A 57,671-nucleotide genomic window follows, 5' to 3' on the forward strand; every position below is an offset into this window, starting at 1 on the left:
GTTCGCGGACAGCCAGAATTACTGCTGTTTTTACTGCCGGGATGTTTGATGGCGCTACTGCAGCCGGAAAGTCCGCTTATCAGCACCTTGTGGGTCGCGCTAGGCGGTACGCTGCTGGGTATGATGTGGTTGATGCTGGCGGTGCCAATGACGCACAGCGGCTTGTTGATTGTGGCCTGGAGTTTGAGTGCGCTGTTTTGGGCGGGCTGTGGTGCGCTGCTGGTGCGCTTGCTGCGGATTATGCTGGCGATGCGAGCCGAATAGTACCTGCAAAAACGGGCCCGCAGGCCCGTTCTCTTAGGCTTCGATACCCAGGTTTTCTTTGGTCCAGGCAGCGAATTCGGTGTAACCACCGATGTGCTGATCGTCGAGGAAAATCTGCGGCACGGTTGTCACCGGCTTGCCGGCACGGGCTTCCAGATCGGCTTTAGTAATGCCGGTGGCCTGAATATCCACGTACTGATAGTTAAAATCGTCGCGCTCGCTGGTCAGCTTAGCCGCCAACTCTTTCGCACGTACGCAGTAAGGGCAGCCAGAACGGCCAAAAATCACTGCAATCATTGCTTCTCTCCTTCCGCTGCTGTTTTGTGACTAGAATCACATCACAGCGTGAATAATGCGTCACATCATGCCCGCCCATCCTGCTTAAAGGAAGAAGAATATACCTGTTACTCTAATACTTACCGCCTATACATTGGGTAAAATGCGGCTAACGCTGAAAGAACAATCAAGGAACCATCGCATGCGTAATCTCGCCACATTACCCAAACCCGTGTTGCTACTCGAAGTGCTCGGCGTGCTTGCCGTGATTGGCGCCTTGTTGCTTACCAACGATTGGGTGAGCGCACCTGATTTCATCGCCAAAAAGCCGCTGGCGACGCTGCTGTTTTTTCTTGGTATCGCGCTGATGCTGCCTGCCGCATGGATGATGATGTGGCGCACGGCGAAGGCGATGGCCCCGCAATTGTTCAATCATTCCAACAAAAAGAAGTAACCACCGGAGAGAATTTATGACGCCGACTATCGATTTACTGTGCAGCCACCGTTCCATTCGCGCTTTTACCGAACAGGGCATTGATGAGGCGCAACGCAGCGCCATCATTGCAGCGGCACAAGCGGCTTCGACCTCCAGCTTTTTACAGTGCTCCTCAATTATTCGTATCACCGATCCCGCTAAGCGCGAGCAACTGGTCCAGCTGACCGGCGGCCAGCCTTGGGTTAGCGCAGCGGCGGAGTTTTGGGTGTTCTGCGCGGATTTCAATCGTCATCAACAGATCTGCCCGGATGCGCAACTCGGGCGTGCTGAACAGCTGCTGCTCGGCTGCGTTGATACCGCGCTGATGGCGCAAAATGCCATGGTGGCGGCGGAATCGCTGGGCCTTGGCGGCGTATTTATTGGCGGGATTCGCAACAGCATCGCTGAAGTGACCGAGCTGCTTGAACTGCCGAAGTTTGTGCTGCCGCTGTTCGGCTTCTGCATCGGTCATCCGGCTGATACACCCGATGTTAAACCCCGCATGCCGCACGCGATGCTGGTACATGAAAACCGCTATCATGCAGTCGATAAAAATCTGTTGGCGCAATACGATGAGCAAATTACCGCTTATTATCAGCAGCGTGATAGCAACCAGCGTTCCGAAACCTGGAGTCAGCTGATTCAGCGTCTGATTATTAAAGAAACGCGTCCCTTCATACTGGATTACCTGCATCAGCAGGGGTGGGCGACGCGCTAAGCACAAGGAACTCTGTAATGAAAATGGCCATTCTCACTCGCGATGGATCGATCTATTCGTGTAAGCGTCTGCGCGACGCCGCGGAGGAGCGTGGCCATCAAGTGCAGATGATCGATCCGCTCTCCTGCTACATGAACATCAATTCCGATTCGCCCGCAGTGCACTACCGCGGCGAGGCGCTGGGGCATTTTGATGCGGTGATCCCGCGCATCGGCACCGCCACCACCTTTTACGGCACCGCGGTGCTGCGCCAGTTTGAGGTGCGCGGCAGCTATCCCCTCAATGAATCGGTGGCGATTACCCGCGCGCGCGACAAACTGCGTTCGCTGCAGCTGCTGGCGCGTGAGGGCATTGATATGCCGATCACCGGTTTTGCTTCTTCGCCGGATGATACTGATGATTTGATCGCGATGGTGGGCGGTGCGCCGCTGGTGGTGAAACTGGTGGAGGGCACACAGGGCATCGGTGTGGTGCTGGCGGAAACGCGGCAGGCAGCGGAGAGCGTGATTGACGCCTTTCGTGGCCTCAATGCCCATATTCTGGTGCAGGAGTTCATCAAGGAAGCGCAAGGACGCGATATTCGCTGCCTGGTGATTGGCAATGAAGTGGTGGCAGCGATTGAGCGCGAGGCGAAAGAGGGCGATTTTCGCTCCAATCTGCATCGCGGCGGCAAAGCGCGTGCGGTGGAGATCACTGAACAGGAGCGCAAAATCGCGGTGAAAGCCGCCTGCACGCTGGGGCTGGAAGTGGCCGGAGTGGATATCCTGCGCGCCCAGCGTGGACCGCTGGTTATGGAGGTGAACGCCTCGCCCGGACTGGAAGGAATTGAGGGCATTACCGGTTTAGATATCGCTACCATGATGATCAAGTGGATTGAGCAGCACGCCTGCCCCGGCTATCGTCCTAAAACCGGCGGCTAAGCCGCGCTTTTCAGCGGTTTTCGTGGCATCCAGATCGGTTTTTCCGTAAGCTAAGGCGCTCATTTCTTCACCCCACAGGATATTACGATGGATTCACTGGTCGTTCCGGACATTGACGTGCTGCGTCGCTGGCTGGATCAACAAAATATCACCTGGTTCGAATGCGATGCCTGTCAGGCACTGCACCTGCCGCACATGCAGAATTTTGACGGGGTGTTTGATGCAAAAATTGACCTGGTGGATAACGTTATCCTCTTCTCCGCGCTGGCAGAAGTAAAACCTACGGCGCTGATTCCGCTGGTGGGCGATCTCTCGCAGATCAATGCCAGTTCGCTAACGATTAAAGCCTTTGTTGATATTCAGGACGACAATCTGCCGAAGCTGATTGTCTGCCAGTCGATCAGTACCAGCGCCGGATTAACCTTCGGGCAGTTCTCCCACTTTATGAAGCAGAGTGAAGAGGGCGTTTCTATGGTAATCATGGAAGCCTTTGCTAACCACCTGCTGGTGGTTGAAGAAGAAGAGGAGCGACAGCCGAGCTCCAGCAGCCACGCGATGCTGCACTGAGTTCCCCGCCTCGCTAACTGCCGCTTTTTGCGGCAGTTTTCATTTTTGCCCCACCACTTTTTATTCTGCACTTTGCCCTTTATTGCCAGATATTAGTCGTGCTTTATGCCACTAGTGCCAAACCCCATAGCAGAAACATGCATAACTCATCGCAAAAAGGCGTTTTTTAAGCTGAGATCTGGTGAAGGTGGTGCGGGGGGGCTATTCTTGCGGGGCTGCTTGAGACGTGCAACCTCAGCGCAGGTATAGGTTTTTGCTATTAAACTCCCGCTGAATATTGATTCATTGTGTGCCTGTGATTTAACAGAAAACGCAACGTCCGGATCGCCGTGTATGCAGCGTTGTGATGACCCGCTCAGGAGGAAGTAAAACATGTTCAACCAACGTAAAACATGGTTGTCAGGTGTGGTTGCTGGTGCATTGATGGCTGCGGCCGGCGGTGTGCAGGCCGAAGGCAGTACGGTACATGTGTATAACTGGTCCGATTATATCGCGGCGGATACCGTGCCCAACTTCGAAAAGCAGACCGGCGATAAAGTGGTGTATGACGTCTTTGATTCCAACGAAGTGTTGGAAGGCAAACTGATGGCCGGTAGCACCGGTTATGACGTGGTGGTGCCGTCGTCCAGCTTCCTCGCGCGTCAGCTGCAATCCGGCGTATTCCAGGAGCTGGATAAGAGCAAGCTGCCGAACTACAAAAACCTTGATCCCGAACTGATGAAGAAACTGGAGCAGCACGATCCGGGTAACAAATTTGCGATTCCTTATCTGTGGGGCACCACCGGCATCGGCTATAACGTCGATAAAGTGAAAGCCGCACTGGGCAAAGATGTGCCGCTGGATAGCTGGGATCTGGTGCTGAAACCGGAAAACCTGGAAAAACTGAAAGGCTGCGGGGTTTCCTTCCTTGATGCGCCGGAAGAGATTTTCGCTACTGTGCTGAACTACCTTGGCAAAGATCCGAACAGCTCTGACGCGAAAGATTACTCTGGCGCAGCCACTGATTTGCTGCTGAAACTGCGCCCGAACATCCGTTACTTCCATTCGTCGCAGTACATTAACGACCTGGCGAACGGCAACATCTGCGTGGCGATTGGCTGGTCGGGCGATATCCTGCAGGCAAAAGATCGTGCGGACAAAGCCAACAACGGCGTGCATCTTGGCTATATCGTGCCGAAGCAGGGCGCACTGGCATTCTTCGACATGTTTGCGATTCCAAAAGACGCGAAAAATGTGGAAGGCGCCTACCAATTCCTTAACTACATGATGGATCCAAAAGTCATCGCTGATGTTTCCAACAACATGAACTATGCCAACGGTAACAAAGCCTCGCTGCCGCTGATCAATGCGGACGTGCGTAACAATCCGGGCATCTTCCCAACGCCGGATGCCATGGCCAAACTGTTTGTGCTCAAGGTCCAGGATCCGAAACTGGATCGTGTGCGTACCCGTGCATGGACTAAAGTAAAAAGTGGTAAGTAATTCGTTCTGAACGATTATTGCCTGAAGACGACAGCAGAGGCGCAGTAATGGCCTCTGTTGTGCCATTTTTAGCGGCTGGCTGTGCCGCGCGATTTTAGCGCCGGAGAAATGTTAGTGAACGACGCGATTCCCCGCCCCCCAAATAAAACGGCTAAGGCGATGACGCCGCTGCTGGAAATTCGCAACCTGACTAAATCTTTTGACGGCCAGCACGCCGTGGATGATGTCAGTCTGACCATTTACAAAGGTGAGATTTTTGCGCTGCTGGGCGCATCCGGCTGTGGTAAATCGACCTTGCTGCGCATGCTGGCGGGATTCGAACCGCCCACCAGCGGCCAGATTGTGCTGGATGGTCAGGATCTCTCCCACGTTCCGCCGTATCAGCGCCCAATCAACATGATGTTCCAGTCCTACGCACTGTTCCCGCACATGACGGTGGAGCAGAACATTGCCTTTGGCCTGAAACAGGACAAACTGCCGAAAGGCGAAATCAGCAGCCGCGTCGAAGAGATGCTGTCGCTGGTGCACATGCAGGAGTTCGCGAAGCGTAAGCCGCATCAGCTCTCTGGCGGTCAGCGTCAGCGTGTGGCGCTGGCGCGTAGCCTGGCGAAGCGTCCCAAACTGCTGCTGCTCGACGAGCCGATGGGCGCGCTGGATAAAAAACTGCGTGACCGCATGCAGCACGAAGTGGTCGATATTCTTGAACGTGTCGGCGCCACCTGCGTAATGGTGACGCACGATCAGGAAGAAGCGATGACCATGGCGGGCCGCATCGCCATCATGAACCGCGGTAAATTTGTGCAGATTGGTGAGCCGGAAGAGATCTACGAGCATCCCACCAGCCGCTACAGCGCCGAGTTCATCGGTTCGGTAAACGTGTTCGAAGGCTTACTGCGCGAACGCGGTGAAGACGCGCTGATCATCGATGCGCCGGGCCTGGTGCATCCGCTGAAAGTGCAGACCGATGTTTCCGTGGTCGATAACGTGCCGGTCCATGTGGCGCTGCGTCCGGAAAAAGTGATGCTGTGCGAAGAGGTGCCTGCCGATGGCTGTAACTTTGCCGTAGGTGAAGTGGTGCATATCGCCTATCTAGGCGACCTGTCGATTTATCACGTGCGCCTGCGCAGCGGCCAGATGATCAGCGCACAGTTGCAAAACGCCCATCGCTACCGCAAAGGCGCGCCAACGTGGGGCGATGAAGTGCGTCTCTGCTGGGACGCCGACAGCTGTGTGGTTCTGACGGTTTAAGGGGGCGATATGAGCCAGATTTCTCAACGCAGCGAGCCCGAAGTGGTGGGCACGCCGCTGCAGCGCTGGGCGACGCGCATCAAGATGCAGCACGGCCGCAAGCTGGTGATTGCCATGCCGTATCTGTGGCTGATCCTGCTGTTCCTGCTGCCGTTCCTGATCGTGCTGAAGATCAGCTTTGCCGATATTGCGCGCGCTATTCCGCCGTACACCGATTTGGTCACCTGGGCCGATGGTCAGCTCAATCTGGTACTCAATCTCGGTAATTACTTCACGCTGACCGACGATCCGCTGTATGCCGATGCGTACCTGACATCGCTGAAAGTGGCGGGCATCTCCACCATTATCTGCCTGATGATCGGATATCCGCTGGCGTGGGCGGTGGCGCACAGCAAGCCGTCAATGCGCACTATTTTGCTGCTGCTGGTGATCCTGCCATCGTGGACCTCGTTCCTGGTGCGCGTTTACGCGTGGATGGGCCTGCTCAACAACAACGGCATTCTCAACCGCTTCCTGATGTGGCTCGGCGTCATCGATCATCCGCTGGTGATCCTCTACACCAACACGGCGGTGTATATCGGTATCGTTTACTGCTATCTGCCGTTTATGGTGCTGCCAATTTATACCGCGCTGACGCGTATTGATTATTCGCTGGTGGAGGCTTCGCTGGATCTCGGTGCACGTCCGCTGAAGACCTTCTTCAGCGTGATTGTGCCGCTGACCAAAGGAGGGATTATTGCCGGCTCAATGCTGGTGTTTATTCCGGCGGTCGGCGAGTACGTGATCCCGGAACTGCTCGGCGGTCCGGACAGCATCATGATTGGGCGTATTTTATGGCAGGAGTTCTTTAACAACCGTGACTGGCCGGTAGCGTCCGCGCTGGCGGTGATCATTCTGCTGATTCTGATATTGCCGATTATCTGGTTCCACAAGCATCAGAACCGTGAAGTGGGAGAGAAAGAATGAGCCAGTTACCGACTATTCGCTCTTCGTGGCGCACTGTAATTCTGCTGCTGTGCTTTATGTTCCTCTATGCGCCGATGCTGCTGCTGGTGGTTTACTCCTTCAACAGTTCGCCGCTGGTCACGGTATGGGAGAGCTTCTCGTTCCACTGGTACAAAGTGCTGTTCCAGGATCAGGCGATGCTGGATGCGGTGGGGCTCAGCCTGACCATCGCCGCGCTCTCAGCCACCATGGCGGTGGTGCTTGGCACCATGGCGGCGGTGGTGATTGTGCGCTTTGGCCGCTTCCGGGGACATAACGGCTTCGCCTTTATGCTGACAGCGCCGCTGGTAATGCCTGATGTGATCACCGGTTTATCCTTGCTGCTGCTGTTCGTGGCGATGGGTAACACCTTTGGCTGGCCGAGCGATCGCGGCATGCTGACCATCTGGCTGGCGCACGTGACCTTCTGTACTGCTTACGTGGCGGTGGTGATCAATTCGCGTCTGCGTGAACTGGACCGCTCGATTGAAGAGGCGGCGATGGATCTCGGCGCAACGCCGGTGAAAGTGTTCTTTGTGATCACCGTACCGATGATCGCGCCGGCGATCGTTACCGGCTGGCTGCTGGCGTTTACCTTGTCGCTGGATGATTTGGTGATTGCCAGCTTCGTGACCGGCCCAGGCGCAACCACCTTGCCGATGGCGATTTTCGCCACCGTGCGTCGTGGCGTCAACCCGGAGATCAACGCCTTAGCCTCACTGATTCTGTTTGTCGTCGGTTTAGTGGGTTTTATCGCCTGGCGCTTTATGGCGCACGAAGAAAAGCAGCGTTTACGCGATATTCAGAAAGCAAAACGTGGCTGAAAGCCGTAACATTTGTCACTATAAGAACGGGCTGATTTTATCGGCCCGTTTTATTATGGTTACGGAGCTACACCATGTCGGAAACCCTGAAACACGGTTCAATGATTAACGCTACACCGGTGCCCGTGATGGTGGCGGGCAGCGCTATTATTATTACGCGTTGCCTCAGCGTGTTGATGCTGGCCAACGAACTGGGTTACGACGAACTCGCCAACTTCGTGCATCGCAGCGCGCAAGCCTGGGATTCCACCCTGATCTTTATCGCCAGCCAGCTGATTTTCCTGTTTGAACTGCGCTGCGCTTTTGTTCTGATGCGCGGCAACAATCGTGGGCGCTGGGGCTATGTGGCGACGCAAATCATTGTGCTGATCTACATGTTGATGGCATCGGTGGGCTGGATCTACCCGGAAATTTTTAGCATTCCCGGTGAGAGTAATGCGCAAATCATTCATCACACGCTGCTGCAAAAGCTCCCGGATGTGTTGGTATTAGGGCTGCTGTTTGTGCCCGCCAGCAGTCGCGCTTTTTTCCGGCGCCGGTGATACAATCGCCCCCCATTTTTTCTCCCGATTCTGAATACAGGCATTTGCATGCATTGCGCGCTTTATGATGCCGGTCGCTGTCGTTCGTGTCAGTGGCTGGAAAAACCCTATCCGCAACAGCTCAACGACAAGCAGTCGCTGCTGGAACAACTGCTGGCTGAGAAGCCGGTGGGCGAATGGCTGCCGCCGGTGCAATCCGCGCAGCAAGGGTTTCGCAATAAGGCCAAAATGGTAGTCAGCGGGAGCGTGGAGCGGCCGATTTTGGGCATGGTGGCGCGCGACGGTGAACCGGTCGATCTCTGCGCTTGCCCGCTCTATCCCGACAGCTTCAGTGCAGTGTTCGCGCTACTCAAACCCTTCATCGCCCGCGCCGGTTTAACGCCTTACAACGTGGCGCGCAAACGCGGTGAGCTGAAGTTTCTGCTGCTGACGGAGAGTACGCTGGGCGGCATGATGCTGCGTTTTGTGCTGCGTTCCACCAGCAAGCTGCAGCAGCTGCGCGATGCCTTGCCGTGGCTGCAACAGCAGCTGCCGCAGCTGAAGGTGATCTCCGCCAACATCCAGCCGGTGCATATGGCGATTCTTGAAGGCGACGAAGAGATTGCGCTGACGCCGGATCAGGCGCTGGCGGAGCGCTTTAATCAGGTGCCGCTCTATATCCGCCCGCAAAGCTTCTTCCAGACCAACCCACAGGTTGCGGCCGATCTCTACGCCACCGCGCGCGATTGGGTCGCGCAGTTGCCGGTTAGCAGCATGTGGGATCTGTTTTGTGGCGTCGGGGGATTTGGCTTGCACTGCGCAACGCCCGAGATGCAGCTGACCGGCATCGAAATCAATGCTGAAGCCATCACCTGTGCGCAGCAGTCGGCGCAGCAGCTGGGGTTAGACAAAGTGAGTTTTGCCGCGCTGGATTCCACGCAGTTCGCCACTTCACGGGAAGCGGTGCCGCAGTTGGTGTTGGTGAATCCGCCACGTCGCGGTATTGGCGCAGAGTTGTGTGCTTATCTCAGTGAGATGGCGCCGGATTACCTTCTCTATTCCAGCTGCAATCCCAGCAGCATGGCGCAGGATATCGCGCGTCTGGCTGATTATGACGTGAGCCGCGTGCAGCTGTTCGACATGTTCCCGCATACCGCGCATTTTGAAGTGCTGTGCTTGCTGAGCAAGAAGGGTGGGACGGCGTAACGTTCACCTGCACGGAGGACGTGCAGAACCTGGCAGGCAGCACGCTCCGCCATCCCATAATGCTTATTCCGGGAACCACTTCTGGTTGATTTGCTGCCAGGTGCCGTTGGCTTTCAATGCCACTAACGCGCTGTTCAGCTCGTTCAGCAGCGGCGCATTGCCTTTGCGTACCGCGATACCTAAACCGGTGCCGAAGAAGTCGGTATCGGTGATGTGCTCGCCTACTGCGCTAAGATCGTCATTGGCCTTGAGCCACTGATTCACCACCGCCGTATCACCAAACACGCCGTTCAGGCGACCGTTTTTCAGGTCGAGAATCGCGTTCTGATAGCTGTCATACGCCACCGCAATCACCTCCGGATGTTTCTCCAGCAGGTATTTCTGATGTGTGGTGCCGTTCTCAACGCCAACACGTTTGCCTGTCAGCTGGCTGAAGTCGGTGAACTGGCCTTTATGCGCAATCACAATCGCCGAGTTAGCGTAGTAAGGTTGGGTGAAATCGACCTGCTTGCTGCGATCGGCGGTGATATCCATGCCGGAAATCACTGCGTCATAGCGACGGAATTTCAGCGACGGAATCAGGCTATCGAAGGCGTTGTTGGTAAAGGTGCAATCCGCTTTCATCTGTTGACACAGTGCTTTTGCCAAATCGATATCGAAGCCCACGATTTGGTTGTCGTGATCAAGGGATTCGAACGGGGGATAAGTGGCGGAAGAGGCGAAGCGGATTTTTTCCGCCGCATAAGCATTCATTGCCAGAGTTGCCAGGGCAGCAGCAACGATCCATTTTTTCATTATGTAACTCCTGTAAACCATGCCAGAGACGGAACGGGTTACACGATGCCAGTTAATGAATTTATATGCAATATTTTTGCTTATTAATTTAAATGAACAGCGGGCGCTTTTCGGGCGCCCGCTGGGGTGACATCAGTTACGGCGCTCAAATGCCAGCGCCCGCTTCTCAACCAAACGCATCATCAGCGTCAGCAAGCCATTAACCACCAGATAGATCAGGCCAGCGGCGGCGTACACCGAGATATCGTAAGTGCGGCCATACAGCAGCTGTCCGTGCCCCATCACTTCCATCAACGTAATGGTGTAAGCCAGCGAGGTACTTTTGAAGACAAGCACCACTTCGTTGGAGTAGGACGACAGGGCGCGCTTGAAGGCGTACGGCAGCAGAATGCGCAGCGTATCTTTGCGGTTCATGCCGAGCGCCGCGCAGGATTGCCATTGACCGGACGGAATGGCGCGCACCGCACCGTAAAACAGCTGCGTGGTGTAAGCCGCACTGTTGAGCGACAGCGCCAGCAGCGCACACAGCCACGGCTGCGACAGCAGATGCCACAGCCACGGAATGTTCTGGATGCTGGGGAACTGGCCGGGACCGTAATAGATTAGGAAGATTTGCACCAGCAGCGGCGTGCCGGTGAACAGCGTGATATAACCTTTCACCAGCCAATTCAGCACCGGCACTTTGAGCGCCAGCACGATGGTGCAAAGTACAGAGAGCACCAATGCCGCAATCAGCGATGCCACGGTCAGCGTCAGGCTGGTGTGAAGCCCTTTCAGCAGCTCGGGTAAGTAATCCAGCATGCTTAAGCCCCTCGCTCGAAACGCGTGGTGCGCAATTCAATGCGGCGCAGCACGAACTGACTGAACAGCGTGATAATCAGATAGATCGCCGCCGCCACCAGATACCAGGTAAACGGCTCTTGCGTGCGCGTAGCGATACTTTTGGTTTGCAGCATCAGGTCATTCACGCTGATCAACGATACCAGCGCAGTATCCTTCAGCAGCACCAGCCATTGGTTACCCAAACCGGGCAGCGCGTGACGCCACATCTGCGGCATGATCAGGCGTAGGAAAATCGCCGACTTCTTCATGCCCAGCGCCTGGCCCGATTCCCATTGACCCACCGGCACCGCTTTCAGCGCGCCGCGCAGGGTTTGTGACGCATAGGCGGAATAGAGCATCGCCAGCGCAATCACACCACACAGGAAGGGACTGACGTCGAAGTTTTCAATCTGCACCTGCACCAGAATAGATAACAGGCCGAGATTGATGTGGAAGCCATCGGAGAGCGTCAGCAGCAGCTGTGAGGCGCCGAAATAGATAAACAGCACCACCAGAATTTCCGGCAGGCCGCGAATCAGCGTGACCAGCGCGGTACCGAGCCACGCCAGCGGTCTCCAGCGCAGCGATTCCCAGCCAGCAAAAATCATCGCCAGCACAAGGCCGGCGATCAGTGCACAAACGGCAAGGCCGACGGTCATACCGGCGGCGCTTGCGAGTGGAATCATTTCATTCATCAGAAATTACTGCTGGAACCATTTGCTGTAGATGGTTTTGTAGGTGCCGTCAGCTTTGATCTTCTCCAGCGCCGCATTGAACTTGCCCTGCAGCTCGCTGTTGCCCTGACGCACAGCAATACCCAAACCGGTACCGAAGTAATCTTTGTCCGTCACTTTCTCACCCAGCGGTGCGAGGTTGGCGTTCTGCTTCAGCCACTCGTTCACTACCGCGGTGTCACCGAATACCGCATCGATACGACCATTTTTCAGATCCAGCACCGCGTTCTGGTAGCTGTCGTAAGGCACAACGGTGATGTCGCTGTGTTTGTCAGAGAGGTATTTCTGGTGTGTGGTGCCGTTCTGCACGCCTACACGTTTGCCTTTCAGCGCGGCCACGTCAGCCATTTTGCCTTTCTGCGCGATGAAGATGGCAGAGTTGTCGTAGTACGGCTTGGAGAACAGCACTTGCTTCTCACGATCTGGCGTGATGTCCATGCCTGCCATAACCGCGTCAAAACGACGGAACTTCAGACTGGGGATCAGGCTATCGAACGCCTGATTAGTGAAGGTGCAGGTCGCATCCATCTCTTTACACAGCGCGTTAGCCAGATCGACATCAAAGCCCTGAATTTTGTTATCAGAGTCGACGAATTCAAACGGAGGATAAGAAGCCTCGGTAGCAAAACGCAATGTCTGTGCCGCTGAAGCGCTCAGGCTCAGGCCAGCAAGGAGGGCAGCAATTACAACTTTTTTCATTAGAAGCATCCTGACTTAATGCGAAAGATAATTAGCAAACGCGTCGGTTTGCGGCTGTGTAAAGTGGCTGGCATCGCCTTGCTCAACAATGTGACCGTTTTCCATATACACCACGCGGCTGGCGGTTTTACGCGCCACTTCCACTTCATGCGTCACGATCACTTGTGTGATGTTGGTCTGTGCCAGCTCACGAATAATGCTGACGATCTGGGCGGTGATTTCGGGATCGAGCGCGGCGGTCGGTTCATCAAACAGCAGCACCTGCGGCTCCATCATCAGCGCACGGGCAATCGCTACGCGCTGCTGCTGGCCGCCGGAAAGATGCAGCGGGAAGCGATCGGCGTAAGGCGTCAGGCGCAGACGGTCCAGCAGCTTTTCAGCACGCGCACGCGCGGCGTCCTTGCTGAGGCCGAGCACGCGGCACGGCGCTTCAATCAGGTTTTGCAGCACGCTCAGGTGCGGCCACAGATTGTATTGCTGGAATATCATGCCCACGTTCTGCCGCAGCTCGCGAATCGCGCTGTCGGAAGGGGCTTTGGTGAAATCAAACTGGTTGCCGGCAATCTGCAGGCTGCCGGAGCGCGGTTGCTCCAGCAAGTTGAGGACGCGCAGGAGCGAACTTTTACCCGCGCCACTCGGGCCGAGCAACACCAGCGTTTCACCCTGCGGACAAGTCAGGTTGATATCGAACAGGGCCTGATGGGTACCGTAAAAACAGTTTATGGCGTTTAGTTGAATACTCATGCGCAAAAAATGAATAGTAATTAGTGTCGCGGATTTTAACGTCACCAGAATAGTTATGCAATTGTGGTGGGTTAATATTTATTAAAGAGCAGTGAAACCTCCAAAGCGTAGCACAAAATCGCGCAACTCAAGGTGGATGAGGGCTGGCGAGCCCTATTTTGTTCACAAAATATCAACAAAAAGCGCCGCAAGGATGCGGCGCGCTAAACAATGGTATTAACGGCGGTAAAAGTGAACGGTTACTTTTTCGCTTCCAGCAGCTGCGTCAGCGAACCGCCGCCAGCGTGGGGCACCTGGCCGACATAACGCACATCATCAACCACCCAGCAGGTGCCTTCGTGGATCATCAGCACTTCATCTTGCCAGGCTTTGCTGTCGCGGCTCAGCTCAACCCGCAGCGGAATATTGCGCGCGTCGCGGTTAGGAATGGTGGATGCGCTGGCCACGTCCGCTGAAGTTGGGCCTTGCGCCAGGCTGGAAAAGAGATCGCCGCTGGTCCACGCCGCTGGTTTCGGATTCTGGCTGCTGGCACTCAGCAGCTTTTGATACAGGCGATCGCTCAGGTAAGGGCGATATTTCGCCAGCGTGTTGCTGTCTGGCAAACCTTGCGTCGGCTGGCTGACGCGTAAATCGTAGAACTGTTGCGCCACGCTGTCCGGACCCCCGTCAACGCAGGCAGCGGTGCGTGGGCCATTATCCTTAATCACTGGCTCAACGGTGGTACAAGCACTTAGCAGCAACGCTGCGGGAATAAGCAGCGCAAAGGCATTGTTTCTCATCTCGATTTCCTTATTGTTCACTGGCAAAGCGCCATTTTTAGCATAGAGTATAGCCTTGCTTTTAAGCGCTACGAGCTGATTCAGAAAAGGAGAACACCATGAAATTTTCTACAACGCCCACGCTGGAAGGACACAGCATCAGTGAATATTGCGGCGTGGTCGCCGGTGAAGCGATTCTCGGCGCCAATATTTTCCGCGATTTCTTCGCCGGTATCCGCGATATCGTCGGTGGCCGCTCTGGCGCCTACGAAAAAGAGTTACGCAAAGCGCGCCAGATCGCCTTCAAAGAGCTGGAAGAGCAGGCGAAAGCGCTCGGCGCCAACGCGGTGGTGGGCATCGATATCGACTACGAAACTGTCGGTAAAGAGGGCAGCATGTTGATGGTGAGCGTCACCGGCACCGCCGTGATTATTCGCTAATGCGCGTGGTTGTCCTGCTGGCGATGGCGCTGTTACTTAGCGCTTGTCAGTCATCAATTGAAGCGCGCCACGGTTACTGGGTGGATACCGCACATCCGGCGCAGGGCGCGCGACCGCGCATTAAGGTGGTGGTGATTCACTACACCACCGAGGATTTTTCCAGTTCGCTGGCGACACTGACCGATCGGGAAGTTAGCGCGCACTACCTGATTCCGCAGCATCCGCCGCAGAAAAACGGCAAGGGCGTGGTGTGGCAATTGGTGCCGGAAAGCCAGCTCGCGTGGCACGCGGGCCCGAGTTTCTGGCGCGGCGCAACGCGCATCAATGACACTTCGATTGGTATTGAAATCGTTAACAGCGGCTATCGTCGAACCTTAACGGGTTTGCAGTGGCAGCCCTTTACGCCGCAGCAGATCAGCGCGCTGATGGCGCTGGTCGAAGATATCACTCAGCGCTACGGCATCGCGCCGGAAAATGTGGTCGGACACAGCGATATCGCACCGCAGCGTAAGCAGGATCCCGGTCCGCTGTTTCCCTGGCAGCAGCTGGCAGAGCACGGTTTAGGCGCGTGGCCCGAGCAGGCAACGGTGCAGCGCTATCTTAACGGACGCGCGGCGGATGAAGGCGTGGATCAGGCAGAACTGCTGGATGCGCTGCAGCGCTATGGCTACGACGTGGCGGCGGCAACCACGCCGCAGATGCAGCGCAAGCTGATTGCGGCGTTTCAAATGCATTTCCGCCCGCGTGATTATCGCGGCATCGCCGATGCGGAAACCCTGGCGATTGCCCGCGCGTTATCAGCGAAATACGGTGCGGCGCAGTGATGCTTGTTATTAATAAAGCATCATGTACTTGACCTCTTTTGAACAACACGCACTGAAGTTTCGACGCAGGCCGGGGGCGCTTTTGGGCAGGCTATCCGCAACGCTGAACGAAGCGAGGAAGCCAGGAGAGCCCGCAGGACTCGGGCGAAAGGCGAAGCCGGGACAGGGAAGTCCCGTCTTTGCCGGTCCGTAAGGCAGACGAGCGCAGTGAAGGTACCGCGCAAGCGGCGCGAGGACTGCCGGACCAAAAGTGACTTCGGCCAGCGCACTCATCGTTGGCTTGACGGACTAGCAGTGGTCACCATAAATGGCGACCCTACAAAGTATGAATGCGCACCAGGATTTACTGCTGCAGGAATGCCTGCCAGTGCGCCACCAGCCGTTGCAGATCCTGACGGCTGACATCCAGATGCGTGACAATACGCGTTACGGGCCCAACGCTAATTAGCACATCGCCCGACTGCATCCAGCTTTTCAGCGCGTCAACTTTCTCTGTTGGCACCTTCACAAATAGCATGTTGGTGTGCTGATTAAGCACTTCAACACCGATGGCGCTGAGCTGCTCGCCTAACCATGCCGCATTATCGTGGTCGTCTTTGAGACGCGCGACATTGTGCTTCAACGCATACAGTCCTGCCGCGGCCAGAATGCCCGACTGACGCATGCCGCCGCCGGTCATTTTGCGCCAGCGACGCGCTTGCTCAATGTAGGCTTCATCGCCACACAGCAGTGAACCAATCGGCGTACCGAGGCCTTTTGACAGGCAGATGGTTAAGGTGTCGCAGTAACGCGCAATCGCTTCCAGCTCCATATTCTGTGCCACCACGGCGTTAAAAATACGTGCGCCATCAATGTGCAGCGCCAGCTTATGCTCGCGGGTGAATATCCACGCTTGCTCCAGATAGCTCAGCGGCAGCACTTTACCGTGATGGGTGTTTTCCAGGCTCAACAGACGAGTGCGGGCGAAGTGGAAATCGTCGGGTTTGATGGCGGCGGCCACCTCCGCCAGCGGCAGGGAACCATCTTCCGCATGCAGAATTGGCTGTGGCTGAATGCTGCCGAGCACCGCTGCGCCGCCGGCTTCATATTTGTAGTTGTGCGCCTGCTGACCCACGATATATTCATCGCCGCGCTGGCAGTGACACAGCAGCGCTACCAGATTAGCTTGCGTGCCGGTGGGGAAGAACAGGGCGGCGGCTTTGCCGCTCAAGCGTGCGGCTTCGACTTCCAGTGCGTGTACGGTGGGGTCATCGCGGTAGACATCATCGCCGGTTTCGGCTGCCATCATGGCATCGAGCATGGCAGCACTCGGGCGGGTTACGGTATCACTGCGTAGATCGATCACGTCGCTCTCCTGAAATAAAAAAGCGGGCGAAGCGCCCGCGTTATCATCATGTTTGGCCTGAATTGTTTTACCTCAGCCAGTTGGTTTTCGCTAGCTCCACGATCTCATCACCGCGTCCATTCAGAATGGCGCGCATCATGTAGAGGCTGAAACCTTTGGCCTGCTCGGCTTTAATCTGCGGCGGCATCGACAACTCTTCTTTGGCGGTAATCACGTCAAGCAACACCGGGCCATCATGCGCAAAGGCTTCCTGCAGCGCGCCGTTAAGATCGGAGGCTTTCTCAACGCGAATACCTTTGATGCCACAGGCGGCGGCGATGGCGGCGAAATCCGGGTTTTCGAGGTCGGTGCCGTCGGTCAGATAGCCACCGGCTTTCATCTCCATCGCCACAAAGCCCAGCACGCTGTTATTGAAGATCACCAGTTTTACCGGCAGTTTGAGCTGCGCCACCGAAATGAAATCGCCCATCAACATGCTAAAACCGCCGTCGCCACACAGCGCCACCACCTGACGCTGCTTGTCCAGCGACTGCGCGCCCAACGCCTGCGGCATGGCGTTGGCCATCGAACCGTGATTGAACGAGCCGATCAAACGACGTTTGCCGTTCATCTTCAGATAGCGCGCTGCCCACACGGTTGGCGTGCCGACGTCGCAGGTAAAGATGGCGTCGTCATCGGCGTATTCGCTGATTTGCTGGGCCAGATATTGCGGGTGAATCGCCAGCTTATCGTTAGCGGTGGCCAGTTCGTCCAGCCCTTTACGCGCATCGACATAATGCTCCAGCGCTTTATCCAGATGCTGACGATCGGTTTTGCTGGTGAGCTGCGGCTGCAGCGCATGCAAGGTAGTTTTGATGTCACCCACCAGCGCCATATCCACATGGCTGTGTGAGCCAAGGCTGCCCGGATTGATGTCGATCTGAATGATTTTGGCATCGGCCGGATAGAAGGCGCGATAGGGGAATTGCGTCCCCAGCAGCACTAAGGTATCGGCATTCATCATGGCGTGGAAACCAGAGGAGAAACCAATCAATCCGGTCATGCCGACATCGTAAGGATTATCGTATTCGATGTGCTCTTTACCGCGCATCGCGTGCACAATCGGCGCTTTCAGCGTTTCTGCCAGCTTCACCACTTCGGCGTGCGCGCCAGCGCAACCACTGCCGCACAGCAGAGTGATATTTTTCGCTCCATTCAGCGTTTCGGCTAACGCAGCCACTTCGCGGGCGTTAGGCACCACATGCGGCAGCTGCGGCGGATACCATTCGCTGCGTGCGCTTTCCGGGGCCGGCTGCAACGCCACGTCGCCGGGGATCACAATCACTGATACGCCACGATTGAGAATCGCTTTACGCATCGCAATGCCCAGCACCTGCGGCAGCTGCTCCGGATTGGAAACCAGCTCGCAATAGTGGCTGCACTCGCGGAACAATTCTTGCGGGTGGGTTTCCTGAAAATAGCCGCTGCCAATTTCGCTGGAAGGGATGTGGGCGGCGATGGCCAAAACCGGAACGTGATTGCGGTGGCAATCAAACAAGCCGTTGATGAGATGCAGGTTGCCCGGTCCACAGGAACCGGCGCATACCGCCAATTCGCCGCTGATTTGTGCTTCAGCGCCGGCCGCGAAGGCCGCCACTTCTTCATGGCGCGTCGGCATCCATTCGATGGTGCCCATGCGATTCAGGCTGTCGCTCAGCCCGTTAAGTGAGTCACCGGTGACGCCCCAAATGCGTTTTACGCCGGCGTTTTCCAAAGTTTTTGCCAGCATTGCCGCCACAGTTTGCTTCATCGTTATGCTCCTTTCTGGTGTTGAGCCATCCATGCCGATGGCGAAAACGTGTCAGTCAGAAAGCGTAGACGATGAAGCTGGCGTGCAGGCGTGAAAAAATGCGTTATGCCGAGAACAGGGCGATAAGGATTGGCGCCAGCAAACTCATAATAAAACCGTGCACAATCGCAGCGGGCACGATCTCCATGCCGCCGGTGCGTTGCAGGATTGGCAGCGTGAAATCCATCGAGGTCGCGCCGCTCAAGCCCAGCGTCATGCTGCGTTGACGGGTGATCAGCAGCGGGATCAGCATAATGGTGATCAGCTCACGCAGCAGGTCGTTGAAGAAGGCGGCGCTGCCTATCACCGGGCCGAACGATTCGCTCATCAGAATGCCGGAAAGTGAATACCAGCCGAAACCGCTGGCTAACGCCAGGCCGGTTTTGATTGGCAGATCCAATAGCAGCGCGGCAATAACGCCGCCCACCAGCGCACTGCACAGCGATACCAGCGCCACCAGCATGCCGCGCCGGTTGATGGTGATTTGACGTAGCGTCATGCCGCTGCTGCGCAGCTGAATACCGACCAGCAATAGCATCAACATCAAGGCGTATTCACTGATGGTCGAGGCGTGACGCAGTGGCGCCCATTGACTCAAACCGAGCAGAAAGCCCGCCAGCACAGAACCGCACAGCTTGAGCGACTCCAGCGCCATATGCAGACGCGACGGCAGCGCTTGTGGCTTGTGCTGATGACGCCACGGCCAGCGTCGCTCCAGCAGCCACAGCGCCAGCAGCGAGCAGGCAAGAATGCTCAGCATGCTCACCAGCGCGATGTGGAAAATGGCCAGCAGATTGCTGCTCAGGTTATCGAGAAACGCCAGGCTGGTGCCCATAAAGAACAGAATGATGTAGACCAGCGCGCTCAGCGCGCGGGCAACCGCCTGCAACAGCGTGGTGCGGCGCAGCGGCAGCAGATAGCCGAGAATCAGCGGCAAAAGGATGATAATCAATCCGTACATGTGAGGTTTCTATCCATGATTTGCGGGCTGCCACGCTAGCGAAAAATGGTTGAAGTGTAAACCTTTTCCCCCGGCGCTGACTTGACCAACGAAGCGTGGCGGACCATGCTCAGGCAAAGCAGCGGATGGAATGTATGATGATTTTGGAACATATCGATATTCACGGTTTTCGCGGCATTAATCGGCTGTCATTGCCGTTGACCAGCACCAATGTGCTGATTGGGGAAAATGCCTGGGGTAAATCGAGCCTGCTCGATGCATTGACGCTGTTGCTGGCGCCCGCCGCCGAGCCCTATCAATTTACTGAACACGACTTTCACTTCCCGCCCGGCGATATTGATGCCCGCATGCGCCAGTTGCAGCTGGTATTTCGTTTTCGCGCCCAGCGCGATGATGAGAGTGCGTTGTTTCAGCCCTTCTGGCAGCACGATGAGCATGGCCGCTATATCCGTTTCAGCACCCGCGCTAAACGTCAGGATCAGGGTGTAAAAACCAGCTGGCGTTTCATCGATCAGCATAACGATGTGTTGCCGATGGCAGGCACCGACGCGGCGCTGGCTCATCTGCGTGCTTATCATCCGGTATTGCGTTTACGCGATGCGCGTTTTGGCCGTCGTAATCGCCATGCTGACAGCGATGCGGAGCGCCGCGCGACGACGCTGACGGCATTGGCGCAGGAAGTGGAAAAGCTGACGCGCGATTTGGTGGTGCGCCCGCAAACGCTGAGTGACGATCTGCTGCGTCAGGGATTGCATACTATGCAGCAGCTGCTCGAACACTATTTTCTGGTGCAGCAGTCAGGCAGCAGCGCGCCGCGCGTGGCACCGGAAGTTCGAGATGGCAGCGAAGGCTGGCGATCGCTGGATAAACTTAATCACCTGATTGCTGGCACCGAATCACGCAGTCGTCAGGTGATTCTGCTGCGCATGTTCTCGCTGTTGATTCAGGCGCACGGCAACGAACCGTTGCCGGCGGGGGCGCATCCGCTGCTGCTGGTGGAAGATCCGGAGACGCGGCTGCATCCGATTATGCTGTCGGTGGCGTGGAATTTACTGGAACTGATGCCGCTGCAAAAAATCGCCACCAGCAACTCGGGCGAATTGTTATCGCAAGTGCCGCTGGAAAATATGTGTCGGCTGGTGCGTGAATCCACGCGGGTGGCGGCATGGCGCATTGGGCCTGAAGGTTTAAGTGCTGAAGAGAGTCGCCGTATCGGTTTCCACATCCGCGTGAATCGTCCTTCGGCGCTGTTTGCCCGCTGCTGGCTGCTGGTGGAAGGCGAGACCGAAGTGTGGATTATCAATGAACTGGCGCGGCAGCGTGGCTATCACTTCGCGGCGGAAGGAGTGAAAGTCATTGAGTTTGCGCAATCGGGCTTGAAACCGCTGCTGAAGTTCGCCCAACGCATGGGCATCGCCTGGCATGTGCTGACCGACGGCGACCAGGCGGGAAGCAAATATGCGGCGACTGCCCGCAGCCAGCTACCGTCGGCGTCACGGGAAAGCGATCATCTCACGCAGTTTCCGGCACCGGATATTGAACATTTTCTCTATAAGCAGGGTTTCAGCGATGTTTATTACCAGACGGCGCACCTGCCGTTAAACGCGCCGATGAACACGCGGCGTATTATTAGTAAAGCCATTCAGCACAGCTCGAAACCTGAGCTGGCGATTGCCGTCGCGATGGCTGCGGCTGAACGCGGGCCACAGGCGATTCCGCCGTTGCTGGATCAGCTGTTTGCGCGCGTGATGTGGTTGGCTCGCGGCCGGGCGGATTGAGGAAAGGGTGAGATGCGCCAAATAAAAATGCCAGCGTCTGCGGCTGGCATTTTTTTTCGGGAGTGGTCAGAATACGTGAAACAGCATGCGCGTTAAGCGACCGCGGCTTGCGTGGCTTCACAGGGCACGATCAGGCTGGCATGATTGCCTTTTGGTCCTTCATGGACATCAAACTGAACCTGCTGGCCAGCTTTCAGCGTTCTGTATCCCTCCATCTGAATCGTGGAGTAGTGTGCGAAGATATCGTCGCCGCCGCTAATCGGACAGATAAACCCGAAGCCTTTGGCGTTATTGAACCATTTTACTGTACCCGTCTCCATGCTTTTACTTCCCTCGCAAGACATTTTGATAAGTAGGTGAGGTCATCGAAGCTGTGAGTCGAGTTTGTTTAAAACTCAATCAGCTTGTGTTAGTAGAATGTAGAGAAACGGACCTTACCGTCAAGCAAACGGCCCTGGCGGACGGGGATAAATTCATCAAAATTTGAGGCAGTTAACGCTATTGCAAATTTTGTGATACAGGTCGCGCATGTGCTTTTAGGGCCAGTTTTTATCAACTGAAAACCGGCTTGACAGGCATGTTAAACTTTAGGAATGGGCGCAGAGATGTGCACAACCGTAACGCAGAATTTCGACGGAACATTATGGCAAACACAAACGACTGGCTTAATTTTGAACATCTAGCCGAAGATAAAGTACGCGAAGGGTTAAAGCCGCCTTCAATGTATAAAGTCATTCTGAATAATGACGATTATACACCTATGGAATTTGTTATTGACGTTCTGCAAAAGTTCTTTTCTTATGATATTGAACGTGCAACGCAGCTGATGTTGAAAGTTCACTACCATGGAAAAGCAATCTGTGGTGTATTCACTGCAGAAGTGGCGGAGACCAAAGTAGCCCAGGTGAACAATTACGCACGAGATAATGAACATCCGTTGCTGTGTACGCTAGAAAAAGCCTGAAGCCATCTCCATATAGGAGATAGGTTGTCAGAGCGATAATTGGGGGAGGTGCCAAATGCTCAATCAAGAACTGGAACTCAGTTTAAACATGGCTTTCGCCAGAGCGCGCGAGCACCGTCATGAGTTTATGACCGTCGAGCATCTGTTGCTGGCATTGCTCAGTAACCCGTCGGCCAGAGAGGCACTGGAAGCCTGTTCGGTGGATATCGTGGCTCTGCGTCAGGAACTCGAAGCCTTCATCGAACAAACCACGCCGGTGCTGCCTGCCAGTGAAGAGGAGCGCGATACCCAACCTACGCTCAGCTTCCAGCGTGTGCTGCAGCGCGCGGTATTCCACGTCCAGTCCTCCGGTCGCAGTGAAGTCGCAGGCGCGAACGTGCTGGTTGCGATTTTTAGCGAGCAGGAGTCGCAAGCGGCTTATCTGCTGCGCAAACACGAAGTGAGCCGTCTCGATGTGGTGAACTTCATCTCCCATGGTACGCGTAAAGACGAACCCGGCCAGCCGCAGAACAATGCGGAGAATCCGGTTAACGAAGAGCAAGCAGGCGGGGAGGATCGTATGGAAAACTTCACCACCAATCTTAATCAGCTTGCTCGTGTCGGCGGAATCGATCCGCTGATCGGCCGCGATAAAGAGCTGGAACGTACTGTTCAGGTGTTATGCCGTCGTCGTAAGAATAACCCGCTGCTGGTGGGGGAATCGGGCGTGGGTAAAACCGCGATTGCCGAAGGGCTTGCCTGGCGCATTGTGCAGGGCGACGTACCGGAAGTGATGAAAGAGTGCACCATCTATTCACTCGACATCGGTTCGCTGCTGGCGGGTACCAAATACCGTGGTGATTTTGAAAAACGCTTCAAAGCGCTGCTGAAACAGCTGGAGCAGGACAGTAACAGCATCCTGTTTATTGATGAAATTCATACCATTATCGGTGCCGGTGCGGCATCGGGTGGCCAGGTGGATGCGGCGAACTTGATCAAACCGTTGCTCTCCAGCGGCAAAATTCGCGTGATGGGTTCAACGACCTATCAGGAATTCAGCAACATTTTTGAGAAAGATCGTGCGTTGGCGCGTCGTTTCCAGAAGATCGATATCACCGAGCCTTCTGTGGAAGAGACCGTGCAAATTCTTAACGGCTTGAAACCGAAGTACGAAGCGCACCATGACGTGCGTTATACCGCCAAAGCGGTGCGTGCGGCGGTGGAGCTGGCGGTGAAGTACATCAACGATCGTCATCTGCCGGATAAAGCGATTGACGTGATTGACGAAGCCGGTGCGCGTGCGCGTCTGGTGCCCGTCAGTAAGCGTAAGAAAACCGTTAACGTTTCGGATATTGAAACGGTGGTGGCACGTATTGCGCGTATTCCTGAGCAGAGCGTGTCACAAACCGATCGTGATACGCTGAAAAATCTCGGCGATCGTCTGAAGATGCTGGTGTTTGGTCAGGATAATGCGATTGAAGCACTGACTGAAGCGATCAAAATGAGCCGTGCAGGTTTGGGCCAGGATCGTAAACCGGTCGGTTCCTTCCTGTTTGCGGGCCCAACCGGTGTCGGTAAAACAGAGGTTACCGTCCAGCTGGCAAAAGCGCTGGGTATCGAGCTGCTGCGTTTTGATATGTCCGAGTATATGGAACGTCACACCGTCAGCCGTTTGATTGGTGCGCCTCCGGGCTACGTTGGCTTCGATCAGGGTGGTTTGCTGACTGATGCGGTGATTAAACATCCACACGCTGTGGTACTGCTGGATGAGATCGAGAAAGCGCACCCGGATGTCTTCAATCTGCTGCTGCAGGTAATGGACAACGGTATGCTGACCGATAACAACGGCCGTAAAGCAGATTTCCGCAATGTGGTGCTGGTGATGACCACCAACGCCGGTGTGCGTGAGACTGAACGTAAGTCGATTGGCCTGATTCATCAGGACAACAGTACTGACGCGATGGAAGAGATCAAAAAGATCTTTACCCCAGAGTTCCGTAACCGTCTCGACAACATTATCTGGTTCCGTCACCTGTCTCAGGAAGTGATTCATCAGGTAGTGGATAAGTTTATCGTCGAGTTGCAGGCTCAGCTGGATGCGAAGGGCGTATCGCTGGAAGTGAGCGATGATGCGCGTGATTGGCTGGCTGATAAAGGCTACGACAAAGCGATGGGTGCGCGTCCGATGGCACGTGCCGTACAGGAAAATCTGAAGAAACCGTTGGCGAATGAACTGCTGTTTGGTTCGCTGGTTGATGGTGGATCGGTATCAGTAGCGCTGGATAAAGATAAAAACCAGCTGACTTACCACTTCCTGAGTGCGGAAAAACGTAAAACCGAAGGTACAGTACACTAAGCGTTTTGCAGATATGAAAAAGGCCGGATGCGAATCCGGCCTTTTTTTTGCGCTGAGTTTGTGCCATCAGCGCGAGATAGAAATATCTACTTAGCGACTACGGAAGACAATGCGGCCTTTGCTCAGGTCGTACGGGGTCAACTCGACAGTCACTTTGTCGCCCGTCAGGATGCGGATATAGTTTTTGCGCATTTTACCGGAGATATGAGCGGTAACCACGTGCCCGTTTTCAAGCTCTACGCGGAACATGGTGTTCGGTAACGTATCCAGTACGGTACCTTGCATTTCAATATTGTCTTCTTTGGCCATCGAATCCTCTGGGTGTACTACCAAACTGTTGAACCGGCAAGATAATGCCGAATTCCATGATTTATGTAAAGAACCGTTGATGATTTTGCCAACGCTTCGCCGTGCGTCGCGCCGTTGCGCGTGCAGTACGGATAAATTAGGGTGTTTTTTGACGTCTGCGGGGGATTAGCGGGCTAAGAATCTGTAGCAATCGGCATCAGTTGCACAATCAAAACAGCTTCGGGAAATGTGTGAGATTCCCAACCTGGCAATTCCGGCTCGCCACAGCGAAGCGCGGACGACATACCAAACTCGCTTATTGTATCACTTTTGTCGGGAATTGTGTGCAAAACATCGGTGACCGATGTCAAAAAAGGGTTTGAGTGTGCCAGCAACTCTCGGAAACCGGTTGCCACGCCAGCGTTTGCACGTACTGCAGATAATCAACGCGAGGAATTTCCACCGCACCGAGGGACGCGGTATGCGGATTCAGCACCTGACAATCAATCAGCCGGCCCTGATGCGCCTGAAAATGTTGTGCGAATACCCAGAGCGCGGTTTTCGAGGCATTTTCCTGACGGCTGAACATCGATTCACCGCAAAAAATTTGCCCCAGCGCCAGGCCATACATCCCGCCGACCAGTTGCTGTTCGCACCAGACTTCAATCGAATGTGCATGGCCCAGTTCGTACAACCGCAACCACGCACGTTTCACTTCGAAAGTGATCCATGTCCCTTCCTGACGGCCGCTGGCGCAGCCTTCCAGCACCTGCGGAAACGCATGATTCATGGTGACGCGATACGGTGAGCGCTTATGGAAGCGCGCCATACTGCGGCTGAGATGGAAAGATTCTGGCAGCATGACCGCGCGGGGATCCGGCGACCACCAGAGAATCGGATCGCCAGGAGAAAACCACGGAAAAATGCCACGCTGATAAGCATTCATCAGGCGGGCAGGGGAGAGATCACCGCCCATCGCCAATAATCCATTGGGCTCGCGCAGCGCCATTTCCGGTGGTGGGAAATTTAATGAATCTCGTGAAAGCTGTATCAGTCTCATTGCATCAATCACACTCAGGGCTGTTGGCTAAGACTATAGCGTAAAGCGCTGATGGAAACGCCAGTAGCGGCCTGCTTTTGAGATTAATTCGGCGTGCGAACCGGATTCGATAATTTGTCCCTGATCCATAACGCAAATGCGGTCCATGGCGTCTAAACCACTTAAGCGATGCGTCACCATAATCAGCGTTTTGCCGCGGGTGACGTGTTGCAATAACGCCAGAATTTGCTGTTCGGTGCTGGCATCCAAACCTTCGGTAGGTTCATCCAGCAGCCACAAATCGCCATCGTGCAGCAGGGCGCGCGCTATTGCCAGACGACGCAGTTCGCCGCCGGACAACGGTCGACCGCCGTCGCCCATCCACGCATTCAATCCTTCGTTGTGTTCGGCGAGATGGGCCAGACCCACCTTGTTCAACGCATCAACCAGTTGCTCATCGCTGGCATCGGGTTTTGCCAGCAGCAGATTGTCGCGCAGCGTTTGGCTGAACAGATGCACGCGCTGTGTTACCACGCTAATGCGGCGACGCAATGAAGCTTCATCCCAGGTGGTGAGATCGCTATCGTTGAGGCTAATTGAACCTTGCTGCGCTTCCCAACCGCGGGTAATCAGCGCCAGCAGACTGGATTTGCCGCAGCCGGTTGGACCGAGCAGCGCCAGATGCTCACCTGCATTTAACGATAGGGAAAAATGCTGCAACACCGGTTCGGGGCGCTGCGGATAGCTGAAGCGGATGTTTTCCATTTTCAGGCTGATACCTGATGGGCTACTGATTTTTGCGCTGGGAAAACGGATCGCGGCGGGCTGTTCAATGATTTCCTGTACCCGCTTAGCGGCGCTGGTCACCTGCGACAGCGGCAGAAACGCTCCGGCAACCGGGGCCAGCGCTTCAAACGCCGCCAGTCCGCAGAACACAAACAGCGCGATCAATGCGCCCGGCGAACTGTTTCCACCCACGCCATTCGCGGAAATCCATAGCAACAGCGTAACCGTCGCGCCGCTGATGACCAGCAACAGACTTTGCGCCAGTGCCTGCAGGCAATGTTGTCTGCGTTGCGCCTGTTGCCACTTCTGTTCATCGCTATCAAGTTGGTCGCGCCACTGTTGTGCTGCACCATAAATTTTCAGCTCAGACAGGCCAGTAATCCAGTGCGTCAACTGCATGCGCCAGCTGGCCTGATGCAGGGCGATTTGGTGTCCGGCTGAGGTGCCAAGCCGCCAGAACAGCGGCGGCATGAGCAACAGCGTCAAAAGCATCATACCGCCGAGCAGCAACGCTAACGGTACATCCAGCAGCGCCAAGCCGCAGGTGACCACCACAATCACCACCGCTGCACCGATTAACGGCGAGATCACACGCAGGTAAAGGTGATCGAGTGTATCCACGTCGCTGACAAAACGGTTGAGCAATTCGCCATGACGAAAACGAGCCAGCTGTTCCGGCGATAGGGCGATAAGTTTGCTAAAGGTGAACACGCGCAAATGTTGCAGCACGCGGAAGGTGGCATCGTGGCTCACCAGGCGCTCAAAATAACGTGCAGCCGTGCGCGTGATCGCCGCGCCGCGCACGCCGGCAGCGGGCAACATGTAATTGAACGTATAAAGTCCCGCTACGCCCGCCAGCGAAGAGGCGGCAAGGAACCAGCCGGATAAAGTCAGCAATCCAATACTGGCAAGCAAGGTGACGATGGCGAGAATGATGCCAAGTCCCAAACGCCATGGATGACGGCTAAACAGACGCAGGAAAGGCAATAAATTATTCATTATGCGATCTCCTTCTGACGATGCTGCGCCATTTCACGCAAAGGTCCATCTTGTTCAACCAGCTGCTGCCAGGGACCTTGTTGCACCAGTTGCCCGGCCTGCATCACCCATACTTCATCCCAGCTAGCGAGCTCGTTGAGTTGATGCGTGATCATTAGCGTGGTTTGCTGGGTGGCCGCCTGCTGCAGTGCGCGGATAACATGTTGCTCACTTTGGCTATCCAGCCCAGAACCAGGCTCATCAAGCAGTAGCAGTTGTGCCGGTTTGAGCAGGGCTCGCGCCACGGCAATACGCTGCGCCTGACCGACGGAAAGCCCCACGCCGCCATCGCCTAAAAGAGTATCTAATCCGTTTGGCAGACGATCTAAAAACTCGTCAACGCCTGCGCGCTGCAGAACCGACATGAGCGTAGCGTCATCAATGGGGCTATTAAGCAGCAGGTTTTCGCGTAGCGTTTGCGCGGGTAAATGCGGATTTTGGCCAACCCAGGCAATATATTTTTGCCAGCTATCGCGGTTGATATCACGCAATTCCTGCCCGTTAACCTGCAGTGAACCCTGATAAGGCAGAAAACCCAGCAAGACGTTCATCAGCGCGGTTTTGCCTGCACCGCTTTGTCCTACCAGCGCCACACGTTTACCCGTATCGAGAGTGAAATTGAGCGATTGAGAGAGCGCTTCACCGCCAGCAGTCATGACCACCAAATTCTGAGCCTGAATATGCAGCGGTGTAGTGAGAGAAAGCTCGCGAGAAGCGTGCTCTTCATGTGGAGCGGGACTTTCGCGTAGAAACTGGTCCAGCGCATCAGCTCCGCCAATCGCTTGCGCTTTGGCGTGATAAAAGGTGCCTAAGTCGCGCAACGGCTGGAAAAATTCAGGCGCCAGAATAAGTGCCAGGAAACCAGCAAACAGCGTTACGCCGGTGCTGTAATGACCAAAATTCAGTTCGCCGAGATAAGAGAAACCGAAATAGACCGCGACGACAGCAATCGCCAGTGAGGCAAAAAATTCCAGCACGGCAGATGAGAGAAACGCCAGGCGTAATACTTCCATGGTGCGTTGCCGAAAATCGGTGGTGCTGGCGGCAATTGCTTCTTGCTCTGCCGCAGCGCGATAGAACAGGCGCAGCGTTTCACGTCCACGCAGACGATCGTAAAAATCACCACTTAGCCGGGCGAGAGCAACAAAGTTGCGGCGATTAGCATCTGCAGCGCCCATGCCAACCATCGCCATAAATAGGGGAATCAGTGGCGCGGTGACCAGCAGAATCAATCCCGCCGCCCAGTTAATTGGAAAAATGGCGATCAATATGGCTAACGGAATAAAGAGTGCCAGCGACATCTGAGGCAGATACCGCGCGTAGTATTCCTGCATCTCTTCGATTTGTTCGAGCAGCAGCGTAGCCCAACTGCCTGCTGGCTTTCCCTGAATCCAGGCGGGACCGAGCACATTGAGTCGATCCAGAACCTGCTGACGCAGCGCACGGCGAATGGCAACGCCGGCGCGATGTCCTGCCATTTCGCGGGCGTAATGCAATCCGGCGCGCAAAACAAAGCACAGCAGCAGCAACAGAAAATCGGTGAGCAGCGATGCGCGCGGTTGCTGTGCGACAAGCAGATTTTGCAGCAGCGAAGCCAGTAACCAGGCTTGGGCGATAATGACCAATGCGCCAGCAAAACCCAGCAGCGAAGCCGCACGTAAGTTGCGCGCACCGTGATGACGTTGCTGACGGAGCCAGCGGAGAAGTTCTTGTTGCCGTGATTTGTTCATGCGATGCCGTTTGGTAACTCAAAAGAGATGTAAATCCCGGATGAAAACCCAGCAATATCGGGCGCGTGAACTGTAGCACGCAGGTAACAAAAAAGGCGACCAAAACTGGCCGCCTTTTAGCGATTATGATCAGGTTATTAACAACTTACTTATCGTTTTTAACCAGTCCATCGAGGAAGCGTTCCGCATCCAACGCCGCCATACAGCCGGTACCGGCAGAGGTAATTGCCTGGCGATAAATATGATCCATCACATCGCCGGCAGCGAACACGCCTGGGATGCTGGTTTGCGTGGCGTTGCCGTGCAGACCAGACTGCACTTTGATGTAGCCATTTTCCAAATCCAGCTGACCATCAAAAATTGCGGTATTTGGACTGTGGCCGATGGCGACAAACAAACCAGCGACGTCCAGTGATTCAGCCGCTTCACCTTTGGTAGACAGCAGTTTCAAGCCCGTCACGCCCATTTGATCGCCAACCACTTCATCCAGCGTGCGGTCGGTGTGCAGCACGATGTTGCCATTGCGCACTTTTTCCATCAGACGGTCAATAAGGATTTTCTCAGCGCGGAAACTGTCGCGACGGTGAATCAGATGCACTTCTGCAGCAATATTAGCCAGATAAAGCGCTTCTTCAACGGCAGTGTTACCGCCACCAATGACGGCAACTTTCTGATTGCGGTAGAAGAAGCCGTCGCAGGTCGCACAAGCAGAGACGCCTTTGCCTTTGAACGCTTCTTCTGATGGCAATCCGAGATAACGTGCCGATGCGCCAGTGGCGATGATCAACGCATCAGCAGTGTATTCACCGCTGTCGCCGACCAGACGGAACGGACGGTTCTGCAAATCGACGGTATGAATGTGGTCAAAAATGATCTCGGTGTTGAATTTCTCGGCATGCTCCTGCATGCGCTCCATCAACGCTGGACCGGTCAGATCGTTTGCATCGCCTGGCCAGTTCTCCACTTCGGTGGTGGTGGTGAGCTGACCTCCTTTCTCCAGTCCGGTAATTAACACCGGATTCAGGTTAGCGCGCGCTGCATATACTGCTGCAGTGTAACCGGCAGGGCCGGAGCCCAGAATGAGCAGCTTACTGTGTTTGGCCGTACTCATGCGTTCCTCAATTTTTTCTCTGACAACATAGTTTTTGATTGTAGGGAAATTAACGCTGCAAAAAAAGGCTCCAGCAATTTTGTTAACAATCACTGCGAGCGGCGTAGACGATGAGTGCAACTTTTGCACGCGCGTTGCGCCAAAAGGGGGCAATGCTCGGCAATTAGTGGTGCAGCAGCATAAAAATTCTCATTTAAAAACAGCAACCCAGAACTCTATCTGGCATCTTGTACTGAATTTGGATGTTTTACTTTGACAATCGCCTGCGCTTTTGCGAAAACATTGGGAGAAGCAGAGAATATTTAGCGATTCAAAACAGAATTTCATTTCTGTTTTGGGCTGTTTAGCCGAATAAACTCAGCCTGACATTGGTAGTGACGCATGATGTGGACAGACAACATGCGTCATACGGATGGACGCGTTACTGCACAGGCTTATGGTCTTCACTTCAGTAAGGCCCTGAACAATGAGCGTTTTCAGGGTGTGGCAGGTAAAGGGAAGGAATTAAGAGAGACAATAATAATGGTAGACAATAAGAAACGCCCCGGAAAAGATTTAGATCGTATCGACAGAAATATTCTGAATGAACTGCAGAAAGACGGTCGAATTTCTAATGTCGAGCTTTCCAAACGTGTTGGATTATCGCCAACTCCATGTCTTGAGCGCGTGCGCCGCCTCGAGCGTCAAGGCTTCATTCTGGGCTACACCGCGCAGCTCAACCCGCATTATCTGGATGCTTCACTGCTGGTTTTCGTTGAGATTACTCTGAATCGTGGTGCGCCAGATGTGTTTGAACAATTTAACGCCGCCGTGCAAAAACTTGAGGAAACTCAAGAATGTCACCTCGTTTCCGGTGATTTTGACTACCTGCTGAAAACCCGCGTACCGGATATGTCCGCTTATCGTAAACTACTGGGTGAGACCTTGCTGCGTCTGCCGGGCGTAAACGACACCCGTACTTACGTGGTGATGGAAGAGGTCAAACAGAGCAATCGTCTGGTGATCAAAACCCGGTAGTGCAGGGCAGGTGCAAAGCTTGCAGGATTTCGGTACACTCCTGTGAATTCATACAGGACCAGCGTCGGGCATGCCCGACGTTGTTGCCTTCTTAATTTACAGGCACCTGGAGAGTTCTCTTGAGCCAGGAATATACAGAAGATAAAGATGTTTCGTTACAACCGCTGAGCAGTGGACGTCGTCTGCTGGAAGCGTTGCTCATTCTTGTGGCCTTGTTCGCCATCTATTTGATGGTGTCGCTGGTTAGTTTTAACCCGTCAGATCCAAGCTGGTCACAAACCGCATGGCACGAACCTATCCATAATCTGGGTGGTAGCGTCGGCGCATGGCTGGCCGATACGCTATTGTTCATCTTTGGCGTGATGGCCTACGCCATTCCTCCCGTCATTATTGGTCTGTGTTGCATCACCTTCCGCCAACGTGATCGTCAGGATTACATCGACTACTTTGCCGTTGGTTTACGCCTGATTGGTGTGCTGGCCTTGGTGGTAACGACCTGTGGTCTGGCGGCGCTCAACGTAGATGACATCTGGTATTTTGCTTCCGGCGGCGTAATCGGCAGCCTGGTCAGCAATGCGATGGCACCGTGGTTCAGTTCGGCTGGCGGCACCTTGACGCTGCTGTGCGTCTGGGCTGCCGGCATCACGCTTTACACCGGATGGTCATGGCTGACGATTGCCGAGAAGATCGGCGGCGTGGTGATGGGTATTCTGACCTTTGCCAGCAACCGTTCACGACATGACGAACCCTGGCAGGAAGAAGAATACGACGACGAAGAGTTTGCTGATGAGGTGTCGCCTCCGATGCATGCTGCACACTCCGTTAATGAAGACGATGATGTGTTGTTAGCTAAACCGCGCAAGGTGAGCGAACCGGTTGCTGCGGAGTTGAGCGACGATCCGCTGCTGGCGAAGGCGAGTGCGGCAACTGCCGCTGCGATTGCGGTTACTACGCAAGCCGCACAGCAAACTCCAGCTGCTATGCAGCCTGCTCCAGCCGCATCTGCCGAACCCGACGCAATGCCACGCGTTGCCGAAACCACGGCTCAGTCGATTCCGGCTCCTCAGCCTGTTGCTGCAGCGCAACAACCAATCGCGCAGCCTTCTGCTCCGCTCTATCGTTTCGAGATGCCAGGTCAAGCAGCACCTTCACCGTTTTCGCCGGCTGATGATGATGAGGGCCCGAGCATGGGCAACTGGCAGGATGCCGCTTCATCTTCTGCACCTTTAAACAGTCTCGCCGCCGCTTCACTTGCCGCTGGAGCAGTCAAAGCAGCGACATCACCTGCTGCTTATTCACCTGCCTTCGATATCGTACCCGAGCGTGATTACAACCCGCAGGTGAAGCAGGGCATTGGTCCAGAGTTGCCGCGTCCAAACAAAGTTAAGTTGCCAACACGACGTGAGTTAGCTTCGTACGGCATTAAGTTGCCTTCGCAGCGTATGGCGGAAGAGCAGGCTAAAGATGCTGAGCAGCAACAGCCAGAAGTCACTGCGTCTTACAGCGTTCCTCCACAGGAACAGGATGTTGAGCTGCAAGAGGCGCAGTTGCGTGAAGCCTTCGCGTCGCAGCAGCAGAATCGTTACGGTGAAAGCTGGCAGGAAGCGTCTGAGCCTGATGACGAGGATGCATTGCAGCAGGCTCAACTTGCACGCCAGTTCGCCGATCAGCAGCAGCAACGCTATACCGAACCTGAAGTGAAGGAAGCACCGGTATTTAATCTGGATACGTCGTCTGCTTTTGATTTTTCACCAATGAAAGATTTGGTCGACGATAGCCCGAGCGAGCCACTGTTCACTATTTCTGCATCGCCAGAGCCGGAAGAGCCCGCGCCGTGGCAACAACCTGCTGCGCCGGAGTCAGCGGCAATGCCGTCGTTGAGTGCTGAATCCAGCCCATGGTCGTCGCCGGAACAGGAAGCTTATTCTGCGCCGCCTGCACCAGTTAAACCTGCTGCGCCTGTGCAGGACAGCTTGTTCCATCCGTTCCTGGTTCGCCATGAACAGCCGCTGGAAAAACCTTCTACGCCGCTGCCCACGCTGGATCTGCTCACGTCACCACCGGCAGAAGAAGAGCCGGTGGATATGTTTGCGCTGGAGCAAACCGCGCGGCTGGTTGAAGCACGCCTGGCTGATTATCGAGTGAAGGCGGAGGTTGTAGGTATTTCACCTGGTCCGGTCATTACCCGCTTCGAGCTCGATTTAGCGCCAGGCGTTAAAGCTTCCCGTATTTCTAACTTGTCGCGTGACCTGGCGCGTTCTCTGTCTGCGGTTGCCGTGCGCGTGGTGGAAGTGATTCCAGGCAAGCCTTACGTCGGGCTTGAACTGCCAAATAAACATCGTCAAACCGTATATCTGCGCGAAGTACTGGATTGCCCTAAATTTCGTGAAAACCCGTCACCGCTTGCAGTGGTGTTGGGTAAAGACATTGCTGGCCAGCCGGTGGTGGCTGATTTGGCGAAAATGCCGCACTTGCTGGTTGCCGGTACCACCGGTTCCGGTAAATCAGTGGGCGTTAACACCATGATCATTAGCATGCTGTATAAAGCCACGCCGGAAGAAGTGCGCTTTATCATGATCGACCCGAAAATGCTCGAGCTGTCAGTCTACGAAGGCATCCCTCACTTGCTGACCGAAGTGGTTACAGACATGAAAGATGCGGCCAATGCGCTGCGCTGGAGTGTTGGTGAAATGGAGCGTCGCTATAAACTGATGTCTGCGCTGGGCGTGCGTAATCTGGCCGGCTATAACGAGAAGATTGAGCAGGCTGCGGCGATGGGCCGACCAATTCCCGATCCGTTCTGGAAGCCGGGCGACAGCATGGACATCACACCGCCGGTGCTGGAAAAACTGCCTTATATCGTGGTGCTGGTCGATGAATTTGCCGATCTGATGATGGCGGTCGGTAAGAAAGTCGAAGAGTTGATTGCTCGTCTGGCTCAGAAAGCGCGAGCGGCGGGTATTCACCTGGTGCTGGCGACACAGCGCCCGTCGGTTGATGTGATTACCGGTCTGATCAAAGCCAACATCCCGACGCGTATCGCCTTCACCGTTTCCAGCAAGATCGACTCACGTACCATCCTCGATCAGGGCGGTGCAGAATCGCTGCTGGGGATGGGTGACATGCTGTACATGCCGCCAAACTCCTCAATGCCGGTACGTGTACACGGTGCATTCGTGCGCGATCAGGAAGTGCATGCGGTGGTTCAGGACTGGAAAGCACGCGGTCGCCCGCAATACATCGAAAGCATTACTGCTGGTGAAGAGAGCGAGAGCGCAGCTGGCGGAATGATGGGCGATGAAGAGCTGGATCCGCTGTTTGATCAGGCGGTTTCTTTCGTGGTGGAAAAACGTCGTGCCTCCATTTCTGGGGTTCAACGCCAGTTCCGTATCGGATATAACCGTGCCGCACGTATCATCGAGCAGATGGAAGCGCAGGGCATCGTTTCTGAACCGGGACATAACGGCAACCGCGAAGTGCTTTCGCCGCCGCCACACGAGATGTAATTTATCGCGTGCAGTTGTCTGCTTATGGGCCAGTTAACACTGGCCCATTGTTTATCTGTTGGTCGATCCCCATATCTTCGGGAGCTTTCGGCTTTTTCTCCTGTCGAAGAGACAGGATGGCAACTACGTTTAATGCTGTAAGTGTCGGGAAACAATGAATAAGGAATCGAATCAGATGAAATTACGCGTTATTGCCTGTGGCCTGTTGGCCAGTTTTGTTTCCGCATCAGTATTGGCGGATGCGTCCAGCGATCTGCAGCAGCGTCTCAATAAAGTGAACAGCTTCCACGCCAGCTTCAGTCAGAAAGTGACCGATGGCAGCGGCGCCAACGTGCAGGATGGTGAAGGCGAGCTGTGGGTGAAGCGCCCAAGCTTGTTCAACTGGCACATGACCGCGCCGGACGAAAGCGTGATTATTTCTGATGGCAAAAATCTGTGGTTCTACAATCCCTTCGTTGAACAAGCCAGCGTTAGCCTGCTGCAAAATGCTGCCAGCAACACACCGTTTATGCTGATTGCGCGTAACCAGCCAAGTGACTGGAAACAGTACAACATCAAGCAGCAGGGCGATAATTTCGAGCTAACGCCGAAGAGCAGTGACGGCAACCTCAAGCAGTTCACCATCAATGTGACATCGTCTGGCACCATCAATAAGTTCAGCGCGATTGAGCAAGATGGCCAGCACAGCGATTATCAGCTGAAGAGCCAAAACAACGGCGCTATTAGCCCAGACAAATTCACCTTTACGCCGCCAAAAGGGGTAACGGTGGACGATCAACGTCAGTGAGGTCACGGTGAGTAACCTGTCTCTGGATTTCGCTCCATCGAATGAGTTTCAGCCGCTGGCCGCGCGTATGCGGCCGGCGACGCTGCAACACTACATTGGGCAACAGCATTTGCTGGCGCCCGGTAAACCGCTGCCGCGCGCCATTGAGGCCGGGCATCTGCATTCGATGATTTTATGGGGACCGCCTGGGACAGGGAAAACGACATTAGCCGAGATTATCGCCCATTACGGTAAAGCTGATGTTGAGCGCATTTCTGCTGTCACTTCTGGCGTGAAAGAGATTCGTGAAGCGATCGAGCGTGCCCGACAAAATCGTCAGGTGGGTCGACGCACCATCCTGTTTGTCGACGAAGTCCATCGCTTTAACAAAAGTCAGCAGGATGCTTTCCTGCCGCATATTGAAGATGGCACCATTACGTTTATTGGTGCCACCACAGAAAATCCCTCGTTTGAACTCAACTCGGCGCTGCTATCCCGTGCCCGCGTATATTTACTCAAGTCTCTTACCACTGCAGATATTGAACAGGTTCTGTTGCAGGCGATGCAGGATGACGAACGCGGTTATGGTAAAAGCGATATTGTGCTGCCGGATAATACGCGCCGTATGATAGCGGAACTGGTGAACGGTGATGCACGTCGGGCATTGAATACGCTGGAAATGATGGCGGATATGGCTGAAAGCAATGCCGAAGACCAGCGTGAATTAACGCCACAATTACTCAACGAAGTTTCCGGTGAAAGGGCGGCGCGTTTTGATAATAAAGGCGATCGTTTCTACGATCTGATCTCCGCTCTGCACAAGTCTATTCGCGGTTCAGCACCCGATGCGGCACTTTACTGGTATGCAAGAATCATCACCGCCGGCGGCGATCCGCTGTATGTCGCCCGCCGTTTGCTGGCTATCGCCTCGGAAGATGTGGGTAACGCCGATCCGCGCGGCATGCAGGTTGCGCTAGCGGCCTGGGATTGCTTTACGCGCGTCGGTCCAGCCGAAGGCGAAAGGGCGATTGCGCAGGCGATTGTTTACCTTGCCAGTGCACCCAAAAGTAATGCCGTTTACACCGCTTTCAAAGCCGCGATGCGCGATGCGCGCGAATTTCCTGACTACGATGTGCCGGAACATTTACGCAACGCCCCAACCAAATTGATGAAAGAGATGGGGCTGGGCAAAGAGTATCGTTATGCGCACGACGAGACTAACGCCTATGCCGCTGGCGAAGTCTATTTCCCGCCTGAAATGGCGCAGACGCGCTACTATCAACCGACTAATCGCGGGCTCGAAGGGAAAATTGGCGAAAAACTGGCCTGGCTGGCTGAGCAGGATCAAAATAGCCCGATAAAACGCTACCGCTGATAAACACCTTACGGTAAGGTGAGCAAGGATTTCATTGCATTCCATAGGGATGCAAGTCCCGCCATTCGTTCAATCAACCTTTTATTACACAGGATTAGCATGCTCGATCCCAACCTGCTGCGTAACGAGCCAGACGCAGTCGCAGAAAAACTGGCACGCCGAGGATTTAAACTGGATGTGGAAACCTTACGTTTGCTTGAAGAGCGTCGTAAAGTCTTGCAGGTAGAAACTGAAAATCTGCAGGCTGAGCGTAATTCCCGATCCAAATCCATCGGTCAGGCCAAAGCACGTGGGGAAGACATCGAGCCGCTGCGTCAGGAAGTGAACGCGCTGGGCGAACGCCTGGATGCGGCTAAAGCAGAACTGGATGCCCTGCAGAACGAAATTCGTGACTTTGCCCTCGCATTGCCAAACCTCCCGGTTGACGAAGTCCCGTTGGGTAAAGATGACAGCGAGAATCAGGAAGTCAGCCGCTGGGGCCAGCCGCGCCAGTTCGATTTCTCGGTGAAAGATCATGTTGAGCTGGGTGAAGCCGCCAAAGGTCTGGACTTTGCCGCCGCGGTGAAATTGACGGGTTCACGTTTCATTGTGATGCAGGGCCAGATTGCGCGTCTGCACCGTGCGCTTAGCCAGTTTATGCTTGATCTGCATACGCAGCAGCACGGTTATCTTGAAACCTATGTTCCGTATCTGGTGAATCAGGAAACGTTGTATGGCACCGGACAGCTGCCGAAGTTTGGTGAAGATTTGTTCCATACCAAGCCGCTGGGCGAAGAAGCGGGTAGCAGCAACTATGCGCTGATCCCTACCGCTGAAGTGCCGCTGACCAATCTGGTGCGTGATGAGATCGTTGAAGAAGAATCTTTGCCGCTCAAACTTGCTGCGCACACGCCATGCTTCCGTTCTGAAGCCGGTTCGTACGGGCGCGATACGCGTGGTTTAATCCGTATGCACCAGTTCGATAAAGTGGAAATGGTGCAGATTGTGGCGCCTGAAACCTCCATGGATGCACTGGAAGAGTTGGTGGGCCATGCTGAGAAAGTGCTTCAGTTGCTCAATCTGCCATACCGTAAAGTGCTGCTTTGTACCGGCGATATGGGCTTTGGCTCTTCCAAGACCTACGACCTGGAAGTTTGGCTGCCAGCACAGGACACCTATCGTGAAATCTCCTCTTGCTCCAACATGGGTGATTTCCAGGCTCGTCGTATGCAGGCGCGCTGCCGTAGCAAAACCGACAAGAAACCGCGTTTGGTGCACACGCTGAACGGTTCTGGTCTGGCAGTGGGGCGTACTCTGGTGGCTGTGCTTGAAAACTATCAGCAAGCAGATGGCCGCATTGAAGTGCCAGAAGTACTACGTCCTTATATGGGCGGACTGGAATTCGTTGGCTAATCAACGCGCAATTATATAAGCCCGGCAATGCCGGGTTTTTTGTTTTTTAAGCTGCAAAATAATTATTTTTTAGTCGGAATTAATAAGAAATAAACGTTATCGACAATAAATGGCTATTAACCATTAAAAATCGTAAATTCAAATAGATAGATGCCAGACTTGTATCCCTCCTTATGCCTCTAACTCTCTGAAGATAAAAAAAATAAATTGTTCCGCAGCAAATCGTGCGGCGACGAATTTTTGCACATTGACTTTAAGATAGCGGATGGCAAACTGCGCGCAATTATCTTCATTTCTTTTGGTTTTATTCCCTATGTCAACCTGGTCGCGCCCCGTCGTTTTGCTGCTTTGCGGCTTAATGCTCATGACGGTGTCTATCGCTGTGCTTAATACGCTGGTACCGCTCTGGCTTACCCATGATCAATTGCCAACCTGGCAAGTGGGAATGGCTAGCTCATCGTATTACACCGGTAACTTGCTGGGCACCTTGCTCGCGGGCTGGTTGATTACTCGTTATGGTTTTAATCGCTGTTTTTACCTCGCCAGCGTGCTTTTTGCCGTAGCGACTATGGGCATGGTGATACTGGATGGTTTCTATAGCTGGACATTACTGCGCTTTACCGCAGGTGTCGGTTGTGCACTGATATGGGTGGTGGTTGAGAGTGCCTTGTTATGCAGCGGTACCGTGCGTAATCGCGGTCAGTTGCTGGCGGCTTATATGATCATCTATTACCTCGGCACTGTTGCAGGCCAGTTGCTGGTGAGCCGCGTGTCAACCGAACTGCTCCACGTGATTCCATGGGTGACTGCACTGATTATCTGTGCGGTATTGCCGGTAGTATTTGTGCATGTCAATACCAGCGCTGCGACAGAAGAAGCTTCAACGGGGCGCCTTTGGGTTATGTTGCGTCGTCGTAGTTCTCGTCTCGGCATCAATGGCTGCATTATTTCCGGTATCGTTCTCGGCTCACTTTATGGCTTGATGCCGTTGTATCTGTCACATCAGGGCATGAGTGATGCAAACGTCGGTTACTGGATGGCGTTACTGGTCAGCTCCGGCATTGTCGGTCAGTGGCCGGTAGGACGTTTAGCCGATCGCTTTGGTCGCCTGATGGTGCTGCGTGTGCAAGTGTTTGTGGTTATCCTGGGTGCGATTGCTATGTTAGGTGATACTGCGATGGCGCCAGCGCTGTTTGTGCTGGGTCTTGCGGGTTTTACACTTTATCCGGTGGCGATGTCCTGGGCGTGCGAAACCGTCGCGCATCATGAGTTAGTGGCAATGAATCAGGCGTTACTGTTTAGCTATACCGTGGGCAGTTTGGTGGGGCCGGGAATGACGTCAATGCTGATGCAGAATTACTCTGACCGCCTGCTGTTTGTGATGATTGCTGCAGTTGCACTGGTTTATCTGGTGATGTTACTGCGCAAAGCCGATCATCAGGCTACTCCTGTCGCACATGCTTAACGCATTCCTATGAAATAGTAAAAAGGGGAGCCGGTGGTTCCCCTTTTGTTTGCGGTTAATACATCACTTCATGGCCGTAGCTGGCGAGGATATTCTTCACTCGCTCCATGGTTTCCTTGCTCGGCGGCTTAACACCATCCAGCTTGTACTCTTCGCCCATGGCGATCCATTTGTGTTTGCCTAACTCGTGGTAAGGCAGCAATTCGATCTTCTCTATGTTATCCATATCTTTGGTAAACTCACCCAAGCGATGAACGGAGTCATCATCATCGGAGTAACCAGGCACCACTACAAAGCGGATCCAGGTGCGTTTGCCTCTCTTCTGCAGATAGCGCGCAAAGTCCAGCGTACGATGATTGGAAACGCCCACCAGAATCTGATGCACATCATCGTTAATCTGTTTTAAATCGAGCATTACCAAATCAGTGGCATCAAGCAATTCATCGATCACCGGATCGTAGCGACGAACAAAGCCGTTAGTGTCGAGACAGGTATGAATGCCTTCTGCCTGGCAAGCGCGGAACCAGTCACGCACGAACTCCGCTTGTAAGATCGCTTCGCCACCCGACGCCGTCACGCCACCGCCAGATGCATTCATGAAGTGACGATATGAGAGCGCATCCTTCATCAACTCTTCAACGGTAACTTCTTTACCGCCATGCGTGTCCCATGTATCGCGGTTATGGCAATACAAGCAGCGCATGAGGCAGCCCTGAAAAAAGGTAATGAAGCGGATGCCTGGGCCGTCAACGGTGCCGCAGGATTCAAAGGAGTGGATACGACCGATGGTTGACATTGCGATGAGTTCTCCAGGTGGGCCTGAATATCAGGCAGCACAATCTATGTTGTGCTCTAAAAGTGAAAGTCGATTTTGCCAGGTCGCCAGCACCAGCAAACTGGCAAAACGGACTTGTGGAGAAAAGGCTCCCGCAGGAGCCTTTCAATCTCAGTGAACTACGATTACAGCGACTGAGTGAACGTACGGGTAATTACATCTTTCTGCTGCTCTTTGGTGAGCGAGTTGAAGCGCACAGCATAACCGGATACGCGAATGGTCAGCTGCGGATACTTCTCAGGATGTTCCATCGCATCCAGCAACATCTCACGGTTCATCACGTTAACGTTCAGATGCTGACCGCCCTCAATATTGGCTTCATGGTGGAAATATCCATCCATCAGGCCAGCAAGATTGGTTTTACGCACGTTATCATCTTTACCCAGCGCATTTGGCACGATGGAGAAAGTATAAGAGATGCCGTCTTTCGCGTAAGCAAAGGGCAGTTTCGCGACGGAGGTCAGTGAAGCCACCGCACCTTTCTGATCACGGCCGTGCATTGGGTTAGCACCCGGACCGAATGGCGCACCCGCACGACGTCCGTCTGGCGTATTACCGGTTTTCTTACCGTAAACCACGTTAGAAGTGATGGTCAGCACTGACTGAGTTGGCACCGCGTTACGGTAGGTTTGCAGTTTCTGAATTTTCTTCATGAAACGTTCAACCAAATCGCACGCCATGTCATCAACGCGAGAGTCGTTATTACCAAATTGCGGATATTCGCCTTCAATTTCAAAGTCTACCGCTAGACCATCTTCATCACGGATGGTTTTCACTTTGGCGTATTTGATGGCAGAAAGTGAGTCAGCCGCAACAGACAGACCCGCGATACCACAGGCCATGGTGCGATAAACATCACGATCGTGCAGCGCCATCAGTGAAGCTTCGTAGCTGTACTTATCGTGCATGTAGTGAATGATATTCAGGGAGGTGACGTACTGCTTAGCCAGCCAATCCATGAAGTGATCCAGGCGCTCCATCACGATGTCGTAATCAAGAATCTCGTCAGTGATTGGTGCTTCTTTCGGACCCACCTGCATTTTCAGTTTTTCATCAACGCCACCGTTGATTGCGTACAGCAGGGTTTTTGCCAGGTTGGCACGCGCACCGAAGAACTGCATCTGCTTACCGACAATCATTGGGCTAACGCAGCAGGCGATAGCATAGTCATCGTTGTCGAAGTCAGGACGCATCAGGTCATCATTCTCATACTGCAATGAGGATGTATCGATAGACACTTTTGCGGCGTATTTCTTAAAGTTAACCGGCAGTTTTTCTGACCACAGGATGGTCATATTTGGCTCCGGAGATGGCCCCATGGTGTAAAGCGTATTCAGGAAACGGAAGGTGCTTTTAGTCACCAGAGTACGACCATCGACGCCCATACCCGCCAGTGATTCTGTTGCCCAGATTGGGTCACCGGAGAACAGCTCATCGTATTCAGGCGTACGCAGGAAGCGCACCATACGCAGTTTCATCACCAGATGGTCAATCAGTTCCTGTGCTTCTTCTTCAGTCAGTTTTCCGGCCTGAATATCGCGCTCGATATACACATCAAGGAAGGTGGATACGCGACCAAAGGACATTGCCGCACCGTTCTGAGATTTCACCGCCGCGAGATAGCCATAGTAAGTCCACTGAACGGCTTCTTGAGCATTGGTAGCGGGCAGCGAGATATCTGAACCATACTTCGCAGCCATCTCTTTGATCTGACCCAGTGCGCGGTGCTGTTCAGAGATCTCTTCACGCAGGCGAATGGTGGCTTCGAGGTCAACGCCATTCTCCATATCGCTCTGCAGAGAATTGAACTGCGCAACTTTGTCTTTCATCAGAAAATCGATGCCGTACAGCGCAACGCGGCGATAGTCACCGATGATACGACCGCGGCCATAGGCATCCGGTAAACCCGTCAACACGCCTGATTTACGGCAGCGCATGATGTCAGGGGTGTAAACATCGAACACGCCCTGGTTATGGGTTTTGCGGTAATCAGTGAAGACTTTTTTCAGCGCGGGATCAAGTTCGCGGCCATAAACCTTGCAAGAACCCTCAACCATTTTGATGCCGCCAAACGGGATGATGGCACGTTTCAAAGGTGCTTCAGTTTGCAGGCCAACGATTTTTTCCAGCGATTTGCTGATGTAGCCGGCATCATGAGAGGTGATGGTTGAAGCCAGATCGGTGTCAAAATCTACCGGCGCGTGGGTGCGGTTCTCGATTTTGATGCCTTCAAGTACACTGTCCCACAGCTTAGTTGTGGCCGGCGTCGCGCCAGTGAGGAAGGATTCGTCGCCTTCATACGGTGTGTAGTTTTTCTGGATAAAGTCACGGACGTTGACGCTGTTCTGCCATTCGCCGGCGCTAAATCCTTCCCAGGCTGACGCCATTTTTTCATTCAGTTCGGACATGATATACCTGCCTTATTTAGGGAGACTTTGACGTATGGCGCGCTGACTCAGCACGCCCGTACCAATTCATTAATGCACCTGCTCATCGCCACGCAGATAGATTACCCAGTAGGTCAAACCGACTAATAATCCGCCGCCAATAATGTTGCCGATGGTCACGGGAATCAGGTTGTTAACAATAAAGTCACTAACGCTTAGTGATGGGAACTGTGCTGCGCTTGCACCAGCCATTTGCCAGAATTCCGGGCTGGAAAAATCACGGATAACGATGGCCATCGGGATAAGGAACATGTTGGCAATACTATGTTCAAAACCGCAGGCAACAAACATCGCCACCGGTAGGATCATCGCAAACATTTTGTCCATCAGACTGCGGCCGGAATAACTCATCCATACCGCCAGGCAAACCATCAGGTTGGCGAGCGTGCCGAGACTCACTGCTTCAATAAAGGTGTGATGCATTTTATGGTCAGCGGTTTGCAGGACATTCAAACCCCAGGCACCATTCGCCACCATGTGTTCACCGGCTAACCAGATCAGCGCGACAAAGAACAGCGCACCAAACAGGTTACCGATATAGACCGTCAACCAGTGTCGACCGAGTTGCAGCCAGGTGATACGGCCGCTGGCTTTTGCCACCACGATCAAAACAGTTGAGGTGAACAGGTCAGCACCGCACACCACGACTAACATTAAACCGAGCGAGAAACAGATACCGCCGATCAGTTTTGCTATGCCGTAGGGCATTGCTCCACTTCCGGTGGTCGCAGTGATATAGAAGACAAATGCGATTGAGATAAATACGCCAGCAGTGATGGCAAGGAAGAAGGTGGTTAAAGGACGTTTAGTAGCTTTATATATGCCGGCTTCTTCTGCAACTTTCGCCATTGCCGCCGGTAATAATGAATTAAAAGGGTTGTCAGCTTTCACACTAACGCTCTCCAAAAATTGCCTGTAAAGATATTAACAAAGGAGTATAGGTCAGAAATTGATGTGGATCATATTTGACCGGAAGGTCGCTGATAAGCGAAGCGTAAATGCGTCTGAGTGCTGCTTAAATTATTGAATTTATTGTAATAAATAATTTTTAATTTATGCAAAATAAGTTGAAGGTGGCTGCGGGCAAGACTAGATTTTGTTAAATATCATTAACGATTAAAGCTGAATTGTTATTTAATAATGCACTTAAATCTCTTTATATGATCAATATAAAAAAATGGCACTGATTTTTTCAGTGCCATTGACCAATACCCTAATTTCTATAAATGGAAATTTAAGCGTTAAGGCTATTTTTGTGACCAATAACGACGTTTAGCTGTCTGCAGCTTTTCATAGGCAGCGAGTAATGATTGATGCGCAGGGAAAGCTTTCAGATCCAGATCGACCGCTTGCAATCCATAGAAGGGCGCTTCGCCACTGATTGCCGCTGAAGCAGCCTCAACAGCAGCCTGGCCGTACATACGAATAAAGGCGCGATGATATTGTAGCGGATCGCGTTCCTCTTCCATTGCCAGCAGCAGCAAGGTTTGCAGACAGCGGTAGTAGTTTGCGCGCTCTTCACTAAAGATGGACTGATTAAACTCCATCGTCCATTCAGTCCAGATCAGAGCCTGATCCAGGTCGCCGCCGGCCAGCGCCAGCATGGCTTTCAGCTCGCCAATACGTAGCGTGTACCAGCCATTATCTTTGCCTGATGCCAGACCCAGCAGCTCGCGCACGCGAGTAAAGTCATCATGACCTTCCTCATCCAGTTGCACAATCAGCTCGAGATAGGCTTCGGGTTCCCATTGGCTGTCTGGCAGCGCCAGCAGGGTTTTGCGCAGTGGTGCGCCCATGCTGTTATTTGCCAGCAGCAGATCTTCTGCTGGATAAATATCAGACATGCCCGGCACGATAATGCGGCAAGCGTAAACACTCAGATGTTCATAGTCAGCGATATAGACTTCTTTATCTTCCGCACGGAAGATCGCCATTAGCGTATCAAACTCTTCGTGAGTGGTACCCGCAAAGCTCCAGTCGACGAAAGGATAATCGGCATCGTCTTTAAACATATCCCATGAAATCAGACCGCTTGAATCGATGAAATGCGTTTCCAGGTTAGCGTGTTCCGCTACCTCTTCATCATCGAACGTCGGCGGTGTGAACACGTCGAGATCTTTCAGACCACGGCCCTGCAGCAGTTCAGTAACGGTTCGCTCAAGTGCGACGCCAAAGTCCGGATGTGCGCCAAACGAAGCGAAGCAGGTACCATTTGCTGGATTGAACAGCACAACGCAGATAACCGGGTATTTGCCGCCGAGTGACGCATCGTATGAGAAGATTGGGAAACCTTCTGCTTCCAGACGTTCAATTGCTTCAATTACGCCAGGATAACGCTGCATCACCTCTGCTGGAATTTCTGGCAGGCTGATGGATTCGGCGATGATGCGATTCTTAATATGACGCTCAAACACTTCAGAAAGACCCTGTACACGCGCTTCGTTCGCGGTGTTACCGGCAGACATACCATTCGAAACGTACAGATTACCGATGATGTTCATCGGGATATACACTGTTTGCTGGTCAGATTGACGGATAAATGGCAGGCCACAAATTCCACGCTCGTCATTGCCGGATTGCAGATCAATCAGCTCAGAAGCACCCAGGCTCTCATCAGGATCATAGAACTTGCGCAGGCGCGCATCCAAAATGCCTTCTGGCAGGCTGTCGTCCTCAGTGAGCGGGAACCATTTTTCATTCGGATAGTGAACAAAATCACCATTAGCGATGGATTCACCCAACCAGAAATCGGCGAAGAAATAGTTAGTAGAGAGGCGCTCAAAATATTCGCCCAGCGCTGAAGCCAGAGCGGCTTTTTTGCTAGCACCTTTGCCATTTGTAAAGCACAGCGGGCAGTCGCGATCGCGAATGTGTACTGACCAGACGTGTGGCACCGGATTCAGCCAGGAAGCTTCTTCAATGTTGAAACCAAGGTCTTGCAGTTTCTGCTGAAAGCGAGCAATGGAATCTTCCAGTGCGGCGTCTTTTCCGGGGATAAACGTTTGCGTCATGGTGGCGCTCTCTTAAGTCAATGGGGTGGGCGTAAAGCGCGCAATAATACGGGTTTTATGCGTGCTTCGCTATTCAGTCAGCCAAATTTGTCTCAGACTGGTTAAGGTTGTTACGCCATTCCGCTTGCCGATTTTTCTTTCTGGAACAACCTCACAAAATTCCATGGCTTAATGCATTTATGACATAAGCTGCGGTGAAGCTGGCTCTGGAAATGTGATCGCTGCCGGATTAATGATTGCAGCCATCTGGAGGCAATGATAAAACCGGTTGGGTATTCATAACCGTTCGATATGACAGTGGTGAGGGGAAATGACTCAGGTTTATAATTTTAGCTCTGGCCCGGCTATGCTGCCGGTAGAAGTGCTCCGTCGCGCAGAACAAGAACTGACAAACTGGCACGGATTAGGCACCTCGGTGATGGAGATCAGTCACCGCAGTAAAGAGTTTATTGCTGTTGCAGAAGCGGCAGAACAAGATTTTCGCGATCTGCTGAAAATCCCAGCCAACTACAAAGTTTTATTCTGCCATGGCGGTGCGCGTGCGCAGTTCGCGGCCATTCCCGGTAACTTGCTGGGTGATGCAAAAACCGCGGATTATATTGACGGCGGTTACTGGGCTCACAGCGCAATTAAAGAAGCTGAGAAATTCTGCTCGCCAAATACCATTGATATCAAAACTACGCGTGATGGTAAGCGTGCTTTATTACCAATGCGTGAATGGCAGTTAAATGATGATGCGGCTTATGTCCATTTCTGCCCGAACGAAACGATTGATGGTATTGCTATCGATGAAGAGCCGGATTTTGGCGATAAAGTCGTAGTTGCCGATCTCTCTTCTACTATTCTGTCTCGTCCAATCGATGTGAGTCGCTATGGCGTGATCTACGCTGGCGCGCAAAAAAATATTGGCCCGGCGGGCTTAACCTTAGTGGTTGTGCGCGAAGATCTGCTAGGCAAAGCACAACGTTATGTGCCTTCTATCCTTGATTACAAGGTGCTGGCCGAAAACGAATCGATGTTTAACACCCCGCCGACTTTCGCATGGTATCTCTCTGGCCTGGTATTCAAATGGCTGAAAGAGAAGGGCGGCGTGGCTGAGATGGACAAGCTGAATCAGGCAAAAGCCGACTTATTGTATGGCGTGATTGATAACAGTGCGTTTTATCGCAACGATGTCGCAAGCGAAAACCGTTCACGTATGAACGTGCCATTCCAGTTAGCCGATTCTTCATTGGACAAAGTGTTCCTGGAAGAGTCACTCAAGGCTGGGCTGCACGCATTGAAAGGCCATCGCGTGGTTGGCGGTATGCGTGCATCGATCTACAATGCGATGCCGCTGGAAGGGGTTAGAACGCTCACTGAGTTCATGGTCGACTTCGAACGTCGCCACGGCTAATTGCTTTTTTCATGCCAGCTTGTCTGGTATCAGACCCCGTCACACGATGGGGTCTCGTATTTTCTGGAGATTTGGTTTCACATGCAGGACTCCCTGACTCTACAACCGATTGCTCGCGTTGACGGCACGGTAAACTTACCGGGTTCAAAAAGCGTCTCGAACCGCGCACTCTTGCTGGCCGCGCTGGCAAAGGGCACCACCCGCCTGACTAACTTGCTTGATAGCGATGACGTTAAGCACATGCTGAATGCCCTCAAAGCGCTGGGTGTCAGCTATACGCTCTCAGACGATCGCACCGTATGCGAAGTAGTAGGTAACGCGGGCCCTTTACATGCTGAAAAACCGCTTGAGCTGTTTCTCGGTAACGCAGGTACAGCGATGCGACCTTTGGCTGCCGCGCTGTGTTTGGGCGAGCAGTCAATCGTTCTGACTGGCGAGCCACGCATGAAAGAGCGTCCGATTGGTCATCTGGTTGATGCACTGCGTCAGGGCGGAGCAAAGATTGACTATCTCGAACAGACCGATTACCCGCCAGTGCGTCTTAATGGCGGTTTTGTTGGTGGGGAAGTCAGCGTCGATGGCAGTGTATCCAGCCAGTTCCTCACGGCATTGCTAATGACCGCGCCACTGGCGCAGCAAGACACCATCATCACCATAAAAGGCGATCTGGTTTCTAAGCCTTACATTGATATCACCTTGCACCTGATGCGCTGCTTTGGTGTGGATGTTGATAATCAGGACTATCAGCGTTTTGTGGTTAAAGGGCAGCAACAGTACCAGTCTCCGGGCGATTATCTGGTGGAAGGTGATGCGTCTTCTGCATCATACTTCCTCGCTGCCGCTGCCATTAAAGGGGGTACCGTACGTGTAACCGGTATTGGCCGCAACAGCGTACAGGGCGACATCCGTTTTGCTGATGTGCTGGAAAAGATGGGCGCAGTGATTGAGTGGGGAGATGACTATATCTCTTGCACACGCGGATCGCTGACGGCAATCGATATGGATATGAACCATATTCCCGATGCGGCAATGACAATTGCAACTACTGCACTTTTCGCTCAAGGCACCACGTTGATGCGCAACATCTATAACTGGCGCGTAAAAGAGACCGACCGTCTTGCTGCGATGGCGACTGAGTTACGCAAAGTGGGGGCGGAAGTAGAAGAAGGGCAAGACTTTATTCGTGTCACACCCCCGGCTCAGTTGCAACATGCGGACATCGGTACTTACAACGATCACCGTATGGCAATGTGCTTCGCACTGGTGGCTCTGTCCGATACGCCGGTAACCATCCTTGATCCAGGCTGCACTGCGAAAACCTTCCCGAGCTATTTCCAGCAGTTGGCGAAAATCAGTCATACTTCCTGAGCGTCTAATCCGGTGCACTGCGCCGGGTTTCTTTGCTCTCTGCTGGCCTTATCAGGCGGAAATTCTTCTGAATCTGTCTATATTTCTAGCGCTGTCTACGCTAAAGGGTAACTAACCCGACGCAGGCAGCGTATAATGCCGCGCAATCCAGGCAGCCTGGAAGGGCTGACAATAAGCACGCAGCAACAGGAGAGAACAATGACGGCAATCGCCCCGGTTATTACCATCGATGGGCCAAGTGGCGCGGGTAAAGGGACTTTATGTAAAGCGATGGCGGAGTCGTTGCAGTGGCACTTACTGGATTCTGGCGCTATTTATCGCGTTTTAGCATTGGCCGCACTTCACCATCAGGTGGATATTGAGTCCGAGGAAGCATTAGTACCGATGGCTGCGCATCTTGATGTGCGTTTTTTATCGGTTGACGGTGAAATGCAGGTGATTCTTGAAGGTGAAGATGTCACCGGTGAAATCCGCACGCAAGAAGTCAGCAACACCGCATCGCGCGTTGCCGCTTTCCCGCGGGTGCGTGAGGCATTGCTTCGACGCCAACGTGCATTCCGCGAAGAGCCCGGTTTAATCGCCGATGGACGCGATATGGGAACCGTGGTTTTCCCTGATGCGCCAGTGAAAATATTCCTCGACGCTAGCTCGGAAGAGCGTGCGCATCGCCGTATGCTACAGTTGCAGGAGAAAGGCTTTAATGTTAACTTTGATCGCCTTTTATCCGAGATAAGGGAACGCGACGACCGCGATCGTAATCGTGCCATCGCCCCTTTAGTGCCTGCCACAGATGCTCTGGTACTGGATTCAACCAGTATGTCGATTGAGCAAGTGATTGAAAAGGCGCTTGATTATGCTAAGCGTAAGTTGGGCATTTAATCTTTCGGCAACCGAATTGCTGTAACCCTGTACCAAGGACCCGGTGCAGGGCATGTGAAACAACCCCATCCGACAATGAAGTCAGGTGGACGTTAAATTGAAGAATCCTAAGATTATCAATATGACTGAATCTTTTGCTCAACTCTTTGAAGAGTCCCTGAAAGAAATCGAAACCCGTCCGGGTTCCATCGTTCGTGGCGTTGTTGTCTCTATCGACAAAGACGTAGTTCTGGTTGATGCGGGTCTGAAATCTGAATCTGCAATTCCTGCAGAGCAGTTCAAGAACGCAGCCGGCGAACTGGAAATCCAGGTAGGCGACGAAGTTGACGTTGCGCTGGACGCAGTAGAAGACGGCTTCGGTGAAACCCTGCTGTCCCGTGAGAAAGCTAAACGTCACGAAGCTTGGATCACGCTGGAAAAAGCTTACGAAGACGCTGAAACTGTTACCGGTGTTATCAACGGCAAAGTTAAAGGTGGCTTCACAGTTGAGCTGAACGGTATTCGTGCGTTCCTGCCAGGTTCACTGGTAGACGTTCGTCCGGTTCGCGATACTCTGCACCTGGAAGGCAAAGAGCTTGAATTCAAAGTAATCAAGCTTGATCAGAAACGTAACAACGTCGTGGTTTCACGCCGTGCAGTTATCGAATCTGAGAACAGCGCTGAGCGCGATCAGCTGCTGGAAAACCTGCAGGAAGGCATGGAAGTTAAAGGTATCGTTAAGAACCTCACTGACTACGGTGCATTCGTGGATCTGGGCGGCGTTGATGGCCTGCTGCACATTACCGATATGGCTTGGAAACGCGTTAAGCATCCGAGCGAAATCGTCAACGTGGGCGACGAAATCACTGTTAAAGTGCTGAAGTTCGACCGCGAGCGTACCCGTGTATCTCTGGGCCTGAAACAGCTGGGCGAAGATCCTTGGGTTGCTATCGCTAAGCGCTATCCAGAAGGCACTCGCCTGACTGGTCGTGTAACCAACCTGACTGATTACGGCTGCTTCGTAGAAATCGAAGAAGGCGTTGAAGGTCTGGTACACGTTTCAGAAATGGACTGGACCAACAAAAACATCCATCCGTCTAAAGTTGTAAACGTAGGCGATGTGGTTGAAGTAATGGTTCTGGACATCGATGAAGAGCGTCGTCGTATCTCCCTGGGTCTGAAGCAGTGCAAATCTAACCCATGGCAGCTGTTCGCTGAGACCCACAACAAAGGCGATCGCGTTGAAGGTAAAATCAAGTCAATCACTGACTTTGGTATCTTCATCGGCCTGGACGGTGGCATCGACGGTCTGGTTCACCTGTCTGACATCTCCTGGAACGCGACTGGCGAAGAAGCCGTTCGTGAGTACAAAAAAGGCGACGAAATCGCTGCCGTTGTACTGCAGGTTGATGCAGAGCGCGAGCGCATCTCTCTGGGCGTGAAGCAGTTGGCTGAAGATCCATTCAACAACTACATCACCCTGAACAAGAAAGGCGCTATCGTGACTGGTAAAGTCACTGCAGTTGACGCGAAAGGTGCTACAGTAGAATTAGCTGACGGCGTAGAGGGTTACCTGCGCGCTTCTGAAGCTTCTCTGGACCGCATCGAAGACGCAACTCTGGTTCTGAGTGTTGGTGACGACGTTGAAGCTAAATTCACCGGCGTTGACCGTAAGAACCGCGTTGTGAGCCTGTCTGTTCGTGCTAAAGACCAGGCTGATGAGAAAGAAGCTATCAACACTGTTAACACCAAACAGGATGAAGGCAGCAACTTCTCTAGCGCGATGGCTGAAGCGTTCAAAGCGGCTAAAGGCGAGTAATCGACCTAAGGCACCGGACGATGAAAATCGTCCGGTTTCGGTAAAAGCTGTCATACCTTTCCAAATAAGGATTAACCGGAGGTTACATGACCAAGTCAGAACTAATTGAGAGACTTGCTGGCCAGCATACTCATATTCCGGCGAAAGTCGTTGAGGATGCGGTCAAAGAGATGCTTGAGCACATGGCCACTACGTTGGCCCAGGGCGAGCGCATTGAAATCCGGGGATTCGGCAGCTTTTCTTTGCATTACCGTGCACCGCGTACGGGTCGTAACCCGAAAACGGGCGACAAAGTGGATCTGGAAGGTAAATACGTTCCCCACTTTAAGCCGGGCAAAGAATTGCGTGACCGTGCGAACATCTACGGCTAAGCCGTTACCGAACGATAAAAACGACACTTTAGGGTGTCGTTTTTTTTTGTTTAAAGTATGCGGAATTGAGACCTGCTCTCCAAAATGAAGTCTCATCAATGTAATCTCTGCAAAAGTCTCGGAATCCATCGCGACACACTCTCTTTTCAATGAAGTAAATCCCTGCTTTTCTCGGCACACTCTTCCGCCAATGAGGGAGAGTAATGATGCATATGAACTGGATTGTTCTGGCCAGATTGATGATTGCCTCGGCATTGCCGTTGGGCATATTGCCGCACATACCCGCAGCCAACGGAATAGTCATCATGGTTGTATTCGCTGTGGCGCTTGGGTTGATGCCAATCACGTTGCTACGGCTTGCAGGGATTGCTCTCTTAATGTTGGCCTGGACATTGACTGAAGCCCGCCAGATGGTCAATGCCATCGGGGATCTGACTGCCGCCACAATTGAAGCCATTGTACGGGTGACTGAAGTTCGTGAACAGAAGCAGCAATTAACCGTGCAAATCTTGCGTGTCGGTCAGCGTTATCAGTTTCCACCTCTCTTTGTCACGCTCAATAATGCTTCGATGGAGCAACCGTACTGTGCCGGTCAGCGCTGGCAGATGAAACTGCGACTGCGTGCCGTCCACGGCAGATTAAATCAAGGCGAGTTCGATCTGCAGCGCTTTGCCTTGTCTAATCACACGCCGCTGCAAGGGCGCATCATCAGTCAGCAGGTGGAATCGCTTACTTGCAACTGGCGGACGCGTTTAATCAATCATCATCTACCCGCATTCGATACGCTCAAACAACCGGCAATTATGCAGGCTTTAGCGTTTGGTATACGTATCAACATGACTGAAGAGCAGCGACAGTTGCTGCGGGAAACAGGTACTGCCCACTTGATGGCAATCTCGGGAATGCATATTGCATTAGCTGCCAGCGTTGGATGGCTGTTGGCGCGTGCTATCCAGGTAATTTTGCCGGGTCATTTGATTGGTCATTTATTTCCGCTGCTGGTTAGTGTTATGACCGCAGCGACTTACACGTGGGTTTCTGGCAGTCATGCACCGGCCCAGCGCGCGATGATCGCGCTCATATTATGGATAGGGATGCGCAGCGCCGGTTGGCAGCTCAGTGGCTGGCAAGTCTGGACGTTATGTATCGGCGCTTTGCTGGTACTGGATCCATTAACTGTGCTGTCAGAAAGCTTTTGGTTGTCGGCACTGGCGGTCGCGATGCTGATTGCCTGGTATCAATGGTTTCCATTACCACATCGCTTTCGCGCAAAGCGTCGATGGCTGTTATTGCAATTGCTACATCTGCAGTTAGGAATGATGATCCTCATGGCTCCACTACAAATCTTCCTGTTTCAGGGAATAAGCCTGAGTGCGTTATTAGCAAATCTGATCGCGGTGCCGGTTGTGTCTTTTGTCACGGTGCCACTGATATTGCTGGCAATGCTATTGCCAGTGCCGCTGATTTCAACGGGATTATGGTCTCTGGCGGATCTTTCCATAAGCCAGGTCATGCTCCTGCTGCAGTGGTTACCCGCTGGCTGGTGGGCATGGAGCGATACGTTACCTGCTATCGTGCTGCTGTGGGTAGGATTAGTTCTCTGGCGCAGCAAGCTGATTTATCGCAGTGTGATGCCGTGCTTTAGCCTGATACTCGCAATCATCCTTTGGCGCAGCGCTTCACAGCGTGATGACTGGCAAATCGACATGATTGATGTGGGGCATGGCCTGGCGATTGCCATTACACAGGGCAATGAAGTGGTGATGTATGACGTTGGACCGGGTTGGAAACAGGATGATGCCGGTTCGCGCGTCATTCTGCCATGGTTGCAGTATCACGGCAGAAGCCTCCATTCTTTGATATTAAGCCACAAGCATCTTGATCACCGTGGTGGGCTACACTCATTGCTCAAAGTTAATCCAGCGGTAGCAATTCGTAGTGCCCTGGCGGAAGACGGACACCTGCCATGCTTCCGTGGTCAGCGATGGCTGTGGGGCAAATTGCAATTTACCGCTTTGTGGCCGCCGGAGAATCAGACCCAGGGACAAAATAACGATTCCTGTGTGGTGCGAGTCGATGACGGGCTCTTTAGCGTGTTACTCACCGGGGATATTGAGTTAGAAGCCGAGAGAAAAATTGTCGCGCTGGAAAAAGAGGCTCTGAACACGACAATTTTGCAGGTTCCGCACCATGGTAGTCGGACTTCATCAGGCGCATTACTGTTACGTAATGTTGCTGGGAAAGCAGCATTTGCTTCGGTGGCGCGGTATAACGCCTGGCGTATGCCTGCGCCAGCCGTGGTGCAACGCTATCGTCAGCAAGGCTATATGTGGTACGACACGGCACAATCGGGTCAGATTCATGTGGGTATCAGACAAGGTCATTGGCAAATTAAGGGCTTAAGAGAGCAAATAATGCCTCGATGGTACCATCAGTGGTTTGGCGTCAAACGCGATTCCAGGTAGAATGAGCGGCTATTTCAAACAGCGTGAATAAATAATGCATCAAGATAAAGATCTCTCAACGTGGCAGACATTCCGTCGACTCTGGCCGATGATTGCGCCCCACAAGGCTGGCTTGTATGTGTCAGCGGTGGCGCTGATACTCAATGCGGCAGGCGATACCCTGATGCTCTCTCTGTTGAAACCTTTACTGGATGATGGCTTCGGTAAAGCAGACAGATCCGTAATGCTGTGGATGCCGCTGGTGGTAATTGGCCTGATGCTGGTACGTGGCGTGACCAGCTATATCTCCAGTTACTGCATCTCATGGGTGTCCGGCAACGTGGTCATGAACATGCGTCGCCGCCTGTTCGGCCATATGATGGGCATGCCGGTAACCTTCTTTGATCAGCAATCAACGGGGACGCTGCTGTCACGCATCACCTACGATTCTGAACAGGTGGCCTCTTCCTCTTCCAGTGCACTGGTTACGGTGGTGCGTGAAGGGGCCTCAATCATTGGCCTGTTCATCATGATGTTCTATTACAGCTGGCAGCTGTCTTTGATTCTCATTGTGCTGGCACCGATCGTCTCCTTTGCTATTCGTACTGTTTCCAAACGTTTCCGCAGCATCAGTAAGAACATGCAGAACACCATGGGACAGGTCACTACCAGCGCCGAACAGATGCTAAAAGGGCATAAAGAAGTGCTGATCTTTGGTGGCCAGGAAGTGGAGGCCAAGCGTTTTTCTCAGGTCAGTAACAGGATGCGCCAACAAGGCATGAAACTGGTGTCAGCATCTTCAATCTCTGATCCGGTAATCCAGTTGATTGCCTCGCTGGCACTGGCATTTGTGCTTTATGCCGCCAGTTTCCCAAGCGTGATGGAAACGCTGACAGCCGGTACCATCACCGTGGTGTTCTCATCAATGATCGCCCTGATGCGTCCGCTCAAGTCACTGACCAACGTGAATGCGCAGTTCCAGCGTGGTATGGCGGCTTGTCAGACGCTGTTCTCGATTCTTGACAGTGAGCAGGAAGTGGATAACGGCAAGCGTGAAATGGATCGTGCTAAGGGTGATGTGGAATTCCGCAACGTGACTTTTACCTATCCAGGCCGTGAAATTCCTGCGCTGCGTGATATCAACCTGTCGCTGCCTGCCGGTAAAACCGTTGCACTGGTCGGCCGTTCTGGCTCTGGTAAATCCACTATGGCCAGCTTGCTGACGCGCTTCTACGACATTGATAGCGGTGAAATTCTGCTGGATGGCCACGATCTGCGCGAATACACCCTGCGTTCACTGCGTAATCAAGTGGCATTGGTTTCCCAGAACGTTCATCTCTTCAACGACACCGTCGCCAACAACATTTCTTATGCCCGTAATGGTCAATACACGCGCGAGCAAATCGAGCAGGCTGCGACCATGGCGCATGCAATGGACTTCATCCAGAAGATGGATAATGGCCTTGATACCGTGATAGGTGAGAATGGCGTGCTGCTTTCCGGTGGTCAGCGTCAGCGTATTGCGATTGCGCGTGCGTTACTACGCGACTGCCCGATTTTGATTCTCGATGAAGCCACATCAGCGCTCGATACCGAATCTGAGCGGGCGATTCAGGCCGCACTTGATGAGCTGCAGAAAAATCGCACCTCACTGGTGATTGCGCACCGTCTGTCGACCATTGAGAAAGCCGATGAGATCGTCGTAGTTGAAGATGGTCGCATTGTCGAACGCGGTACTCACAGCGTGCTGCTTGAACAGAAGGGCGCCTATGCGCAGCTTCACAAACTGCAGTTCGGTCAATGATCGAACGCATCTGGAGCGGGCGCTCGCCGTTATGGCTGCTGCTATGGCCACTGAGTCTGCTTTATGGGGCGATCACCCTATTGATTCGCCTCAGCTTCCAGCGCGGTTGGCGAAAAAGTTGGCGCGCGCCTTGCCCTGTGATTGTGGTGGGGAACCTCACCGCAGGTGGGAATGGTAAAACGCCCGTAGTGATTTGGTTGGTGCAGGCGCTGCAACAACGTGGAGTACGTGCTGGCGTGGTGTCGCGGGGTTACGGCGGAAAAGCTGAACGTTATCCGCTGCTGGTTACCGCTGAAACGCCCACGGCGCAGGCTGGCGATGAGCCTGTGCTGATCGCTCAACGCACGCAGGTGCCGGTCGCCGTTGCGCCACAGCGGCGTCTGGCGGTAGAAGGCTTGCTCGCTGCGCACGATCTGGATGTGATTATCACCGATGATGGCCTGCAGCATTACGCGCTGCAGCGCGATCGCGAAATCGTGGTGGTGGATGGAATGCGTCGTTTTGGCAATGGCTGGTGGTTACCGGCTGGGCCGATGCGTGAACGCGCCTCACGACTTAGCACCGTAAATGGGGTGATCGTTAACGGCGGCGATGCGCAGGCGGGCGAAATTGCGATGTCATTGCAGCCCGGTCTGGCGGTCAACCTGATCAACGGTGCAAGCGTGGCGTTAGCGCAATTGCCGGAAATTGTCGCGATGGCCGGCATTGGTCATCCACCGCGCTTCTTCAACACGCTTAAACAGCAAGGCATTAAGCCAGTGGCTGAAATTGCCTTCGCCGATCACCACGCTTACAGCGAAGACGAATTGCGTCGTCTAACTCAGGCAGATCAGTGCTTGCTGATGACGGAAAAAGATGCTGTGAAATGTCGTAGCTTCGCTCGCCCAAACTGGTGGTATCTGCCGGTTGATGCGCATCTGCAAGGCGCAGCGGTGGCAACCTTGTTAGACGATATCACCCATCTCTGCACTACCGCGCGCGACGCCCGTTCGCGCTAACCACCGAAAAGGGAATGGAGCCATGAACCTCGTCGCTTCCCTCTCGTTGCAAACTGCTCGTCATCTGCATCTGGCTGCTCAGGGACTGTTACGTCCTTTGGGCCGCCGGGCGCGCTTTGCCGATATTCACGCGACTGTGCGTCAGATGTCTTTGCTGCAAATCGATACCATTAATGTGGTGGCACGCAGTCCTTATCTGGTGCTGTTTAGCCGCCTTGGTGCATATCAGGCCAATTGGCTGGAAGAGGCGTTGGCCTCGGGCGCGTTATTTGAATATTGGGCACATGAAGCCTGT

At 53.6% G+C, this 57,671-nt stretch carries 52 protein-coding genes (2 of these 52 running past the window's edge); 31 read left to right on the plus strand and 21 right to left on the minus strand.

Going from position 1 to position 57,671, the window contains the following annotated elements; genetic code table 11:
* Window positions 1-264 carry the 3' portion of an inner membrane protein YbjM gene (gene ybjM, locus K5Y32_RS02510; RefSeq protein ID WP_110865823.1) on the plus strand. It extends 108 nt beyond the left edge of the window, so 264 of the gene's 372 nt are visible here — the last part of the coding sequence; the start codon falls outside the window, past its left edge; its stop codon occupies window positions 262-264.
* A 33-nt stretch (window positions 265-297) separates the two neighbouring features.
* Here the strand turns inward: ybjM and K5Y32_RS02515 are convergent, their stop codons facing one another.
* Window positions 298-561, minus strand: coding sequence for a GrxA family glutaredoxin (locus K5Y32_RS02515; protein WP_222181713.1), 264 nt, complete (start codon window positions 559-561; stop codon window positions 298-300).
* Window positions 562-742: 181 nt separating this feature from the next.
* Here K5Y32_RS02515 and K5Y32_RS02520 point away from each other — a divergent pair, with 181 nt between their 5' ends.
* The 10 genes from K5Y32_RS02520 to rlmC all read left to right on the plus strand — a co-directional run bounded on the left by K5Y32_RS02520 (window position 743) and on the right by rlmC (window position 9,485).
* Window positions 743-994, plus strand: a complete 252-nt coding sequence (locus K5Y32_RS02520; RefSeq protein ID WP_101760989.1) for a DUF1418 family protein — start codon at window positions 743-745, stop codon at window positions 992-994.
* Between the two features lie 16 nt (window positions 995-1,010).
* Window positions 1,011-1,733: an oxygen-insensitive NADPH nitroreductase gene (gene nfsA / locus K5Y32_RS02525; RefSeq protein ID WP_101760988.1), complete on the plus strand. Its 723-nt coding sequence runs from the start codon at window positions 1,011-1,013 to the stop codon at window positions 1,731-1,733.
* A 17-nt stretch (window positions 1,734-1,750) separates the two neighbouring features.
* Window positions 1,751-2,653 carry a 30S ribosomal protein S6--L-glutamate ligase gene (rimK, locus tag K5Y32_RS02530; RefSeq protein ID WP_222181714.1) on the plus strand — a complete coding sequence of 301 codons (903 nt, stop codon included), beginning with the start codon at window positions 1,751-1,753 and terminating at the stop codon, window positions 2,651-2,653.
* A gap of 87 nt (window positions 2,654-2,740) precedes the next feature.
* Window positions 2,741-3,220, plus strand: coding sequence for a YbjN domain-containing protein (locus K5Y32_RS02535; RefSeq protein WP_008102469.1), 480 nt, complete (start codon window positions 2,741-2,743; stop codon window positions 3,218-3,220).
* Between the two features lie 372 nt (window positions 3,221-3,592).
* Window positions 3,593-4,702, plus strand: coding sequence for a spermidine/putrescine ABC transporter substrate-binding protein PotF (potF, locus tag K5Y32_RS02540; protein ID WP_222181715.1), 1,110 nt, complete (start codon window positions 3,593-3,595; stop codon window positions 4,700-4,702).
* A 114-nt stretch (window positions 4,703-4,816) separates the two neighbouring features.
* A complete protein-coding gene (gene potG / locus K5Y32_RS02545) occupies window positions 4,817-5,950 on the plus strand; it encodes a putrescine ABC transporter ATP-binding subunit PotG (protein ID WP_158238594.1) in 1,134 nt (377 codons plus the stop codon).
* Between the two features lie 9 nt (window positions 5,951-5,959).
* Window positions 5,960-6,916, plus strand: coding sequence for a putrescine ABC transporter permease PotH (gene potH, locus K5Y32_RS02550; protein WP_101760984.1), 957 nt, complete (start codon window positions 5,960-5,962; stop codon window positions 6,914-6,916).
* Entirely contained in the window at window positions 6,913-7,758 is an 846-nt protein-coding gene (potI, locus tag K5Y32_RS02555) for a putrescine ABC transporter permease PotI (protein WP_222181716.1), read from the plus strand. The genes potH and potI overlap by 4 nt, the downstream gene beginning before the upstream one ends.
* Before the next feature lie 74 nt (window positions 7,759-7,832).
* The gene (locus K5Y32_RS02560) at window positions 7,833-8,300 is read left to right on the plus strand and encodes a YbjO family protein (protein ID WP_222181717.1); all 468 of its coding nucleotides are present in this window, start codon (window positions 7,833-7,835) and stop codon (window positions 8,298-8,300) included.
* 48 nt (window positions 8,301-8,348) lie between these two features.
* Complete coding sequence (gene rlmC / locus K5Y32_RS02565) at window positions 8,349-9,485, plus strand: 23S rRNA (uracil(747)-C(5))-methyltransferase RlmC (protein ID WP_222181718.1); 1,137 nt, start codon at window positions 8,349-8,351, stop codon at window positions 9,483-9,485.
* A gap of 63 nt (window positions 9,486-9,548) precedes the next feature.
* On the opposite strand, the gene artJ (K5Y32_RS02570) is transcribed toward rlmC, so the two are convergent.
* From artJ (K5Y32_RS02570) to K5Y32_RS02595, 6 genes are all read right to left on the minus strand, one after another.
* Complete coding sequence (gene artJ / locus K5Y32_RS02570; protein WP_222181719.1) at window positions 9,549-10,280, minus strand: arginine ABC transporter substrate-binding protein; 732 nt, start codon at window positions 10,278-10,280, stop codon at window positions 9,549-9,551.
* A gap of 132 nt (window positions 10,281-10,412) precedes the next feature.
* Window positions 10,413-11,081: an arginine ABC transporter permease ArtM gene (gene artM, locus K5Y32_RS02575; protein ID WP_008102451.1), complete on the minus strand. Its 669-nt coding sequence runs from the start codon at window positions 11,079-11,081 to the stop codon at window positions 10,413-10,415.
* Between the two features lie 2 nt (window positions 11,082-11,083).
* Window positions 11,084-11,797, minus strand: a complete 714-nt coding sequence (gene artQ / locus K5Y32_RS02580) for an arginine ABC transporter permease ArtQ (protein ID WP_222181720.1) — start codon at window positions 11,795-11,797, stop codon at window positions 11,084-11,086.
* A 6-nt stretch (window positions 11,798-11,803) separates the two neighbouring features.
* A complete protein-coding gene (gene artJ, locus K5Y32_RS02585) occupies window positions 11,804-12,535 on the minus strand; it encodes an arginine ABC transporter substrate-binding protein (RefSeq protein WP_008102446.1) in 732 nt (243 codons plus the stop codon).
* Between the two features lie 15 nt (window positions 12,536-12,550).
* Window positions 12,551-13,279 (minus strand): arginine ABC transporter ATP-binding protein ArtP, encoded by a 729-nt coding sequence (gene artP, locus K5Y32_RS02590; protein ID WP_222181721.1) that lies wholly within the window; start codon window positions 13,277-13,279, stop codon window positions 12,551-12,553.
* A 239-nt stretch (window positions 13,280-13,518) separates the two neighbouring features.
* Complete coding sequence (locus K5Y32_RS02595; RefSeq protein WP_222181722.1) at window positions 13,519-14,058, minus strand: lipoprotein; 540 nt, start codon at window positions 14,056-14,058, stop codon at window positions 13,519-13,521.
* Between the two features lie 98 nt (window positions 14,059-14,156).
* Between K5Y32_RS02595 and K5Y32_RS02600 the strand changes: the two genes are divergently transcribed.
* Together K5Y32_RS02600 and K5Y32_RS02605 are read left to right on the plus strand one after the other, a co-directional pair.
* Entirely contained in the window at window positions 14,157-14,477 is a 321-nt protein-coding gene (locus tag K5Y32_RS02600; protein ID WP_007887640.1) for a heavy metal-binding domain-containing protein, read from the plus strand.
* Entirely contained in the window at window positions 14,477-15,301 is an 825-nt protein-coding gene (locus K5Y32_RS02605; RefSeq protein WP_222181723.1) for an N-acetylmuramoyl-L-alanine amidase, read from the plus strand. The genes K5Y32_RS02600 and K5Y32_RS02605 overlap by 1 nt, the downstream gene beginning before the upstream one ends.
* Before the next feature lie 343 nt (window positions 15,302-15,644).
* Here the strand turns inward: K5Y32_RS02605 and ltaE are convergent, their stop codons facing one another.
* The 3 genes from ltaE to K5Y32_RS02620 all read right to left on the minus strand — a co-directional run bounded on the left by ltaE (window position 15,645) and on the right by K5Y32_RS02620 (window position 19,435).
* Window positions 15,645-16,646, minus strand: a complete 1,002-nt coding sequence (gene ltaE, locus K5Y32_RS02610; RefSeq protein ID WP_222181724.1) for a low-specificity L-threonine aldolase — start codon at window positions 16,644-16,646, stop codon at window positions 15,645-15,647.
* Between the two features lie 67 nt (window positions 16,647-16,713).
* Entirely contained in the window at window positions 16,714-18,435 is a 1,722-nt protein-coding gene (poxB, locus tag K5Y32_RS02615; RefSeq protein WP_222181725.1) for a ubiquinone-dependent pyruvate dehydrogenase, read from the minus strand.
* A gap of 103 nt (window positions 18,436-18,538) precedes the next feature.
* A complete protein-coding gene (locus K5Y32_RS02620) occupies window positions 18,539-19,435 on the minus strand; it encodes a lysine exporter LysO family protein (protein ID WP_222181726.1) in 897 nt (298 codons plus the stop codon).
* A 137-nt stretch (window positions 19,436-19,572) separates the two neighbouring features.
* On the opposite strand from K5Y32_RS02620, the gene K5Y32_RS02625 reads away from it, so the two are divergent.
* Window positions 19,573-21,213: an ATP-dependent endonuclease gene (locus K5Y32_RS02625; protein ID WP_222182871.1), complete on the plus strand. Its 1,641-nt coding sequence runs from the start codon at window positions 19,573-19,575 to the stop codon at window positions 21,211-21,213.
* Window positions 21,214-21,305: 92 nt separating this feature from the next.
* Here K5Y32_RS02625 and cspD read toward each other — a convergent pair whose 3' ends face one another.
* Window positions 21,306-21,533 carry a cold shock-like protein CspD gene (gene cspD, locus K5Y32_RS02630; protein ID WP_007887624.1) on the minus strand — a complete coding sequence of 76 codons (228 nt, stop codon included), beginning with the start codon at window positions 21,531-21,533 and terminating at the stop codon, window positions 21,306-21,308.
* Window positions 21,534-21,856: 323 nt separating this feature from the next.
* Here cspD and clpS point away from each other — a divergent pair, with 323 nt between their 5' ends.
* The gene (clpS, locus tag K5Y32_RS02635) at window positions 21,857-22,177 is read left to right on the plus strand and encodes an ATP-dependent Clp protease adapter ClpS (protein WP_007887621.1); all 321 of its coding nucleotides are present in this window, start codon (window positions 21,857-21,859) and stop codon (window positions 22,175-22,177) included.
* 55 nt (window positions 22,178-22,232) lie between these two features.
* The gene (gene clpA / locus K5Y32_RS02640; RefSeq protein ID WP_064740732.1) at window positions 22,233-24,512 is read left to right on the plus strand and encodes an ATP-dependent Clp protease ATP-binding subunit ClpA; all 2,280 of its coding nucleotides are present in this window, start codon (window positions 22,233-22,235) and stop codon (window positions 24,510-24,512) included.
* A 90-nt stretch (window positions 24,513-24,602) separates the two neighbouring features.
* On the opposite strand, the gene infA is transcribed toward clpA, so the two are convergent.
* The 5 genes from infA to trxB all read right to left on the minus strand — a co-directional run bounded on the left by infA (window position 24,603) and on the right by trxB (window position 30,504).
* The gene (infA, locus tag K5Y32_RS02645) at window positions 24,603-24,821 is read right to left on the minus strand and encodes a translation initiation factor IF-1 (RefSeq protein WP_002211347.1); all 219 of its coding nucleotides are present in this window, start codon (window positions 24,819-24,821) and stop codon (window positions 24,603-24,605) included.
* Window positions 24,822-25,167: 346 nt separating this feature from the next.
* On the minus strand, window positions 25,168-25,860 hold the full coding sequence (gene aat / locus K5Y32_RS02650) for a leucyl/phenylalanyl-tRNA--protein transferase (RefSeq protein ID WP_222181727.1): 693 nt from the start codon (window positions 25,858-25,860) through the stop codon (window positions 25,168-25,170).
* 33 nt (window positions 25,861-25,893) lie between these two features.
* Window positions 25,894-27,624: a cysteine/glutathione ABC transporter ATP-binding protein/permease CydC gene (gene cydC, locus K5Y32_RS02655; protein ID WP_222181728.1), complete on the minus strand. Its 1,731-nt coding sequence runs from the start codon at window positions 27,622-27,624 to the stop codon at window positions 25,894-25,896.
* Window positions 27,624-29,393, minus strand: coding sequence for a cysteine/glutathione ABC transporter permease/ATP-binding protein CydD (cydD, locus tag K5Y32_RS02660; protein WP_222181729.1), 1,770 nt, complete (start codon window positions 29,391-29,393; stop codon window positions 27,624-27,626). The genes cydC and cydD overlap by 1 nt, the downstream gene beginning before the upstream one ends.
* Window positions 29,394-29,538: 145 nt before the next feature.
* Entirely contained in the window at window positions 29,539-30,504 is a 966-nt protein-coding gene (gene trxB, locus K5Y32_RS02665; RefSeq protein WP_061717155.1) for a thioredoxin-disulfide reductase, read from the minus strand.
* A 522-nt stretch (window positions 30,505-31,026) separates the two neighbouring features.
* Here trxB and lrp point away from each other — a divergent pair.
* The 5 genes from lrp (at window position 31,027) to serS (ending at window position 38,560) form a co-directional block, all read left to right on the plus strand.
* Window positions 31,027-31,521, plus strand: coding sequence for a leucine-responsive transcriptional regulator Lrp (lrp, locus tag K5Y32_RS02670; protein ID WP_006118610.1), 495 nt, complete (start codon window positions 31,027-31,029; stop codon window positions 31,519-31,521).
* A gap of 119 nt (window positions 31,522-31,640) precedes the next feature.
* On the plus strand, window positions 31,641-35,027 hold the full coding sequence (locus K5Y32_RS02675) for a DNA translocase FtsK 4TM domain-containing protein (protein ID WP_222181730.1): 3,387 nt from the start codon (window positions 31,641-31,643) through the stop codon (window positions 35,025-35,027).
* Window positions 35,028-35,202: 175 nt separating this feature from the next.
* Window positions 35,203-35,814, plus strand: a complete 612-nt coding sequence (gene lolA / locus K5Y32_RS02680; RefSeq protein ID WP_008102417.1) for an outer membrane lipoprotein chaperone LolA — start codon at window positions 35,203-35,205, stop codon at window positions 35,812-35,814.
* A 7-nt stretch (window positions 35,815-35,821) separates the two neighbouring features.
* Window positions 35,822-37,168, plus strand: coding sequence for a replication-associated recombination protein A (locus K5Y32_RS02685; protein ID WP_222181731.1), 1,347 nt, complete (start codon window positions 35,822-35,824; stop codon window positions 37,166-37,168).
* A gap of 99 nt (window positions 37,169-37,267) precedes the next feature.
* Window positions 37,268-38,560 carry a serine--tRNA ligase gene (gene serS, locus K5Y32_RS02690; protein WP_222181732.1) on the plus strand — a complete coding sequence of 431 codons (1,293 nt, stop codon included), beginning with the start codon at window positions 37,268-37,270 and terminating at the stop codon, window positions 38,558-38,560.
* A gap of 171 nt (window positions 38,561-38,731) precedes the next feature.
* On the opposite strand, the gene K5Y32_RS02695 is transcribed toward serS, so the two are convergent.
* On the minus strand, window positions 38,732-38,926 hold the full coding sequence (locus tag K5Y32_RS02695; protein WP_222182954.1) for a hypothetical protein: 195 nt from the start codon (window positions 38,924-38,926) through the stop codon (window positions 38,732-38,734).
* Here K5Y32_RS02695 and K5Y32_RS02700 point away from each other — a divergent pair.
* A complete protein-coding gene (locus K5Y32_RS02700) occupies window positions 38,874-40,025 on the plus strand; it encodes an MFS transporter (protein WP_101760964.1) in 1,152 nt (383 codons plus the stop codon). The genes K5Y32_RS02695 and K5Y32_RS02700 overlap by 53 nt on opposite strands.
* A 55-nt stretch (window positions 40,026-40,080) precedes the next feature.
* Here the strand turns inward: K5Y32_RS02700 and pflA are convergent, their stop codons facing one another.
* The 4 genes from pflA to ycaO form a co-directional block, all read right to left on the minus strand.
* Window positions 40,081-40,821, minus strand: a complete 741-nt coding sequence (pflA, locus tag K5Y32_RS02705; RefSeq protein ID WP_101760963.1) for a pyruvate formate lyase 1-activating protein — start codon at window positions 40,819-40,821, stop codon at window positions 40,081-40,083.
* 164 nt (window positions 40,822-40,985) lie between these two features.
* Window positions 40,986-43,268 (minus strand): formate C-acetyltransferase, encoded by a 2,283-nt coding sequence (gene pflB / locus K5Y32_RS02710; protein WP_222181733.1) that lies wholly within the window; start codon window positions 43,266-43,268, stop codon window positions 40,986-40,988.
* A gap of 69 nt (window positions 43,269-43,337) precedes the next feature.
* Entirely contained in the window at window positions 43,338-44,198 is an 861-nt protein-coding gene (focA, locus tag K5Y32_RS02715; protein ID WP_222181734.1) for a formate transporter FocA, read from the minus strand.
* A gap of 356 nt (window positions 44,199-44,554) precedes the next feature.
* On the minus strand, window positions 44,555-46,318 hold the full coding sequence (ycaO, locus tag K5Y32_RS02720) for a 30S ribosomal protein S12 methylthiotransferase accessory factor YcaO (RefSeq protein ID WP_222181735.1): 1,764 nt from the start codon (window positions 46,316-46,318) through the stop codon (window positions 44,555-44,557).
* 310 nt (window positions 46,319-46,628) lie between these two features.
* On the opposite strand from ycaO, the gene serC reads away from it, so the two are divergent.
* The 9 genes from serC to K5Y32_RS02765 all read left to right on the plus strand — a co-directional run.
* Window positions 46,629-47,714: a 3-phosphoserine/phosphohydroxythreonine transaminase gene (gene serC, locus K5Y32_RS02725; RefSeq protein ID WP_222181736.1), complete on the plus strand. Its 1,086-nt coding sequence runs from the start codon at window positions 46,629-46,631 to the stop codon at window positions 47,712-47,714.
* Window positions 47,715-47,795: 81 nt separating this feature from the next.
* Window positions 47,796-49,082: a 3-phosphoshikimate 1-carboxyvinyltransferase gene (gene aroA, locus K5Y32_RS02730; protein ID WP_222181737.1), complete on the plus strand. Its 1,287-nt coding sequence runs from the start codon at window positions 47,796-47,798 to the stop codon at window positions 49,080-49,082.
* Between the two features lie 198 nt (window positions 49,083-49,280).
* Window positions 49,281-49,961: a (d)CMP kinase gene (cmk, locus tag K5Y32_RS02735; protein WP_222181738.1), complete on the plus strand. Its 681-nt coding sequence runs from the start codon at window positions 49,281-49,283 to the stop codon at window positions 49,959-49,961.
* 121 nt (window positions 49,962-50,082) lie between these two features.
* Window positions 50,083-51,759 (plus strand): 30S ribosomal protein S1, encoded by a 1,677-nt coding sequence (gene rpsA, locus K5Y32_RS02740; RefSeq protein WP_052025984.1) that lies wholly within the window; start codon window positions 50,083-50,085, stop codon window positions 51,757-51,759.
* 86 nt (window positions 51,760-51,845) lie between these two features.
* Window positions 51,846-52,130 carry an integration host factor subunit beta gene (gene ihfB / locus K5Y32_RS02745; protein ID WP_003849360.1) on the plus strand — a complete coding sequence of 95 codons (285 nt, stop codon included), beginning with the start codon at window positions 51,846-51,848 and terminating at the stop codon, window positions 52,128-52,130.
* A gap of 206 nt (window positions 52,131-52,336) precedes the next feature.
* Window positions 52,337-54,595 (plus strand): DNA internalization-related competence protein ComEC/Rec2, encoded by a 2,259-nt coding sequence (locus tag K5Y32_RS02750; protein WP_222182873.1) that lies wholly within the window; start codon window positions 52,337-52,339, stop codon window positions 54,593-54,595.
* 34 nt (window positions 54,596-54,629) lie between these two features.
* Window positions 54,630-56,378 carry a lipid A ABC transporter ATP-binding protein/permease MsbA gene (gene msbA, locus K5Y32_RS02755; RefSeq protein WP_101760956.1) on the plus strand — a complete coding sequence of 583 codons (1,749 nt, stop codon included), beginning with the start codon at window positions 54,630-54,632 and terminating at the stop codon, window positions 56,376-56,378.
* Window positions 56,375-57,376 (plus strand): tetraacyldisaccharide 4'-kinase, encoded by a 1,002-nt coding sequence (gene lpxK / locus K5Y32_RS02760; RefSeq protein WP_222181739.1) that lies wholly within the window; start codon window positions 56,375-56,377, stop codon window positions 57,374-57,376. The genes msbA and lpxK overlap by 4 nt, the downstream gene beginning before the upstream one ends.
* A gap of 22 nt (window positions 57,377-57,398) precedes the next feature.
* Window positions 57,399-57,671 carry the start of a winged helix-turn-helix domain-containing protein gene (locus tag K5Y32_RS02765; protein WP_222181740.1) on the plus strand. It continues 945 nt past the right edge of the window, so 273 of the gene's 1,218 nt are visible here — the first part of the coding sequence; its start codon is at window positions 57,399-57,401; its stop codon lies beyond the right edge, outside the window.

It is taken from the genome of Pantoea sp. DY-15 (assembly GCF_019795935.1).
In the GTDB taxonomy this organism is placed as follows: domain Bacteria; phylum Pseudomonadota; class Gammaproteobacteria; order Enterobacterales; family Enterobacteriaceae; genus Pantoea; species Pantoea leporis.

Coding starts and splice junctions, on each gene's coding strand:
- K5Y32_RS02515 (WP_222181713.1), bottom strand. CDS start 561: ATGATTGCAGTGATTTTTGGCCGTTCTGGCTGCCCTTACTGCGTACGT.
- K5Y32_RS02520 (WP_101760989.1), top strand. CDS start 743: ATGCGTAATCTCGCCACATTACCCAAACCCGTGTTGCTACTCGAAGTG.
- nfsA (WP_101760988.1), top strand. CDS start 1,011: ATGACGCCGACTATCGATTTACTGTGCAGCCACCGTTCCATTCGCGCT.
- rimK (WP_222181714.1), top strand. CDS start 1,751: ATGAAAATGGCCATTCTCACTCGCGATGGATCGATCTATTCGTGTAAG.
- K5Y32_RS02535 (WP_008102469.1), top strand. CDS start 2,741: ATGGATTCACTGGTCGTTCCGGACATTGACGTGCTGCGTCGCTGGCTG.
- potF (WP_222181715.1), top strand. CDS start 3,593: ATGTTCAACCAACGTAAAACATGGTTGTCAGGTGTGGTTGCTGGTGCA.
- potH (WP_101760984.1), top strand. CDS start 5,960: ATGAGCCAGATTTCTCAACGCAGCGAGCCCGAAGTGGTGGGCACGCCG.
- potI (WP_222181716.1), top strand. CDS start 6,913: ATGAGCCAGTTACCGACTATTCGCTCTTCGTGGCGCACTGTAATTCTG.
- K5Y32_RS02560 (WP_222181717.1), top strand. CDS start 7,833: ATGTCGGAAACCCTGAAACACGGTTCAATGATTAACGCTACACCGGTG.
- rlmC (WP_222181718.1), top strand. CDS start 8,349: ATGCATTGCGCGCTTTATGATGCCGGTCGCTGTCGTTCGTGTCAGTGG.
- artJ (WP_222181719.1), bottom strand. CDS start 10,280: ATGAAAAAATGGATCGTTGCTGCTGCCCTGGCAACTCTGGCAATGAAT.
- artM (WP_008102451.1), bottom strand. CDS start 11,081: ATGCTGGATTACTTACCCGAGCTGCTGAAAGGGCTTCACACCAGCCTG.
- artQ (WP_222181720.1), bottom strand. CDS start 11,797: ATGAATGAAATGATTCCACTCGCAAGCGCCGCCGGTATGACCGTCGGC.
- artJ (WP_008102446.1), bottom strand. CDS start 12,535: ATGAAAAAAGTTGTAATTGCTGCCCTCCTTGCTGGCCTGAGCCTGAGC.
- artP (WP_222181721.1), bottom strand. CDS start 13,279: ATGAGTATTCAACTAAACGCCATAAACTGTTTTTACGGTACCCATCAG.
- K5Y32_RS02595 (WP_222181722.1), bottom strand. CDS start 14,058: ATGAGAAACAATGCCTTTGCGCTGCTTATTCCCGCAGCGTTGCTGCTA.
- K5Y32_RS02600 (WP_007887640.1), top strand. CDS start 14,157: ATGAAATTTTCTACAACGCCCACGCTGGAAGGACACAGCATCAGTGAA.
- K5Y32_RS02605 (WP_222181723.1), top strand. CDS start 14,477: ATGCGCGTGGTTGTCCTGCTGGCGATGGCGCTGTTACTTAGCGCTTGT.
- poxB (WP_222181725.1), bottom strand. CDS start 18,435: ATGAAGCAAACTGTGGCGGCAATGCTGGCAAAAACTTTGGAAAACGCC.
- K5Y32_RS02620 (WP_222181726.1), bottom strand. CDS start 19,435: ATGTACGGATTGATTATCATCCTTTTGCCGCTGATTCTCGGCTATCTG.
- K5Y32_RS02625 (WP_222182871.1), top strand. CDS start 19,573: ATGATTTTGGAACATATCGATATTCACGGTTTTCGCGGCATTAATCGG.
- cspD (WP_007887624.1), bottom strand. CDS start 21,533: ATGGAGACGGGTACAGTAAAATGGTTCAATAACGCCAAAGGCTTCGGG.
- clpS (WP_007887621.1), top strand. CDS start 21,857: ATGGCAAACACAAACGACTGGCTTAATTTTGAACATCTAGCCGAAGAT.
- clpA (WP_064740732.1), top strand. CDS start 22,233: ATGCTCAATCAAGAACTGGAACTCAGTTTAAACATGGCTTTCGCCAGA.
- infA (WP_002211347.1), bottom strand. CDS start 24,821: ATGGCCAAAGAAGACAATATTGAAATGCAAGGTACCGTACTGGATACG.
- aat (WP_222181727.1), bottom strand. CDS start 25,860: ATGAGACTGATACAGCTTTCACGAGATTCATTAAATTTCCCACCACCG.
- cydC (WP_222181728.1), bottom strand. CDS start 27,624: ATGAATAATTTATTGCCTTTCCTGCGTCTGTTTAGCCGTCATCCATGG.
- cydD (WP_222181729.1), bottom strand. CDS start 29,393: ATGAACAAATCACGGCAACAAGAACTTCTCCGCTGGCTCCGTCAGCAA.
- trxB (WP_061717155.1), bottom strand. CDS start 30,504: ATGAGTACGGCCAAACACAGTAAGCTGCTCATTCTGGGCTCCGGCCCT.
- lrp (WP_006118610.1), top strand. CDS start 31,027: ATGGTAGACAATAAGAAACGCCCCGGAAAAGATTTAGATCGTATCGAC.
- lolA (WP_008102417.1), top strand. CDS start 35,203: ATGAAATTACGCGTTATTGCCTGTGGCCTGTTGGCCAGTTTTGTTTCC.
- serS (WP_222181732.1), top strand. CDS start 37,268: ATGCTCGATCCCAACCTGCTGCGTAACGAGCCAGACGCAGTCGCAGAA.
- K5Y32_RS02700 (WP_101760964.1), top strand. CDS start 38,874: ATGTCAACCTGGTCGCGCCCCGTCGTTTTGCTGCTTTGCGGCTTAATG.
- K5Y32_RS02695 (WP_222182954.1), bottom strand. CDS start 38,926: ATGAGCATTAAGCCGCAAAGCAGCAAAACGACGGGGCGCGACCAGGTT.
- pflA (WP_101760963.1), bottom strand. CDS start 40,821: ATGTCAACCATCGGTCGTATCCACTCCTTTGAATCCTGCGGCACCGTT.
- pflB (WP_222181733.1), bottom strand. CDS start 43,268: ATGTCCGAACTGAATGAAAAAATGGCGTCAGCCTGGGAAGGATTTAGC.
- ycaO (WP_222181735.1), bottom strand. CDS start 46,318: ATGACGCAAACGTTTATCCCCGGAAAAGACGCCGCACTGGAAGATTCC.
- serC (WP_222181736.1), top strand. CDS start 46,629: ATGACTCAGGTTTATAATTTTAGCTCTGGCCCGGCTATGCTGCCGGTA.
- aroA (WP_222181737.1), top strand. CDS start 47,796: ATGCAGGACTCCCTGACTCTACAACCGATTGCTCGCGTTGACGGCACG.
- cmk (WP_222181738.1), top strand. CDS start 49,281: ATGACGGCAATCGCCCCGGTTATTACCATCGATGGGCCAAGTGGCGCG.
- rpsA (WP_052025984.1), top strand. CDS start 50,083: ATGACTGAATCTTTTGCTCAACTCTTTGAAGAGTCCCTGAAAGAAATC.
- ihfB (WP_003849360.1), top strand. CDS start 51,846: ATGACCAAGTCAGAACTAATTGAGAGACTTGCTGGCCAGCATACTCAT.
- K5Y32_RS02750 (WP_222182873.1), top strand. CDS start 52,337: ATGCATATGAACTGGATTGTTCTGGCCAGATTGATGATTGCCTCGGCA.
- msbA (WP_101760956.1), top strand. CDS start 54,630: ATGCATCAAGATAAAGATCTCTCAACGTGGCAGACATTCCGTCGACTC.
- lpxK (WP_222181739.1), top strand. CDS start 56,375: ATGATCGAACGCATCTGGAGCGGGCGCTCGCCGTTATGGCTGCTGCTA.